Here is a 56,557-nt window from a genome sequence, read left to right on the forward strand (position 1 = left end):
CCACGCGATCCGACTCCACGAGATGCTCGGCCACATCCAGGGCGATGTCGTCCGGCACGCCACGCAGCGTGAGTACGGTGCGTGCAAAGTGCACGGCTTGCGTAAGGGGTATCGCATCAGTCATCACATCCATCCCAGCCAGCGCCAGTACGTCGCCCCCATCGCCAGCATCAGGCCGTAGCCCACGATGGTGACGATGATGCCGACCTTGGCAAATTGTCGTGCGGTAAAGGTTTCGGTACCCAGACACACCATGTTCTGCGGCGCATTGATGGGCAGGATGAAGCCGAAGCTCACGGCGAAGCCCAACAGCATCGTCATCCCGAGCCGGTTGAAGTCGCCGGGCAGGGTTTGCAGCACCGCGATCAAGATCGGCAGCATGGCCGACGTCAGCGCAGTGGCACTGGCAAAGCCCAGGTGGATGAGGATCAGGAACGCGCTGAGGATCGCGAGGATGCCCAGGGGGCCGACCGCATCCAGTCCGGTATGGGCGACGACTTGCGCGCCCAGCCACTGGCCGGCCTGCGTCGTGAGCAGTGCGGTGCCCAGACTGATGCCCACGCCGAACACGATGACGGTGCCCCACGGGATGCGCGCCTGCACGTCTTTCCAGGTCATCACGCCTACCCGCGGCAACATCAACAGCACCAGTCCTGCATACGTGGTCGACGTCGTGTCGAAGCTATGCAGCTTGCCTTCGGTGGACCAGGCTGCCAGCAGCATGATCGACACGCCCAGCAGCCGCTTTTGCGCGCTGCTCATGGGACCCAGATCGCGCAACGATTGCTCGACCGCTTCCTTGCCGCCGGGAATATCGTCGTTTTCGGGCGGGAGCAATTTGAGCACCAGCACGAAGAGCACGACCGACATGATGAGCGCCCAGGGCGCCCCGGCGATCAACCACTCGAGCCAGGTCACGCGCTGCCCGAACGACTTTTCCATGAAGCCCGCCGTGAGCAGGTTTTGTGCGGCCGCCGTCTGAATGCCGACGTTCCAGATGCTCGTGCCTTGGGCCACGATGATCATGATCGCTGCAGCAACATTGGAGCGTTTGTTGACGCCGAAGGCGGCAATGACGCCCATCATGATCGGCACCACGCAGGCGCTGCGTGCGGTGGCGCTCGGCACCACCAGGCTGAGCAGAATCGTGACGGCGATCGCGCCGATGTAGATGCGTTTGGTGCTGGTGCCGATACGCGACAACGTGACCAGCGCGATGCGCCGGTCCAGGCCCGTAAGCGTCATCGCGGCGGCGATGAAGAGCGCGCCCGCCACAAGCGCCAGCGCGGGGTTGGCAAAGCCGGTGAGCGCCATCGAGATGGCGCGCGAGGTGCCGTAATCGAGGCTGGGGTCGCCCACCACGGGTGCCGTGCCGATCAGGAACGCCATCAGCGAGGTGATCATGATCGCACTGGCTTCGTACGACACTGCCTCGGTGATCCACACGACGACGGCAAAAGCGAGAATCGCCAGCATGCGATGGCCGGCCACGGGCAGGCTGTCGGGTGTGGGGAGGAACAGCACCCCGATCAGGGCGACCACACCTGCGATCAAACCGATGGGGATGCCGCCAAGTGGCGGCCGCGGCGGCGAGGGCGCGGTGGTGGCCGAGACGGGAGAAGAGGGGGCGGTAGACATCTTGCGATCCTCTTTGAGGAAGGTTCAGTCGTTCGAGCGCTCCGGGTGGAGGTCGAGGAAAACTGAAGGGAGCGCCTCACTCGGAAAAGTATCGCAATACGTATTGCAGGTCTATCACATCCCGCACGGTGTTTGATCAATCGCAAACGTCCTGCGATTAAAGCCCGTCAGAATGTGAGACGCACACCCGCCAGAATATTGCGCGACGACCGGCTTTCGCCCGCTGCGCTGGCATACGACGCCGTCCGCCCGAGCTTGCGATCGACTTCAACACCGATATAAGGCGCCAAGCGCGGTGTGACCTCGTAGCGCAACGTCAGCGTGGCTTGCACATCCGACAGCCCCGCGCCCACGCCGAACGCCTTGTCGTTCTTGCCGAATAGGTTGGCCTCGAGTTCGGGCGTGAGGATGAGCTTCTGTGTCAACGCAACGTCGTGCTCGCCGTGCAGATACAACTGACTTCTGCCCGACGCGCCCGCGAAAGCGGTGATCTCCGTCTCGATGCCGTAAGGGGCGGTGCCTTGCACACCCAGTGCAGCCCAGTTGCGCTTCACGCCGGCGCCGAAGTCGCGGCGTGCGCCTACCTGTGCATCCCAGAAGGGCGAGATGGCGTGGCTCCAGTACGCCTCGACCTTGGCGCCTTCCGTCTGCCCGCCGGTGCGCTCGGCTTCGCTTTTGATCCAGAGCTTGTCGGTCGCGTTGCCTGCCCAGAAGTCGCCGTCATACTCGACGCCCGTCTTGCCGGCGCGGTCGTGCGTGAGCCCGAACTTGTCCAGCGTGAGACTGCTGGTGATCCCGGTGTTCATCGTGTGGGCATGAATGCCGTAATCCGCGTAGCTGCCGCCGGTCGATCCGTCAGAGCGCGGCAAGCTCCCCACCGGAACGGCGGACGCGGCGGGCGCGCGGCCGCTGTCGGTCGAGTGGTCCATCGCCGAACGATCCATCGTCGAATGATCCATCGTCGAGTGATCCATTGCCGGCATCGTTTCCTGCGCTGCCGCGGCTGCGCCGCTGCCGGCTGCCAATAGCGCCAGTACCGCTGGACGCAGGACGACACGTACGGCCGTGCGCAGGGTGAGTATCCTCTTCTCGTTCGATGTCATGATCATGCCACCACCACCGCGCGAAACATGCCGGCTTCCATGTGATAAAGCAGATGGCAGTGGTAGGCCCAGTGGCCCCGTGCGTCGGCCGACACGCGATAGGTGATGCGCTGCGCCGGGTTGACGCTGAGGGTGTGCTTGCGCACCTGAAACGCACCGTCCGGCGATTCGAGGTCGCTCCACAAGCCGTGCAGATGGATAGGATGCATCATCATGGTGTCGTTGATCAGCACGAAACGCACGCGTTCGCCATGCTTGAGCACGATCGGTTGCGCGTCGGTGTATCGCTTCCCGTTGAACGACCACATATAGCGATCCATGTTGCCGGTCAGATGCAGCTCGATCTCGCGGGTCGGCGGGCGTTCGTCAGGGGGCGTGTGCAAGGCGCGCAGCATGGCATAGGTCAGGACGTGGCGCGTGCTGCCGCGCAAGCCCGGGCCGGGATCGTCCAGCGAGGTCGAGACGTTGTCCGCAAGCATGCTGTTGCCGGGCCCCGATTGTTCGGCCTGGCGGTGCGTCACCTGAACGATCCCGCCAATTGTGGCAGGGCCGGACGGCGCGGTACCACCTTCTCCATGCGACATGCCCCGCATCGCATGGCCAGCCGCACCGGCTGCTGCCGTGCTGCGTTCAGTTGCCGTGTCGCTTTGCATGCCGTTCATCCCCGAATGCATACCGGCCATGCCGTGCGACATGCCCATGTCTTTCATGGTCAGTGATTGAAATTTATCCATGGCCGGTACGGCGGCGGTCATCCCGGCGCGCGGTGCCAGCGTGGCACGCGCATAGCCCGAGCGATCGATCGACTGCGCAAAGATCGTGTACGCCTGGTCGTCTTGCGGCGTGACGATCACGTCGTAAGTCTCGGCCACGCCGATGCGCAATTCGTCCACCGTAACCGGTTGCACCGGAAGGCCGTCTGCGGCGACCACGGTGAGGGTGAGCCCCGGTATCCGCACATCGAAGTACGTCATGGCCGAACCGTTGATGAGCCGCAGGCGCACGCGTTCGCCGCGGCTGAATGTCGCCGTCCAGTTGCCGTCCGGCGTGTGGCCATTGCTGAGATAGGTATAGGTCGCGCCGGTCACGTCCGCGAGATCGGTAGGGCTCATGCGCATGCGCATCCACATGGCGCGATCGTCGAGGGCTTGCGACCATGATGTCTCGCGCGCCTGCTGTACCAGCCCGGCAAACGTGGGCTGCGTCGTGCTGTAGTAGTCGGGCGTGGCCATCAGCGTGCGGAAGATGCGATCCGGCGATTCGTCGCTCCAGTCCGACAGCAGCAACGTGTGGTCGCGATCGGCCGCGATCGGATCGGCCTCGCGGGGCGTGACCACGATGGCACCATACACCCCCGTTTGCTCCTGAAATCCGCCGTGGCTGTGATACCAGTAGGTGCCGCTTTGCACGACATCGAACTGGTAGGTGAACGTCTCGCCGGGCTTGATCCCGTCGAAGCTCAAACCCGGCACGCCGTCCATGTTGCTGGGCAGCAGGATCCCGTGCCAGTGGATGGCGGTGTCCTCCTTCAGGCGGTTGGTGACGCGTATCGTCACGCGCTCGCCTTCTTTCCAGTGCAAGGTGGGGCCGGGCAGTTGGCCATTGACCGTCGTGGCCACGCGCTTTGCGCCCGTGAAGTCGACGATCGTTTCGACGATCTCGAGATCGAAGACCTGGCCGCTCAATATGGCGGGTGCAGCGACATCATGCGCGCCGGCGGCCATGCCGCGCGCCGGCGTGAAGAGGCCCAGTCCGGCAAGCGCGGTGGCGCCGGTCAGGCCATGAACGAAGCGTCGTCGCGGGGGCGATAGGGGCGTGGTCATCACAACTCTCAAGCAGGCGATGGCCTCACTTTAGCGTGCGTGAAGCTTGCCCCATGGGAAGGTTCGATTGCGATTCCGATTGACGCGTTATCGGCGTGGCGTCCGAGCTGCTCGATACGCCCGAATATCTTCACATTTGGCTTACTTTCATTCAGTAGAATCCGCGGCGCAGAATATAAGCAGATATTTACTGCTCATTTCCGATTGCAGGAATATGCTGGGTCGTTGTTATAAGCCTCCTCGCCATTTCTTAACCTGAATGTTGTATATAGCAGCAATTGAGAAGGGAGAATCACGTGTCCGATGTCGCCGTATTCATTCGCAGCATGCGTTTTTTTGGCGGACACGTCGTGACCTACCCTCTGTTGTATGCATTGCATAGGCATATGGGTGGCAAGCGCGTGCGCATCATCGCGCGCGATCCGGTCGATCAAAATTACCTGTGTCTGCCTTGGCCCGTCGATTTTGTGCAGGCCAAGGGCTTTTGGAGCCACGTGGTGTCGTTGCCGCGTGGGGCGCGCCTGATGATGGCGTTGCATTACACCAGCGATCGCTACGGTCTCGTGGCGGCCATACGTCGCCCGGCGGCACGCCTGGGATTCACCAATAAACGCCTTACCGATCGCGTCTGGACTCACGCCTGCAAGAAAGACTTCGAGGAATATCTGGCCGTCGCCAATGTTCGCTTGTTGTCGCAATACCTGCCCATCGATATCGAAGCCAACGCACGTGAATGCTTCGAGACGATTGCGGCTTCAGCCGCGCGCTCCCCGCATGCGACCGACATCGTCCTGATGCCGGGTGGCGGTGACGGCGAGTACAAGCGCTGGGGGCTGAAAAATTTTCTCCCGCTCCTGGCGGGCTTGCGCGCCGAATTGGGCGAACACCTAACCGCGACCTTTGTGCTGGGCCCCGACGAGCACGAGGAGCATGCGGCGCTGGTCGCAGCCAATTTGCCCGGCGTGCATCTGATGATGACGCGTCCCCTGGCCGAAATCGCGCATGTGTGCATTCACGCGCGGCTGATCGTCGCCAACGATTGCGGCCCCTCGCATATTGGGCAAAGTGCCTGCGTGCCGTATGTGGGTGTGTTTCATCGGCACAATCCGCAGTGGTACTGGGATCGGCCGTATTCGCGGTGCGTGACGCCATTGGGCGATTGCGTCGATATTCAAACGATCGAGCCGGGGGATGTGCTCGACGCGTGCCTGGAGGTGTGGCCGGCAAGCGATCGCGCGACGGTGTCGGCGCCTGCGGTTCGCCGTGTGCATGCGCCGCCTGCACGGGCAATGGTCTGAGGCATCATCTCGATGCGAAATCGTGATGCGATCGTCACGCGCACTCGGTGCATCGCGCGTCCCGGCAATCAGTGCGCGTTGTCCTTGCCACGAATCTTGCGTTTCCACAGCTTGTACGCGTTGTAGGCGGGACCCACGACTGCGCCGCGCGCCAGCCGTACCCGGTTGAGCAAACGCAGTCCGTTCATATTGCTGATGGCGAACCGGTAAATATGCTCGGGATCGGTGCCGACCTTGTTCTGGCCGTATGCCGCAGTGGTATAGAGATGCGTGAAGTTATTTTTTCGGGCGACATCGAGATAATCGGAATCGAAATAACCCTGGGGCCAGCAAAGATGTCCGCTATTAATGCCGAGTTTGCTGCGCAATAAATCACGGGACAGTTCAAGATCGCTTGAAAGTCTTTCGATCTTTTCAGCTGTGCTGTGCCTACAGACATAATCCCAGCGCGTATGCGTGTGGGTATGGCTGTGAATCTCGAACGTGCCCGCCGCTTGCATGGCCTCGAGTTCGCTCCAGCGTGCCATCACGCGATCGGTATCGCCCGATTCGATAATGCCGCGCCCCACCTTGTGGGCATAGGTTTCGGCCAGTGCAGTGGTTTGCCCGGCATGCGCGCGCGGGGCGCCATCGCCCACCCAGCCGGTGACCGTAAACAGCACGGCACGCATGTTGTAGCGCGCCAGCACAGGATGGGCATAGAGCCAGTTGTCCAGATAGCCATCGTCGAACGTGATCAGCACCGACTTCTTCGGGGCGGGCGCGCCGCGCAGGAACGCGGCAAACTCTGCCGCTGACAGGGACGTGTAACCGGCGCGTGCCAGTGCCGCGATCTGACGCTCGAAGTTTTCAGGCGAGCTGTTGATCATGCCGCGGTGCGGATTCACATGGTGGTACATCAGCACCGGCACATCGTGTGCTGTGGCGACGGCAACCTTACTGGAAGTTGAAACGATGTGATTATCTTGCAGCGACGGCGCGATCGAAACTGAAGTATCGGCAGGTCGAAGGGTTTGGGGGTCGTGTATTTCGCTCATGTGTCTCATCCGGCGAGGGTCAGACTTGCCTGCACGTTCGAATAATGATTGGCGTGCGGTTCCGGCTCGGCATGACGCGTGCTGGAACAGGTGCTGATAAATCGATTAGAGCCTACTTCATGCCATTTATGAAGGGCGTTCGATGCGCAGTTACTAAAAGGCTAGCGCGTATTAATCACTTTGCTGTCAATTGGCTTTAAGAGATAACAGATGACTGAAAGCACGGATAAGCGCGACGTCGGCACGCCCTCGGGCGGATGGGGGTCACTGAAAGCGGTAACCGGCATCCTGATCAAAGAGTCGGCAGTGCTGCCCGGCATGCAAGCGTTGAAACACCAGAATCAGCCGGACGGCTTTGCCTGTATCAGTTGTTCCTGGGCGAAGCCGGCCGATCCGTCGACTTTCGAGTTCTGTGAGAACGGGGCGAAGGCAACTGCGTGGGAGCTCACCTCGCGTCGCGTTCGGCCTGAGTTCTTCGATCAGCATACGGTGGCCGAATTGCTGACGTGGGAGGATTACGACCTCGAGAATGCGGGTCGTCTGACCACGCCGATGCGTTGGGATTCTGCAACAGATCGGTATGTGCGTGTGTCGTGGGAGGCGGCCTTCGACGACATCGGCAAACGCCTGCGGCGCCTTGACCCCGACAGCGTGATTTTCTATGCCTCGGGTCGCGCCTCGCTTGAAACGTCCTACATGTACCAGCTGTTTGCCCGGCTCTACGGCACCAACAATCTGCCCGACAGCTCCAACATGTGCCATGAAAGCACCGCAGTGGGCCTGATGGCGTCGATCGGTGTGGGCGTGGGCACGGTTCAACTGGAAGACTTCAAGCAGACGGACTGCTTTTTCTTTTTCGGCCAGAACGTGGGGACGAACAGCCCGCGCATGCTGCATCCCTTGCAAGAGGCGCGGCGGCGGGGCGCCGAAATCATCACGTTCAATCCGATCCGGGAGCCGGGATTGGTGAGCTTCACCAATCCCCAATCGCCGGTGGAGATGCTCACGCATAGCGAAACGGCGATCAGCACGCAGTATCACCAGGTAAAGATCGGTGGCGACATCGCAGCGATTACCGGTATGTGCAAGGCGATTGTGGCCGCCGACGATGCCGCGCGCGCATCAGGCCAGTCGGCGGTGATCGATCACGCCTTCATTGCCGAGCACACGCATGGGTTCGACGATTTCATTGCTTTCGTGCGCGCCACGCAATGGCCGGAGATCGAGTCCGAATCAGGCTTGTCGCGCGCGGCGATCGAAGCCGCGGCGGGCGTGTATTGCCGGGCCAAGGCGGTGATGGGCGTTTATGGCATGGGACTCACCCAGCATCGCCGCGGGGTGGAGAACGTGCAGATGGTGGTCAATCTGCTGCTTCTGCGCGGCAACATCGGTCGTCCCGGCGCAGGTGTCTGTCCGGTGCGTGGGCATTCGAACGTGCAGGGACAACGCACCGTTGGGATTACCGAAAAGCCCGAATTGGCGCCGCTCGACAAGCTGGCCGAGCAATACCGTTTCGAGCCGCCGCGTCATGCGGGCCGCAACACCGTGGAGGCCTGTGAAGGCATTCTCGATGGCAGCGTGAAGGCATTCGTGTCGCTGGGCGGCAACTTCGTGCGCGCAGCGCCGGAAACGGCACTGCTGGAAGAAGCCTGGCGCGAACTGGAATTGACCGTGCAGATCGCCACGAAGCTGAATCGCAGTCATGTCGTGCACGGCAAGGCCTCGTACGTGTTGCCTTGCCTTGGGCGCATCGAAGTCGATCGGCAGGCCAGCGGCGAGCAGTCCGTGGCGATGGAAGACAGCACCGGATGCATGCACGGCTCGCGCGGTCGTGCCACGCCGGCCGCCGATACGCTGCTGTCCGAGCCGGCAATCGTGGCCGCACTGGCACGCGCCACGTTGCCCGATGACGACGATCGGGTGCCATGGGGAGCATGGGTCGACGACTACAGCCGGGTGCGCGACGCCATCGCGGAAACGCTGCCGGAGATCTTTCATGACTTCAATGCGCGCATGTGGATACCGGGCGGCTTTCATCGGCCGTTGGGGGCTTGTCATCGCGAATGGGCCACGCCCACCAAGCGGGCCAATTTCATTTTCCCACCGAGCTTGAACGAGAACCCCGATTTGACCTTCGAAGGCGCTCAGGTCATGCGCCTCATGACGATGCGCAGCGACGATCAGTTCAACACCACCGTGTATGGCTATGACGATCGGTTTCGCGGCATCAAGGGCACGCGGCGCGTATTGCTCATCAATGCCGACGACATGGCACGTCTGGGATTCGAGGAGGGCGCGCGGGTGGACGTGCGAACCGTGTGCGACGACGATGTGGAACGTTCGGTCAGTAACTTCACCTTGCAGCCGTTCAACCTGCCCGCGGGTTGCCTGGCCGGGTATTACCCCGAATGCAATCCGCTGGTGCCGCTGTTTCACCATGCTGTCGGAAGCAAGGTGCCCGGGTACAAGTCGATTCCCGTCAGGCTCACCCGCGCAACGGCCACCGCCGTCTCGTGACAGGCGTATCGGCAGTGTGGGAAGTGCGCGCTCGACGGAGTCGGGTGCGCACGTAGGCGGCGCTATGCGCCCCCCCAGCCTGATCGCCGGCGCAGCCCGGCAACGTGCCTACTTTTTGCTCAGCGCGTCCCCTTTGTGGGCCGCCAAGTGGCCGGTCTTGTCGCTTTCGACTTCGTATTGCGGCGCGTCTTTCGAAGCGCGCCGCGTCTTGCCCATGAATTCGAAATCGCTGTGATGCACTTTTTTGACCTTGCCGGTGATGTGGCCCGCTTCCGAGTTCCACGTCACGTGGTCGCCGACCTTGAACGTTGTTGTGCTCATTCCGATGCTCCCGATGCCGCTTGGCGTTGATGACGACCACCGGAAGGCAAGTTTCAAGCCGGACGATCGCCCTCCAGCGTAATGCGTTGCATCACGCGCCGAAACCCGTGGTAATCGTTGACCGGGTTGTGTTGCGCACAGCGGTTGTCCCAGAATGCAATGGCATCGGGTTCCCAGACGAAGCGGCAGGTGAATTCGGGCTTGATCTGATGCGCGAACAGGAAATTCAAGATGGGCGCGCTTTCGTCGTCCGTCATGCCCTTGATGCCGGCAGTGTGTGCCACATTGACGTACAGACACTTACGGCCCGTTTCGGGGTGGGTGCGCACGATGGGGTGCTCGGCACGAAACTCAGTCGGCGTAGCATCCATCTTGCCATCGGTCTTCACGCGGTCTTCGCGCGTTTTGGAGACGTCGGCCTTGGCAGAACTGCTGATGCCGATGAGCCCGTCAAGCAACCCTTTCATGGTGTCCGACAAGCTTTCATAAGCCAGGTATTGATTGGCGAACATCGTGTCGCCGCCATATGGCGGTACTTCCTTGGACAACAGCATCGAGCCCATTGGCGGGGCTTCGAGATAGGTCGTGTCCGAGTGCCAGATGCCGCCGAAGTTGACGCGTTCGTGTTCGAGTTTCTTGACTTCGATGATCTGCGGAAAGCCCTCTAGACCTTTCACGAAGGGATACTCGATGGGCTCGCCCATGGCCTTTGCGAAAGCGAGAAATTGGGATGGCGTAAGCGGTTGCCGTTTCAGGAAAATGACCTGATGGTCGAGCAGCACCTGCCGCACGCCGGCTGCCTGCTCAGCCGACAACCCTTGCGTCAGATCCAGTCCCGTAATCTCGGCGCCGAGCGCGCCCGCGATTTTTTTCACTTGCATGATGACTCGTCTCCTCGTGCATGGCTCGCGTGCCGAGTCATGCGTTTTTATGCCGTCCTTTTGTCAGACCGCTTGTATCATCATAGCGTTGCTGTGACTTGCCGCGTATGGGCCTTTTTGGCCGGTATTCGACGGGCGCGAGCAGCCGGCAGGCGCCGGTCCACCGGCCCGCCGACAATAACGAGGAGACAAGCATGCAGATCAAACACCTGCTTTACGCAGTCGGCTGTGCAGTGGCTGCGCTGGCCGCGGCAAGCGCCGGCGCGCAAGGTTATCCCGACAAGACGGTGCGGATCGTCGTGCCGCAGGCGCCAGGGGGCGCCTCCGATACGCTGGCCCGCATCATGGGGCAGGCGCTGGGTGAGCAGTGGAAGCAAACCGTGGTAATCGAAAACCGCGCGGGCGCAGGCGGCAACATCGGCATGGAAGCCGTGGCACGTGCGCCTGCCGATGGGTACACGCTGCTGATGAGCTATGTGGGTAATCAGGCGATCAACGGTGCGCTCTACCGCAATCTGCCGTTCGATCCCAAACGCGATTTTGCCCCGGTTGCAACGCTCGCCACATTACCGTTCGTCGCAGTGACACGGCCCGACGCGGGCATCGCGACCCTGGTCGATCTGGTTGCGGCCGCCAAGCGCCAGAAGATCAACTACGGCTCGGCGGGCAACGGTTCGGTCAATCATCTCTTGGGTGAAATGTTCAACGCGGCTGCGCACGTGTCGATGACGCATGTGCCTTATCGGGGCGCGGCGCCCGCGATCCAGGATTTGATGGGCGGACAGATCCAGGTCGTGTTTACAAGCATGCCGTCGGTGAAAGGATTCATCGACAATCGCAGCCTCGTGCCGCTTGCCGTCACCAGCGCAAAACGTGCGCCGGGATACGACACGATCCCCACGATCGCCGAATCGGGCTATCCCGGGTTTGACGTCAGCCCCTGGTTTGGACTGTTCGCACCGGCAGGCACACCGCCCGCCGTGGTGAACAAGATCAATGCCGACGTGAACGCACTGCTTGCAACCCGCGCCATGATCGACAAATTCGCCGCGCAGGGCGCCGTGCCCTACGCCACCTCGCCGCAGGCGTTTGGCAAGGTGCTCGACGAAGACATCGAAAAGTGGGGCAAGGTGGTTCGCGATTCCGGCGCGGTGGTGGAGTAACGCGTTTAGTGCGCCAGATCGCGCATGACGGCGGCCAGATCCGATTTGCCTTCGAAGCCGATGCCGGGCAGTTCGGGCATCACGATATGGCCGTCCTCCACGCGCACGCCATCCGGGAACCCGCCGTACGGCTGGAACAGATCCGGGTAGCTTTCATTGCCGCCCAGGCCCAATCCGGCCGCGATGTTCAACGACATTTGATGGCCGCCATGCGGAATGCAGCGCGAGGGTGACCAGCCGGCCACGGCCAGCGCTTCCAGCGTGCGCTGGTATTCGCACAGGCCGTATGAAAGCGCGCAGTCGAATTGCAGCCAGTCGCGATCGGGGCGCATGCCGCCATAACGCAGCAGATTGCGGGCATCCTGATGGCTGAACAGGTTTTCGCCGGTGGCCATGGGGCCGGGATAGAACTCGGCCAGCGCGGCTTGCAGCGCATAGTCCAGCGGGTCGCCCACTTCTTCGTACCAGAAGAGGGGGTATTCGCGCAGCATCTTGGCGTAGGCGATCCCCGTTTCCAGATCGAATCGGCCATTGGCGTCGACCGCCAATTGCGCCTGCGACCCAATTTCGCCCAGCACGGCTTCGATGCGGGCGGCATCCTCCTGAAGCGTGGCGCCGCCGATCTTCATCTTGACGACGTTGTAGCCGCGATCCAGGTAGCTGCGCATTTCGCCGCGCAAGGCCGAGAGGTCTTTGCCCGGATAGTAGTAGCCGCCGGCGGCGTAAACGAAGACGCGGGGATCGGCGGTGCGGCCGTGCCGCTCGGCCAGCAGGCGAAACAACGGCTTGCCAGCGATCTTGGCGACCGCATCCCATACGGCCATGTCCAGCGTGCCGACGGCGACGGAGCGCTCGCCATGGCCGCCGGGCTTTTCGTTGGTCATCATCGTTTGCCAGATGCGATCGGGATCGAGGTTGTCGCCGCTGTCGTTCAAGAGCGAGGCGGGATCGGCCTCGAGCACCCGGCCGGCAAACCGTTCGCGAATCAATCCGCCCTGGCCGTAGCGGCCGTTCGAATTGAAGCCGTAGCCTACGACCGGCTTGCCGTCGCGGATGACGTCGGTGACCACCGCGACCAGGCTGGTCGTCATCTTGGTGAAATCGATGTAGGCGTTGCGGATCGGCGAAGAGATGGGTTTGGTGGCTTCGCGGATATCGATGATTTTCATGGCATGGCGCTCCTGTGGGGTCGTGTGGCATGATCGGCGGGCGGCAGCGGCGCGTCCAATGCCGTTTGGGTTGCCCTCCATGCTTTCGACGCATCGCGCATGAACTTTTCCTGGTTAGACGATTTTCTGGCGTTGGCCGCTACGCGTAATTTTTCGCGCGCTGCGCAACAACGCAATATGACGCAGCCCGCGTTCAGCCGGCGCGTGCGCGCGCTTGAAGAATGGCTCGACGTCGAACTTTTCGATCGCAGCGCGCAGCCCGTGGCGCTCACCCCTGCAGGCGAGTGGTTCGTGGAGGTGGCGCGCGGGCTGGTCGAGCGCGTCGGGCGATTGCCGGCTGAAGCCGTCGCGGTGGCGGGCGCGCAGGATGAGACCCTGAAGTTCGTCGCCACGCATGCATTGTCATTGACGTTTCTGCCGGGGTGGTTGCGCGGACTCGAAGCGCGCACCCCGCTTGGCCGCATCGAGTTGGTGTCCGACGTGGTGCAGCGATGCGAGCGCGCCATGCTGGCGGGCGACACGCAATTCATGCTCTGCCACACCCATGCTGCGGTGGCCGGGTTGTTGCCCGAAGAGGACTTCATTCATGTGGCGGTAGGCGCCGACGAGCTGGTGCCGGCGACGAGCACCGCACATGCCGCCGATCTGCGCTTTGCGCTGGATGCGCGCGGGCAGGCCGCGTTGCCGCTGCTCGACTACGGGGCGGGGTCGGGGTTGGGGCGCATCGTGCGTACGCTGCACGAGGCGGCGTTGGCCGAGCGCGGCGTGGTGCGGGTGATGACGGCGCACCTGGCGACCGTGCTGAAGTCGATGGCACTTGAAGGCCGGGGCGTAGCCTTCCTGCCGCTGAGCTTGATCGACGATGCCCTGGCCACGCAACGGCTAGCGGTCGTCGGTGACGCGCGCTGGCGCATTCCGTTGGGGATCTCGGTCTATCGGCCGAGGGCGGCGCTGCCTGCGGCAGCCGAAACGTTCTGGCGCGCGTTATTGCAGGCGGCGTGACGCAGCGGCCGTCGGCTAGGTCAGTGCAGGCGTGGCGCTGCGACTCGACTGCAGCATCCCGATCGCGTTGTTGACCTCAGCGATGCCGGTTGCCTGGGCTTCGGCGGTGCCACGAATCGTGCTCATGATCTGCTTGAGCTCGTCGACGGCAGTCATCATCGTTTCCATCGTCACGCCGGCCTCGCGAGCCAGTCGCTCGCCTTCCTGAACCTGCGTCGTCGAGTCGTCGACCGTGCGCTTGATCTCACGCGCTGCCTCGGCGCACCGCAGCGACAGCGCACGCACTTCGGCGGCCACCACGGCAAATCCCTTGCCATGCACACCCGCGCGGGCGGCTTCGACAGCGGCATTGAGCGCCAGGATATTGGTTTGAAAGGCGATGCTGTCGATCGTGCCGGTGAACCCTGCAATCCGTGCCGATTCGGCGGTGATGGCATCCATGCACGCCACGACGCGTTTGACGGTGGCACCGCCTTCGCGTGCCACCTGGGCGGCCCGGATCGCCACGCTGTCGGCGGCTTCGGCCTGATGCGCGTTGTCGCGCACCACGGAGACCATGTTTTGCACGATGCCTTCGAGCGTTTGCGTGGCCGCGATCTCGCGAGTGATGTCGGTGGCGTACTTGACGACCTTGAAGGGCCGGCCCTCCGCGTCGAAGATCGGGTTGTAGCTGGCCTGGATCCATACGTCGCTGCCATCCTTGGCGCGCCGGCAATAGATGCCGCGTTCGTAGGCGCCGCTGCCCAGTTTGTCCCAAAACGTACGGTATTGCGGCGACGCGCGCGTGGCATCGTCCACGAAAATGCGGTGATGCTGCCCTTGCAGTTCTTCGAGCGTGTATCGCATGGCTGCGAGAAAGTGGCTGTTGGCCGTGAGAATGGTGCCGTCTAGCGCAAACTCGATCACGGCTTGCGCCTTGCCGATGGCGGTGACCTGTCCCGCCAGATCCGTTTGTGTGACGTGATCGGCACTGATGTCGGCCGCCATCTGGATCACATGGCGCAGTCGTCCACGCCGGTCGTATTGCGGGACATATGTCGATGCCAACCAGCACGGATAGCCATCGTCGTGCTGAAAGGCTTCGCGCCGATTTTTCGATTGCCCGGCTTGCAAGGTTGCCCACAATGTGTGGAAGTTGTCACGTCCTGCACGATTTATGCTGATTGCGCTCGCGTGTTCACCGATCAGATCGTCCGGTGCCCGGCCCAGCAAAGCGGCGAAGGCATCGTTTACCCGGGTGATGTATCCCTCAGCATCGTATTGCGCAACCGCTGATGCAGTGGCCAGGCCACGTGTATCGGGCAAAGCGCGCGTGCTGCGCCCGAGGAAACGACCGAAACCGAAGGGCAGCATGGTGGACTCTTTTAGGATGAGAAAATCGCGAATATGCCGATTATTCCATGATTGCCGAATTTGCCAAACGTCATTTGATTTCTAATCGTTGCGTTTTTTCACGGATGCTCTGGTAGAGTTCGGATTGATTGCTGCCTGCTTAAAAAAATACTTTCATTTATGGACCAAAGCGATCCCATCATAACGACGCGAGAGGCTGCTGAACTTTTAGGCGTGTCGGTGCGCACCGCACAGACATGGGTAGAAGCCGGTACGCTCGACTCCTGGAAAACACCCGGCGGGCATCGGCGAGTGCGCCGTAGCTCTGTATTGAAGCTGCTTGCTCAACGCAAGGGCAATGTTGCCGATCTGTCGCGCAAAGTCGTGCTGATCGAAGACGATCCTACGCTTTTGGCTGTTTACGAACAGGCGTTGCAAACGCTCACTGGTGTGAAGGTTTTTGCGCAAGCGGACTGTTTTACCGGGCTGATGAAGATCGGTGAGGTTCATCCCGATCTGATTTTGACCGACTTGCGCATGGTGGGAATGGACGGATTCGAGATGATCCGTCACATCCGAGCCGATGCGCGGTTGTCGCATACAGCGCTTGCTGTATTGACGGGGATGACGCAGGACGAGATCGTGGCGGCAGGCGGATTGCCCGACAATCTCGATGTGCTCTATAAACCGTTATCCGGCAACGATATCCGGGAGTACGTGGCAACACGCCTGAATCACCCGTCCGCTTACGCTTGATGACCGCTTTTCCTGTCCGTCCTGACGAGTCGGAGCGACTCGAGGACTTGCTTCGCACTGGCATTCTGGATACGCCGGGCGATCCCGCTTTTGACAGGATTACGCGCATTGCCGCCCAGATCACCGGCGCGCCGATTGCATTGGTATCGCTTCTGACGGCTACCCGCCAATGGTTCAAGTCGCATCACGGGCTGGACGTCGAATCCACGCCGCGCGAGTGGGCGTTCTGTAATTATGCAGTGCTCCAGGACGACGTATTCACCGTTGAAGACGCCGCGCAGGATCCGCGGTTCATGGACAATCCGCTGGTGCTGGGCGACCCGCACATCCGGTTTTATTCCGGCGTGCCGCTCGTTGGAGCGCAGGGCCGCCCGCTGGGCACATTGTGCGTGATCGATCGCGAGAGCCGGGTATTGACCTCGGCGCAGCGCGAGGCATTGCGCGACCTGGCGTTGATCGTGGCCGACACGATCGAGTTGCGGGTGACCGGCACGCGGTTGAGCAACGAATTGGCCGAGCGGCAACGGGCACAGGCCGAGTTGCGCCGCGCGCGCGATGCGGCCGTGACGCAAATCCAGACGCATGCGAATTTCATTGCCACCCTCACGCACGAGGTGCGCGTGGTACTGCAAGGCATCAATGGACTGATCGCCATGTTCGAGAGCGCCGATGGCGCCGAACGCGCGAAAAGCCTGGCGTCGGCCATGCGCTTCAGTACCGATCACTTGCTGCGGATTCTGAACGATACGCTCGATGTGTCGTCACTCGAAGCCGGCGCGATAACGTTGAAGGTATTGCCATTCGACCTGGCGGCCCTGGTCAACTCGGCTGCCGCGCTGTTCACCAGCCAGGCACAGGCAAAAAAGCTCTACCTCAATGTGGAAGGGGCCGACGCGCCGTTGATGCTCAACGGCGACGCGGTGCGCATTCAGCAGATCCTGTTCAACCTGATCAATAACGCCGTCAAATTCACCCGCACGGGCGGCATCGTTGTGAGCATCGGCGCCTCGCGGCGCACCGGCGCGATCACAACGCTCGATATCGTCGTTCGCGATACGGGGCCCGGCTTATCCGAAACGGCCGAGCAGAATTTGTTCAAGCCCTTCTCCTCCGCTGCATTGGGCGCTTCCGAAACCATTCGCGGCACGGGGTTGGGATTGGCCATTTGCCTGCGGCTGGCGCGCTTGATGGGCGGTGCGATCCGGGCCGAAACGCAGCGCGGCGTGGGAACGGCCTTCATCTTCAGTATCGTGTGCCGGCAGGCACCGGCGATGGAAGGCCTGCCGCAGCAGGTGGCCGCCGCCGATGCGGTGGCGCGGGTGACGCCGCTGCGCGTGCTGGTGGCCGATGACGATCCCACCTGTCGCCTGTCGGTTTCCTGGATGCTCGAGCGCGCCGGTCACAGTGTGGACACGGTCGATGATGGCGAAGCGGCGGTACGGCGCGCAACGCTCGGCAATTACGATCTTATTTTCATGGATCGCCGCATGGGTCATATCGATGGCGAATCCGCAGCGCGCACCATTCGGGGCAAGCTCGGCGCCCGCGCGCCCTATATCGTGGCGCTGACCGGCGAGTTCGCGCCGCTGGCGGATGGCGAGGACAGCCCGTTCAGTGGCTTTGTCGAAAAGCCCGCGACGGCCACGCGATTGGCGCAGGTGACGGCGGCCGTCGCGCAGCGCCGCAAACGCGGTGAATCCGGCAGTCAAGAATGATCAATGCCTTTGCACATCCGCTGGATGAGTTTTTCGATATGGGCGGGCGCCAATTCGTCGTTCGCATCGTCGACACCTTCAGCGAGAACGTCGAGCGGCAATATGCCGCAGCCGGCAATGCGGTGCTGCAGTCGAACTGGTCAGTGGTGGCGCAGATCGGTCACACGCTGCGATCGAGTGCCGCCACGGTGGGTGCACCAGTGATCGCCATGAAGTTTCATCATCTGGAGCAGGCGGCATTGAACGAGGATGCCGCCGCCGTCGCGGCGTTGCTGCGGGTCATCCACAGCCTTACCGTGCAATGGCGCCAGGACGCATACGCCTATCTGGCACGCAGCGACCGGGCGTAATGGCGTGGCGGTTCCAATAGGGAGGCTTCGACGCGCGTCAGGCCGTTACCATTTTGAGCACCGCTTTGGCGAGCGCCGAATCGGGGCGGTTGAGTTGATTGGGCACTTCGAAATGATTGAGTCCGTCGAGCACCATGGCGTCGACGAGCTTGTCGCGGCCTTTGATCGCATCGGCCAATTGCCGACCCTGACGCTTGAATTCCGGACTTTCTTCGCTGCCCCACGCCACCAGCACGGGCGCCTGTAAACGGTCGAGGCCGTTTGCGGCGCTCAAGGCGTCGCGTTCGCTATCGGTGATCTTCACATACTTGGCGCGCGACGACAGCATGACGGGTTTCAGGTCGTACGGGCCGCTCAGCAGAATACCGCCCCGGATGATCGATGACGATTCGCCCCGGCTGCTCCAATCGGTGGTCAGCAGCACTGCGGCCAGTTGCGCGCCGGATGAGTGGCCGGCCACGTAGATTTTTTGCGGATCGCCGCCGAATGTGGACGCGACGCGGGCAATGCGCATCAACGCGCGCCGGCATTGTTCGGCCATGCCGGGCAGGGTGTTGTTGGGCAGATTATTGAAGTCGATCGCGATGTAGATCACGTTGTTGTCGACGAAGAGCGGCGCATGGGCCGACACCGACGCCTTGCTCAGCGAGCGCCATGCGCCGCCGTGTATGAACATCACGATGGGCCGGCCATTGGCATCCTTCGGCCCGAAAACGTCCATCGTTTCGGCATCCCCGGCACCATAAGCGAGTGTCTGGGGCGGATACTTTTCGCGCACGCGCGCGCTGTCGGTGTCGTACGCATCGATCAGCGCTTTCGCATTGGGTGCCCAATCCCCTTGCGTATAAGCCGCGTCGAGTTGCGCCTGCGTGTAGTCCAGGAACACCTTGGACTCGGGCGCTTCGTCGGCCGCATGGGCGAGGAACGGGATGGCGGAAAAAGCGGCGGTGCGAGCGATAAAGCGGCGGCGATCCATGGCAGTATCCGATACGAATGTGCCTCAAGGATAAGCCTCGCCTGCCGATCTGACCAGTACTGCAGTGCGCAACGGTGAGCGGCGCTGTGGGTGGTGCAGACCGAGGGCCACCGGCCTGCCGTCGGGCAGACCGGCAGGCCTCATCGGCGTTGCTTCAAGCGGTGGCGGCCTCGCCCTTCAAGCGCAGACGGTACGCGTGCAGCAACGGCTCGGTGTAGCCGTTGGGCTGGGCGCGCCCCTCGAATACCAGGGCTTGCGCGGCCTGGAACGCCAGCGAGCTGTCCGCAGGTCCAGCCATCGGGCGGTACAGCGGATCGCCGGCGTTCTGCTGGTCGACCACTTGCGCCATGCGCTCGAACGTTTCGCGGACCTGGTCTTCCGTGGCGATGCCGTGGCGCAGCCAGTTGGCGATGTGCTGGCTCGAGATGCGCAAGGTGGCGCGGTCTTCCATCAAACCCACGTCGTGAATGTCCGGCACCTTGGAGCAGCCGATACCCTGGTCGATCCAGCGCACCACATAGCCGAGGATGCCCTGCACGTTGTTGTCGAGTTCGCTGCGGATATCGTCGGCCGACCATTGCGAAGGGTCGCCCACCGGTACGTCGAGCAAACCATCGAGCAGCGCATCGCGCTCGTCGCCGCCGGCCTCCTTCTGCAGGCGGGTTTGCACCGCACCCACATCCACCTCGTGGTAGTGCAGGGCATGCAGGGTGGCGGCCGTGGGTGACGGAACCCATGCGGTCGTGGCGCCGGCCTTGGGGTGCGCGATCTTCTGCTCGAGCATCGCGGCCATCAGGTCGGGCATGGCCCACATGCCTTTGCCGATCTGAGCCCGGCCGCGCAGGCCGCAGGCCAGACCGACCAGCACGTTGCTGCGCTCGTAGGCGGCGATCCAGCGGGTGCTCTTCATATCGCCCTTGCGGCGCATCGGACCGGCTTCCATGGCCGTATGCATCTCGTCGCCGGTGCGGTCCAGGAACCCCGTATTGATGAAGGCGACCCGGTTGGCGGCCGCAGCAATGCAGGCCTTGAGGTTGACGCTGGTACGGCGCTCCTCGTCCATGATGCCCATCTTGATCGTGTAGCGCGGCAAGCCGAGCAAGTCTTCCACACGGTCGAACAACGTGTTGGCGAAGGCCACTTCGTCCGGACCGTGCATCTTCGGCTTGACGATGTAGATCGAGCCTTCGCGCGAGTTGCCGCGGCGCTTGCGATCGTGCAGGGCTGCCAGGCTGGTGACGATGGCATCGAGAATGCCCTCGGGCAGATCTTGACCCTGCGCGTCCTGAATCGACGGATTGGTCATCAAGTGGCCGACGTTGCGCACGAAGAGCAGCGAGCGGCCATGCAGCACCAGCTCCCCGCCATCGGGAGCGGTATAGCGGCGGTCGTCATTGAGTTTGCGCGTGAACGTCTTGCCGTCCTTGGTCACCGACTCGGTCAGATCGCCCTGCATCAAACCCAGCCAGTTGCGATAGATCAGCGTCTTGTCGGCGGCGTCCACCGCGGCGACCGAATCCTCGCAATCCATGATGGTCGAGATGGCCGCTTCCACGAGCACGTCCTTGATGTGCGCCGCGTCGGTTTTGCCGATGGAATGGGTGGCGTCGAACTGAATCTCCAGATGCAGGCCGTTGACGCGCAGCAACACGGCGGCGGGCTTGGCCGCATCGCCTTGAATACCCACGAAGCGCTCGGGTTGTGCCAGTTGCACCTCGCCCTCGGGCAACGTGACCAGCAACTTGCCGTCGGCCACGCGATAGCCGATGGCGTCGGCGTGCGAGCCGCGCACGAGCGGGGCGGCGCGATCGAGCACCTTGCGGGCGTAGGCGACCACGGCGGCGCCGCGTGCCGGGTTGTAGGCCTTGGTGCGCTCGGCGCCGCCCGTTTCCGGCAACGCATCGGTGCCGTATAGCGCGTCGTAGAGGCTGCCCCAGCGCGCATTGGCTGCATTCAACGCGTAACGCGCGTTGGACATCGGCACCACCAATTGCGGCCCGGCCTGCGTGGCGATCTCGATATCGACGTTTTGCGTGGTGGCTTGCACCGTTGCAGGGGGCGTGACCAGATAACCGATCTCCTCCAGAAACGCGCGATAGGCCGCAGGTTCGGCGATCGCGCCGGGATGCGCGCGATGCCAGGTGTCCAGTTCCGCTTGAAGGCGGTCGCGCTCGGCAAGCAATGCCTGATTGCGCGGCGTCAGTTCGGCGTAGAGCTTGGCGGCGCCTTGCCAGAAGGCATCGGCTTCCAGCCCCGTGCCGGGCAGGGCTTCGTTTTCGATAAAGGCGTGCAGGGTGGCCGCGACCTGCAGGCCGTGGCGGTCGATACGATCTGTCATGGCGAAATCCTGGTTAGGCGGTGACGGCTTGTGCGCCGGCGCGGGCGCATTGCGCGTCCTGATCCGACTTCACGCCCGAGACGCCTACGGCACCGACCACATGACCGTCGACCACAATGGGCACGCCGCCTTCCAGCGTGCCTTGCAGAATGGGCGCCGACAGGAACGCCGTACGGCCGCCGTTGATCATGTCTTCGTAGCCTTTCGACTCGCGGCGGCCCAAGGCCGACGTGCGCGCTTTCTCGGTCGCGATGTAGGCACCGATCGGGGCGCAGCCATCCAGGCGCTCGAGCGCCAGCGGATGGCCGCCATCGTCGACCACGGCGATCGTCACGGCCCACTTGTTGTCCAGCGCGACGCGTCTGGCGGCGGTGAGGATGCGGGCGACGTCGGAATGAGCGAGGATGGCTTTGGTCTGCATGAGCTGTTTTTCCAGTGATCGGATGGGGGAGCCGCAAGATGCGGTGTCGCCACCATCATCGCCAACTGCACGCGGCCTGTCCACCGTGCCGAGCGCTGGTCATACCAGTTTATGGTCGTGTTCGCTTGCTCGTCGCCGTACGATCCTCTTTAATATCAGTGGATTGCATGGCGGATTCGTTCGCCGTGCCCGCACCAGATAAACTGGTATGACCAGTAGAAGAGAGATTGCATGTACGGTTCGTCCCCCCTTCCAGGCGCCGATGTGCCGGCCACGGCGTCGGCCTCCGCACCGACGCGGCAGGTCGCCGATGCGGTGGCCGAGCGGATCGAACAGTTGATCGTCGATGGTGTGCTGAAGGCGGGGCAGTTGCTGCCGTCGGAGCGGCGCCTGACCGAAAAGCTCGGCGTATCGCGCAGTGCGTTGCGGGAAGGGCTGCAATTGCTGCGGGCGCGCGGCATCATCACCACGGCGCAGGGTAAAGGCTCGATCGTATCGGGAATGACGCGCCTGGATGCTTCGCCGCTGATGCATCTGTTCAGCTCGCAACCGCGCACCCTGTACGACCTGTTCGAAGTGCGGGCGCTATTGGAGGGCGAGTCGGCCCGCCTGGCGGCCACACGCGGCACCGATGCCGATTTCATCATGATCCGCCGGCGGTACCAGGACATGCTGGAGGCACAATCGCAAGATGCCGACACCTCCGTGCATGCGCGGCTCGATCATGCCTTTCATCTGGCGGTATGCCAGGCCTCGCACAATTCGGTGCTGGTGCATACGCAGCAATCGCTCAACGATCTGATGCTGACGTCGGTGTTCGCCTGTGTGAACAATCTCTATCATCGCCAGCCGCAGAAACGCATGATCGATATGCAGCATGCCGATCTCTTCAATGCGGTGACGGGGCGCTTGCCCGAGCAGGCGCGCCGGGCCGCGATCGACCATGTGGAAAGCGTGCGGGATAGTTTGAACGACATCGAGCAGGACGAGCAACGGCTGGTGCGATCGACGTTGCGGCTCGAGGGGTGGGCGTAAAAGGCTGGGCGTAAGGGGGCGGGTGTAAGGGGTCGGGCGTAAGTGGCCGAGCGTAAATCAGCGCGTAAAAAATATCTTCGCAGCGAACGGAATAAACGGCGTAGGCTGTCCGTCTATCCGGTTGTGGTCCCCCCTTTTTCACACTGCGAGGTTCATCATGACGATTCGTACAACTGCAGCATTTGCCCTGGCTGCCGCCAGCCTCTTTGCCGCGTCGGCTCACGCCGAAATGGCGCCCAAGGCGAAGGATGGCATGTTGGTCAACAGTGCCGGCATGACCGTATACACGTTCGATAACGACAAGGCCGGCAGCGGCAAAAGCATGTGCAACGACGGTTGCGCCAAGGCCTGGCCGCCCGTGATGGCCGATGCCAATGCAAAGGCCTCGGGCGACTGGAGCATCGTCACGCGCGATGACGGCGGCAAGCAATGGGCCTACAAAGGGCAGCCGTTGTATCTGTTCGCCAAGGACACGAAAGCCGGCGACAAGACGGGTGACAAGTTCAAGGACGTCTGGCACGTCGTCAAACCCTAAGCCGTTCGGCTGACGCCCTCGTATGGGTGCGCGGCAGGAAGCCGAGATCGTCGCTTGCATCCCAAGTTTGCGGCGGTATGCGCGCGGGTTGACCGCCGATGCCGCGCGCGCCGACGATCTGGTTCAAGACACGCTGGAGCACGCCTGGCGCCGCCTTTCGATGTGGCGGCGCCAGGGCGAGCTGCGCGCGTGGTTGTTCGGCATCATGCACAACGTGTTCATCGACGGTGTGCGTGCGCGCCGCCTGCGCGACACCGTTCACGATGACGACGCGATTGCGGCCATGCCGGTGCGGGCGCAGCAATCGGACGGACTGGAAGTGCGCGATCTGGATCGATTGCTGCAACGCTTGAATCCGGATGTTCGCGCGGTGCTGCTGCTGATCACAGTGGAAGAACTCAGCTACAAGGAAGCGGCCCGCGCGCTCGACGTGCCCGTGGGAACGATCATGTCGCGCTTATCGCGCGGCCGTGAGCGCCTGGCCGCCATGATGGCGGGGCGCGAACCGGTAACGCCGCTACGGCGGGTGAAATGATGAAAGACAAGGACATGCTGACGCTGAAGGCCACCCCCGGCTCACCGATTACGGAAGCCGATCTGCACGCGTACGTCGATGACGTATTGAGCGCAGGCCGGCGTGCCGAGGTCGACGTGTTCTTGACCACGCACGCTGATGCCCGTGCAAACATCGAGGCGTGGACGCGTCAGAAAAAGATGTTGAAGCAGGCATACGATCCGGTGGCGGATGAGGCGATTCCGCTGCGCTTTGCCGTCCGCCCGCCGGCGCGGCCCCCGCGCTGGCTCGCAGCTGCGGCCGCCGTGCTGATGGCCGTGGCGAGCGGCGTTGGCGCCTGGGTGGTGCGGGGCGAATGGGATCAACGCGCCATGGCCGTACGGGCGCCTGCGAGCGCGGCCGCTGCGAAGGCAGGCGATTTGGGTGGCTTCGTGCATCGCGCCGCTGTCGCGCATGCCGTGTACACACCGGAGGTGCGCCGGCCGGTGGAGGTGGGCGCCGATCAGGAACAGGCCTTGGCCACCTGGTTGACCAAGCGGCTGGGCGCGACGGTGCGGCCGCCGCACTTGGGCGACGTGGGCTATGCGTTGGTGGGCGGACGCTTGCTGCCCGGCGGCGTCGGGCCGGTGGCGCAATTCATGTACTCGGCCAACGACGGCCGCCGCCTGACCCTCTACGTAACGCGCGAAGCCGCTGGCGATAAATCGGCGTTCCGCTTTTCACGTGAAGGCGAGGTCAACGTGTTCTATTGGGTAGACGAACAGTTCGGCTACGCGCTATCAGGCGATATCGAGCGCGCGGAGCTGCTGCGGGTTTCTGAAGAGGTCTATCGCCAGTTGGGTTGAGTCTTCCGCATTGGCGCGTGCAGCCTATGGCTTTCTTCTCATGACGGTCGGCAGCGCATACCGCACGCCGCCTCAATCAACGCGATATCACGGACTGCAGCACGATGCCGGTGGCGATACCGATCAGGAAATAATCCGCGCCCACGCCGATCCATTGATAGCCGCGCGGTGGCGCATCGAGATGATGCGGACGCCAATCGGCAATCACGTACTCGCGGCCACGGTAATCGCGCGGCACGCGATCGCCGCGCGCCCAACGTTCCGGTCCAGGACCATGCGCTTGCGGACCGCGGTCATATCGATCGGGACCGCGGTTCGCTCCCGGACCGCGATCGGGGCCGCGGTCTGCGCCGGGCCCAGGGCCACGATCCGAGCCAGGGCCGGCGCCGGGACCGCGATCCTGATCCCGCGCCGGGCCGCCGCGATCCGGGCCGCCCTGTTGTGCACCGGGGCCGCCCGGGCCGCGTGCGCCGGGGCCGTCGTCGGGGCGCCCTTGCGCCATCGCACCAGCGCTCGCCACCGTGCAGGCAGCCGCCACGAGCAGCGATATCAGACGTGTCTTCATCATCTTTCCCAGCGTTGAAATGGCTTCATTCTAGGAAGCAAATGTGCAGGCACGATGGAGCGCCGGTTAGCAAGTTCCGGCGATGGAAAGCACGTTAAACGCTTGATGACTTTACGGGTACCGCTCCCTACGATGACGTCATCGTCATTTCGACTGGAGGTACAGCATGAAGCCCGCATCTACGCTCACACGCCACGCACGACGGCTGACGTTGGCGCCCTTGGCGCTTCTATTGGCGGTGTCGATGTCCGGCTGCTGCTGGTGGGGTCCGCATCATGGCGGTGGTGGAGGCGGCCGCGGCGGTTATGACGGTGGCGGCCGTGGGGGCTACGACGGCGGCGGACCTGGGGGCCCGCGCGGACGCTAAGCGGCCCTTCGTTAGCCCTGATGGCGTCTGAGGGGCGCGTCATGGCCCGCGCTCATCGCCAGATCAGGCCGGGATCGCGCCCACCGGTTCGCAGGCCGCGCGTAGCGCATCCAGTACCGGCGCGAAAGCCTCATCGGCAGGCGCGTGCGCAAAGATCGCTTGCGGCGGCGTCCACGGATAGCCGAGCGATGTCAGCCAGGCAAACATCGACTCGGCGCACGTCGCGGGCAACACCGACATATGCGTGATCGTGATGGTCAATGCGGTCACGCAAGCGCGCTGCGCGTCGATGGTCCATTCATAGCGGCCACATCCGACGCGCACGCTTCCCGTCGCTTTCTCCGTCATCCCGACGAGCCACGGACAGGCGAACGTTTCGGTATGGGCCAGCGGGCGCCTGCCGGTGACGTAAAACGTGTACACGTTGTCGTATTGCCGGCCGAAGTCGCGCACGAGGGTGTCCGCAATCGCGTCCACCCCGATCGATTCGGCGGGGAATGCAATGGTCTCCGTCTGCAGATGCATCTGCAGGCGCGCGTCGGGCGCAAACGTTCGCGCCATCAGGTGGGGACGATTCTCGTCCTTGGCGCGAATGTAGCGACGCAACAGTGCTTCAGGCGTGGGAATGATATGGGTCATGGTTGGGTGCCTTGGAGCAGAGCGTCGCAGCACGCGACAAGTCGATCGATGTCGGTTTCGGTGTTGTAGTAATGCGGCGATGCGCGCACGACGGCGGGCAATGACCGGGCACGTGCATCCAGCAGCGTACTCGACGGATCGCTCGATCCGATAGCGATTTTTTGCTGGTGCGCAAATCCGACCACGGTCGAGGCCGCCAAGCCGGGGAGAGTGAAACTGACGATGGCGGAGGGCCGCTCGCCCAGATCGTGCACTGTAACGCCGGGCAGGCTGTTCAAGCCATTGCGCAGTCGCTGCGCCAGGGCATGGCAACGGGCTTCGATCGCGGGCAACCCGAGCGCCTGCGCGTAGTCGATGGCCGCGCCAAGCCCCAATTGCGCGGTGATATTGCTCTCCCAGGTTTCGAATCGGCGGGCATCGTTGCGCAACGTATAGGTGTCCACGGCCGTCCAGGGCGCGGCAAAATGGTCGATCATGGGCGGCTCGAGTTGTTCGAGCATGCCGCGCCGCACATACAGAAAACCCGTGCCGCGCGGGCCGCGCAGAAACTTCCGGCCGGTGGCCGAGAGCATGTCGCAGCCGAGTGCGTCGACGTCGACCGGCATTTGGCCCACGGCCTGGCATGCGTCCAGCAGATAGGGGATGCGGGCCGCGCGCGCAATGCGGCCGATGGCCGCCGCCGGGTTGGTCAGACCGCCGTTGGTAGGCACCCAGGTAACCGAGATCAGTTTGACGCGGCCATCGATCATGCGCGCCAGGGCCGCCACATCGGTTTGGCCGCAGGTGTCGTTAGGGATGACCTCGATGCTGACGCCGGTACGGCGCGCCATCTGCAGGTACGCCACATAGTTGGCGGCGTATTCCGCCTGCACCGTCAGGATGCGATCGCCTGGCGCAAAGCGCAGCGCATAAAACGCCATCTGCCACGCGACGGTCGCGTTCTCGGTGAGTGCGATCTCGTCCTGGGATGCGCCGAGCAGCGTCGCCACACTCGCATAGACCTGTTGGTGGCGATCGGCGGCCAAGGCCGCCGCTTCGTAGCCGCCCACGGTCGTTTCAAGATCGATATGCGCCTTGACGGTGTCCACCACCACACGCGGCATCAGCGCAGCGCCCGCGTTGTTCAGATAGGCGCGATGCGATGCGGCCGGCGTGTCGGTCAGGATGCGCCGGAGATCCAGCGCAGGCGTGGACCCAGGCACGGAAGACGAGACGGAAGGGGAGTGGGACGATGAGGTGGCGGTCAGCGCTGCGGCGCGATCGCCGCGCACGGTCACGTGTTTTCCTTTCGGAGTTCGGGCCGGTCGAAGCGGCGATTTTCAAGCGCCGGCAACACTTTTCGGGCATGCGCCAGGCGCGCGGGGTCGATGTCGGCGAAGAACAAGGTGGGCGCCTCACCTGCGCGTGCGGTTACCACGCCCAAGGGATCCACCACCATGCTGGCGCCGATATTGCGCTCGCCGCACTCGCCCACCGCCACCATGTAGCACGTGTTCTCAAGCGCCCGGGCGGTAACGAGCACTTCCCAGTGCATTTCCTTCAGCGGGCCCTTGACCCACGCCGAGGGCAGCACGAGCACATCGGCGCCATCGTGCGCCAAACGCCGTGCGAGTTCGGGAAACCGTACGTCGTAGCAGGTCATGAGGCCGATCTTCAAGCCACCCACGTCGAGCAGGGGCGGCACCTCGGTGCCGGGCGTGACGTTGGTGGACTCTTTCATCGAGAACGCGTCGTACAGGTGCAGCTTGATATAGCGCGCAACGATCTTGCCCGCGCGCAGCGCGATCAGATTGTTGTGGATCCTGCCGTCGCCCGTCGGGCTGTGCACGCACATCATCGTCGTCATGTCGTTGGTGGCGCTGGCCGCCAGCAACTGTGAGAGGAACGGGCCGTCGAGCGGTTGCGCCGACTTGCGCACGATATCCGGATCGGTGATGTCGCGCGCCAGGATGCCCTCGGGCAACACGAGCAATTGGGCGTTGGCCGCATGGGCGGATGCCATCAAGGTTACGCAGGTGTCCGCGTTTTCCTGCCATTCGCGGCCGACGGCGAACTGGCCCAAAGCAACTTTCAACATGGTCGTGCCATCCTATGAACCGAGCGGTGAATGCACTAGAGTAACCGCCCAGGGAGGGCGCGCCGGAAGGCGGCGTGTGGGGCGGACGACGATGCTGCCGCAGCCCGGTTGACCGGGATGGCGAATGCCGGTCACGTCAACGATAAATAAAGCGACTCTTTCACTTCTTCCATCACGATATAACTGCGGGACGTGGCCGACGCCGGCAGGCGTTTCAGAAGCTCGCCCAATAGTTTCCGGTAGGCGCGCATCTCCGGCAGCCGTGCCTTTACCAGATAGTCGAACTCACCCGACACGAGATGACATTCGAGCACTTCGGGAATCTGCAGCAGCTCGCGGCGCACTTTGTCGAACACATCGCCGGACTTTGCCGACAGGTTGATTTCGAGAAAAACCAGTAACTCTTTTTTGACCGCTTTGGGGTTGAGCCGCGCGTAATATCCTTCGATGACGCCTTCGCGTTCCATCCGCTTGACGCGCTCGGAACACGGTGTGGTCGACAGGTTCACTTTCGCCGCCAGTTCGGTGATCGCAATGCGGCCGTCTTTCTGCAGAATGTCGAGGATGTTCAGGTCGGTACGGTCGAGTTCACGCATTTTTATCTGCAAACATGCCTTTTCAGGCGAATTTTCCGGGTAGAGCCCGGATTTTAGGCCACATTTCAGGCAAAAAAACTGATCGGATGTCGATAGACTGGTGAAATTGTCTGTCCATAATCGAGGGGTTCATCATGCACGTGATTGTGCTCGGAAGCGGCGTGATCGGTACGACCACCGCCTACTACTTGGCGCGTCAGGGCGTGAGAGTCACGGTTGTGGATCGGCAGGCGGCGCCCGCCAAGGAAACCAGTTATCGCAATGCCGGGCAGGTGTCCCCGGGATATTCCACCCCCTGGGCGGCCCCCGGCATTCCGCTCAAGGCATTGAAGTGGATGTTCAAGAAGCATTCGCCGTTGGCCATTCGTCCGGATGGCACGCTGTATCAGTTACGCTGGATGGCGGCGATGCTGTCGAACTGTTCGCCGGCGCGCTATGCCATCAACAAGGAACGCATGCTGCGTCTGGCCGAGTACAGCCGCGACTGCCTGGGTGCGGTCCGCAGCGAAACCGGCATTCACTATGAAGAGCGCACGCGCGGCACGCTGCAGCTCTTTCGCACCGATGCGCAGATGGAAGCGGCACGCCGCGATATCGCCGTGCTCGAAGAGGTCGGCGTGCCGTACGAGTTGCTCGACGCCGCGCAATTGGGTGCCGTCGAGCCTGCGCTCGGCCGTCCCGGCAGCACGCTCACCGGCGGCTTGCGCCTGCCCAACGACGAAACCGGCGACTGCCATATGTTTACGACCAAGCTGGCAGCGCTTGCCGTGAACATGGGGGTTGAATTTCGCTTCAACGAGAACGTCGAGGCATTGATCACCGAGGGCGACACCGTGATGGGTGTGCGCGTGGGCAATGACGTGCTCAAGGCCGATCGTTATGTGACGGCATTCGGCAGCTATTCGCGCAATTTCCTCACCCCGCTCGGACTGGATCTTCCGGTGTATCCGGTCAAGGGCTATTCGCTCACGATCCCGATCACCAATGCGGCGGCCGCCCCGATGTCGACGGTGCTGGACGAAACCTACAAGGTCGCGGTCACCCGTTTCGACGATCGCATCCGTGTGGGCGGCATGGCCGAATTGTCCGGCTTCGACCTGCGTCTGAAAGCCGCGCGCCGCGCTACGCTCGAGCTCGTCGTCAACGACCTGTATCCCGGCAGCGGCGATGTGGCGCGGGCCGAATTCTGGACGGGCTTGCGCCCCATGACGCCCGACAGCACGCCGATCGTGGGCCGCACGCGTTATCGCAACCTGTTCCTGAACACGGGGCACGGCACGCTGGGCTGGACCATGGCGTGCGGCTCCAGCAAGCTGGTGGCCGACATGATGACCGGTCATCGTCCCGAGATCAGCATCGAGGGTCTCGAGTTGTCGCGCTACGGCGCGGCCACGAATGAAGGCCGTACGTTCAACACGGTGCCGCGCGGCGCATCCTGAGATTCGCCGCCCGAGCGGCTCGAATTCGAGGCGGTACACTGCCGCCTGTGAGCGCGATCCGTCGCGCACGAACGCAGACTCGAGCCCCGCATGACCGCTTCATCTTCCTCCGATGCCACGGCATCGCCTACTGCTTCGGCAACGTCGCCTGCTGCTTGCGCCGCGGGCAGCGTGGTTCGGGACGAGCCGGATGCCCGGCTTTTCGTTGCATCGGTCGAAAAGGGGATGCGGATTCTGGCCTTGTTCGAACAGCACACGGGTCCCTTGTCGTTGGCCGAGATTGCGGCCCGCTCCGGGATGGGGCGCAGCGCCGCCCAGCGTTTCGTCTATACCCTGCATTGGTTGGGATATCTGAAGCGCGATGCGGCCACGCGTCAGTACCTGCCGGCCAATAAGCTGTTCGGTCTGGTGCGCGGTATGACGAGCCCTGACTCGCAGCGCGACCGCAGTTATCCCATCCTCGCCGAGCTGGCGCGCGAAACGCGCGAAACGGTGTCGTGGGTCGAGCTCGATGGCGATGACGTGGTCGTCGTGGTCAACATTCCCAGCACGCACATCACGTCCATCAATCTTTCGATGGGGAGCCGGTTTCCGGCGCTCACGTCGTCATCCGGGCAGGTCTTGCTCTCGCAAGCGCCGTTGTCGCAAATCCTCGAGCGGCTCACCCATTTGCCTCCCGATATTCGTGCCCGGTTCGGCGATCGCGATACCGAGGAAATCCTCGCCCTGTTTGAAAAAGCGCGCCGCAACGGCTACTCGTTGACCGAAAAGAATCTCGATCAGAACGGGGTGTCGATCTCCGCGCCGGTCACCGATGCATCGGGCCATATTGTGGGCGCCGTCAATCTGTCGACGCTCGCGCAGCGTTTCGATGTGGATGCCGTGCGGCACGATCTGCTGCCGCGCGTTTTGCAAGCGGCCCGCGCCATCTCGGCCTGATAGTTTAATTGTTATTCAATTATTTTCCTGGCGATTTGGCCAGGAGAAGATTGAATTCGCGTTATCCCTAGCTTTTAAGCGCGTATGAAGAGGCATAAGCTACATAAAAATTGCTAGTCAATATAAGTAATTGAATAGCAATTTAATTAGTCTTCTGTCTTTCGCACTGCCGTCGTGCCCTTCGGGTTGGATGGGCATGCGCTTACTTGCTTCCCTCATGACCGATTCTCAGCACGTCGACCTCCCGCCCCTCTCCAACGAAACCATTGCGGCCTTGCTGGTGCGGCGTGCGCGTGAGCAACCCGATCAGGTGTATTGCACATTCGGCGAGCACGCGACCACCTTTGCCGCGCTCGACGCGCGGGTCAACCAAATCGCCAACCTGCTGACCGCAAAGGGTCTGCGTCAAGGCGATCGTGTGGCGGTGATGCTGCCCGGTCATCCCGATCACCTGTTCGTCATCTTCGCGCTGGCCAAGCTCGGCCTGGTACGCGTGCCCGTCAACGTGCATCTGATCGGGGCGCCGCTGGCGCATGTGTTCGAGCAACTGCAGCCGCAGGCGTTGATCGCCGATGTGGCGTACGCCGGCGTCGTGCAGGTCCACGCGGACGCGTTGAAGACCGTGTTGTGGCGCGGCGTGGCAGGCCAGGGCCTGGACGCCTGCGTCGATCAACCGTTCACGGCGCCCGACGTCGTGGTGATGCCGGACGACATCATCGGCCTCACCCCAAGTTCCGGCACCACCGGCCTGCCCAAGGGCGTGCTGAAGTCGGACCGGCATCTGCGCGCCGGGCCGCAAGCCATTCTCCGCCTGACCGGCGCGGGGCCCGGCGATGTTTTTCTGTTCTGGGAAGCGTTGCATCACGGCGCGGGCGTGGCCGTGGCGATTGCGGCGCTGGTGGGCGGCTTCAGATTGGCCATGGTCGAGCGCTTCAGCGCATCGCGGTTCTGGGATGATGTGCGGCGCCTGGACGTCACGCATATTCATTACCTAGGCAGCGTATTGCCAATGCTGCTCAAGCAGCCCCCCAAGGACACCGATCGCGAGCACCGCGTGCGGATCGCCTGGGGCGGCGGTTGCCCCGCCGATATCTGGCACGCCTTCTCCGAGCGCTTTGGCGTCGCGATGCGCGAAGGCTACGGTCTGTCCGAGTTGATCACCTTCGTCACGCTCAATCCCGATGGCCCTGCAGGATCGATCGGCAAGCCCATTTCGTATTTCGATGTTCGTTTGACGAACGATGCAGGCGACGCCGTTCCGGTAGGCGATGCGGGCGAGATCACGATCCGCGCCACCGCACCCGGTCTGGGCTTTCTGGGGTACTACAAGCAGGCAGATGCCGAGGCGTCTTCCCGACGCGGCGAGTGGTTTTGCACCGGCGATCTGGCGACCCAGGATGGCGATGGCTTTCTGTTCTATGCCGGACGCAAGAAAGACATGCTGCGCCGTCGCGGCATCAATATTTCGGCATGGGAAGTCGAACGCATCATGAGCGAGCACGATGCGGTCGAAGAAACGGCGCTGATCGGCGTGCCCAGCGATCTGGGCGAGGATGAATTGAAGTTGTTCGTGCGCTTGCGCGAAGGCCGCCAGCTCGAACCTTTGGATCTGATCAAGTGGAGTGCCGAGCGGCTGCCTTATTTTCAGGTGCCGCGGTACGTATCGTTCATCGCCGAGTTTCCCAAAACGCCCACGCAACGCATTCAGAAAAAAGAACTGTCGCGCGAGGTGCGTGGCGTGTGGGACGTAGAGACCACGGGCTACCGCATCGGCAAGTCATAACGTCCAATCAACGCAACCGGATTTCGGTGCCGATGCGCATATCCACGCAGGGCCGCCGGAGCCATCGCAAGGGGAAGTATGTCATGAAGAAGTCTCCGCTGTTTCATCGCCTGCACTGCTTGACCCTGGCCGCGCTCGCCGGCGCGGCGTCTGTCGCGGCACCGGCCAGTGCGGCCTATCCCGAAAAGCCCATCAGCCTGGTCGTGGGCTTTACGCCTGGTGGCGGTGTGGATGTGGTTGGCCGCATCATTGCGCAGGGGATGGGCGAAAAGCTCAAGACCTCGGTCGTGGTCGAGAACAAACCCGGGTTTTCCGGAAACATCAGCGCCCAGTACGTCAAACGCGCCGCGCTGGATGGTTACACGCTCCTGATGGCGCCCACGACCTCGTACGCCATGACCGAGAAAATCCTCGGCAAGGAAACGGTGGGGTATGACCTGCTCGCCGATTTCATTCCGGTGTCGACGTTGGGCGAACTGCCGTTGATCTTGTTGGCCAACAAGCAACTGGGCATGAACAACTTTGCCGACATGAGCGCCAAGGCGCGGGCCAACCCCGGAAAATATGCCTACGGCTCGACGGGTAACGGTTCGACTGAACACATCGTGACCGAACTCTTTCGTCAGCAAGCCAAGGTTGACCTTCTGCATGTGCCCTATCGGGGCTCGAGCCCGGCCATGTCCGATCTGTTGGGGGGCGAGATCCAGTTGATGTTCACGACCTCGCCCACCGCCTTGGCCAATCTGCCCAGCGGACGTGTGACTGCCTTGGGCGTGGCGAGCCAGAAGCGGCTGACCGTGTTGCCGGACGTGCCGACCTTCGCCGAGCAGGGCTTGCCCGCCTTCAACGCGGTTGCGGTCTACAGCATCCTGGCGCCGAAGGGCACGCCCGACGAGGTGATCGTCCAACTCAATGCGGCGATCTCGGACGTACTGAAAACGCCGGCAATGAAAGAAAAACTGTCGCAGTTGGGAGTGGAAGTGGTGCAGACCACGCCGCAGCAATCGCGTCAGCGCCTGGAGGCCGAGGTCACCAAGTGGAGCACGGCGATCGACCAGACCAAGATCACCGTGCAATGACGGTGGCCACCGCCACGCCCCAGTGCGGGATGCCGTCACCCCGGGTGAGCGCATTTGTCGACGCACGTTAATCCCATTCGACCGGCCGCCGCGCCGGTCGCTGTTTTGCCTGAAGGAGGAATGATGTCTCACCCTGATCCCTTGACGGTGACGATTGCCGACGGCATCGCCCGCGTAACGTTCGACCGGCCTGAAGTGATGAACGCGTTCGACGCGGCGCAACGCCAGCGGTTCAAGGCCGCGCTGCTCGCGCTTGAAAGCGATGCGGCGGTGCGTGTGATCGTATTGACAGGTCGTGGACGCGCGTTCTGCGCCGGCCAGGATCAGAACGAAAGCGCCGCGATGGATGCGGCCGGCTCGGCGGCGCGGATCGACGATTACATGGATCTGTATGACGTGTTCCGGGGTTTGACCAAGCCGGTGATCGCATCGCTGAACGGCGTCGCAGCAGGAGCGGGACTGCAGATCGCCTTGATGTCGGATCTGCGTATCGGCTGCGAACACGCGCGCCTCGGCATGACCGAACTCAACGTGGGTTCGGCCGCGATCGTCGGCAGTGCGTTATTGCTGCCCATCATCGGTGAGGCGGCGATGAAGCGCCTGGTGTTGCTGGCCGAAATCCTGTCGGCCGATCAAGCGCTATCGATGGGGCTCTTGCATGAAGTGGTGCCGCACGCCGAGCTCGAAACGCGCGTGACGGTGGTGGCGCAGAAGCTGGCGCAGTGGTCGCCCATCTCGGTGGCCATCACGAAATCGTGGTGGAAGACGATGTCGGACGAGGCATTCGACAAATCGGCGCAGGCTGCACGGCACGGTCACGCACTGAATTTTGCGAGTGGCGCATACACAGAAGGCGCGCAACGATTCAAAGCAAGAAAGTTGGGCAGTTGAATCGGTCGCCGAAGCCGCTTCGTGGTGGCTTCGGCTAGGGCCGAGTGGACGCCTGGACGTTTAGACGCGTGGAAGCGTGGACGCGGCTTTCGCGGCTGAGGGCGCGCCGGTGCCGACGCACCCGTCGATCACGCTGAAGTCCGTCACCCCTGATCAAATCGCTCGTCCAGGCGTTCACACGACCCCGTCTTGAACCGCTCAGGCGGCGGCTTCGGCAGCGATGTTCTCGGACGCGATCGTCACGCCCAATGCTGCGGCGCAAGCGTCGACCGAACGGCGCTGCGTTTCGGCATACAACGCCAGTTCGTCCAGCACGGTATGGCCCAACGCGGCCTGGAAGCCGGCTTGATTGGCGCTGGTGGCGTAATCGCTCTGACCGTTCTCGCCCAGATTCGATTGAAAGATCCCGGCCGCGCTGACCGGCAGGAAATCTTCGTACACGAGGGGTTCGAACGCGACGCAGCCGGCGTCGATCAGGACGTCCAGCGTGACGGTGTCGCCCTTGAGCGCGGTGGGCACAGCCACATCGGTGGTGAAGTAACGGTAATAGCCGATGCCCTGCGCGCGCAGCGTGGCGTGATCGTCGGGGAACGCGGCGAAGTGCGCGCTCAGGTTGGCCATGTAGGCCTGTGCATTGGCGTCGGTAGTGGGGCCTTTCTGCGTGGCGCGGGCCGCGTTGAGCAAACGGTCATACAGCGCGCGGCCCTTGGGCGTGAGCGCCACACCACGTTGCTCGATCTCGCCGAAGCGGGCCGTGTGGCTGCCGGCATACACGGTGCCGTCGGCGGCCGTGAAGTTCACGGCTTCTTCCAGCGCCTTGAAGCTCGTCTGGCGCAACAGGATGGGACAGCTGCGCGGCGGCGGGCCTTCGATCACGGCCTTGGCGGCGATGCCGGCCAATGGCATGGCGACCTGGGCGGCGTCGATATCGAGCGTGCGCGGCGTGAGGTGATTGATGTGCGGACCCTTGAACGCCACCACATCGGCGAGCAGGCGATTTTCATCGTGCAGCTGTTTGTACAGCTCGGGCGACACCGTGGCGGTGTGGTGCCAACGGAAGGTTTCCAGCGCGTTCTGCACGAATTCATCCGCTTCGGCCTGGGTGAGACCGCCGGCGCTTTCGTGCAATGCGATCAGTTCGCGCACGCGCGGCGTGAAGATGTCACGCTTGGCCAGCGTCTCGGCCGCGACGGCGCGCAAGCTCACATCGCCGATCAGTTCGAGTCGCAGCAGCGACGTGAATACGCGAAAGGGGCTAACGCGCAGGCTATCTTCGTGGGTGGCGCGAAACGCGGTGGAATGCACCGGCACGCCGGCCGACGACAGGTCGTAATAACCCACGGCCACCATCCCCATCACACCGAAGAGGCGGCGGATGGTGGCGAGCTCATCGGCCGTGCCCACCCGAATGGCGCCGTGGCGCTCGGCATCCAGGCGGTCGATCTCGCCCGTACGCGTGAGCTGTTGTGCCAAGGCGTCGTCGGCGCTCAGCGTGTCGGCATTGACCTGACCGACCAGGTCGATCAAGTTGCCGTACAGCGGCACTTCGGCGCGATACATGTCAGACATGGCACGGGAAAATTGAGCGCGGATCAGATCGGGCGAAACGAAGGTGGACATGGCGTATGGCGAGTAAGGAACGGGTCCGCGGGCGGACTGGCGTTCTGGAGTGAATGAGTCGGCGGGAATGAAGTCGTGCTTATAAGTCGAGCGGCGTGATGCGAAGCGGATGAAGCGAATGCAATGACGTGCGGTCCGGCGATCGACATAAAGGCGCCGGGCACGGTATCAAAACGCGGATCGGGTTTGCACGCAAATGAAAAAATTCGCGTCAATCATTCCTTTTTTTCGTGTTCTCGCCTGCCGCCGCCTGCCGCACCCAATCGACGAAGCGTCGGATCTTCGGTACTTCGGCCGCGCGCTCGGCGTACGCCATGAAATAACGGCCTTCGCTGGCGGGCACGCGGGGCCACGGCGCCACCAGTTTTTTCTCGGCAATTTCTTCGCGCACCAGCACGTCCGGCACCAAGGCCACGCCGCAACCGGCCACCGCTGCATGAATGCACATGTAGAACGTATCGAAACGCGGGCCGTGATAACTGCGATGCGTATGCAGGTCCTGCTGCGAAAACCAGTCGTGCCAGGCTTCGGGGCGCGAGGCACACTGCAGCAGTGTGGGACCGTCCTGTGCATCGAGCCCGGGCGGCTTGCGCCGTCCCAGCAGCGCGGGCGCACAGACGGCCAGCAGGCTCTCGCCGAAGAGTTCGACGCACTCCGCACCGGGCCACGTGCCTTGTCCATAGAAAAAAGCGATGTCGGCGCGTCCATTGAGCAAGTCGAACGGTTCGAGTTCGTTGCGGATATCGAGGTGAATCTCGGGATGGTGCTGGCCGAACCCGCGCAGATGCGGGATCAGCCAACGCGAGCCGAACGTCGGCTGCGTGGCAATGGTCAATACCTCTGTTTGCCCGCCATACGACAGGATGTAGCGCGACGAGATATCGATCTGGGTGAGGATCTTGCGCACTTCGGCCTGATAAAGCTCGCCCGCCGGGGTGAGCTGCAGACGGCGGCGCACGCGCCGAAACAGCAGGTGCTGCAGTTGTTCTTCGAGATGCGCGACCTGCTTGCTGACGGCGCTTTGCGTCAGATGCAGCTCGTCGGCCGCACGTGTGAAGCTCAAATGACGGGCCACTGCCTCAAAGCACTGCAGGGCGGCCATGGAAGGCACGAGGCGTTTTGACATGGGGGTGCAAAGTTCATGAATTTAAGGAATGATAAACAGAATAATCGTTGCTTGTTGGGTGGCACCGATGGCGGGATACTGGGCGCCTCTCCCCAATCCAGGAAGCCCACCATGATTCAGAAGTTGTTGAGCACGCTCGGCGTGGATGCGGCGGCCGTGTCGGCCCCGGCCGGCTATGCCGTCCACTCGCCCATCGATGGCAGCCAACTGGCCACGGTCGCGCTCGAGCAGCCCGAAGCCGTTGCCGCGCGCATCGGCCGTGCGCAAACGGCTTTCGAAGCCTGGCGCAGCGTGCCCGCGCCGCGCCGCGGCGAACTGGTGCGTCTGCTGGGCGAAATCCTGCGCGCCAACAAGGCCGAACTGGGTGAACTGGTGTCGTGGGAAGCCGGCAAGATTCGTCAGGAAGGCCTGGGCGAAGTGCAGGAGATGATCGACATCTGCGACTTCGCCGTGGGCCTGTCGCGTCAGTTGTACGGCTTGACGATCGCCTCCGAGCGCCCCGGTCACCACATGCGCGAAACCTGGCACCCGCTGGGTGTGGTCGGTGTGATCAGCGCCTTCAACTTCCCCGTGGCCGTATGGTCCTGGAATACCGCGCTGGCGCTCGTGTGCGGCAATGCGGTCGTGTGGAAGCCGTCCGAGAAAACGCCGCTGACGGCGTTGGCCTGCCAGGCCTTGTTCGAGCAGGCAGTCGCCAAATTCGGCGCCGATGCGCCGGCGGATCTGTCGCAAGTCGTGATCGGCGATCGCGCCGCAGGCGAAGCCCTGGTCGACGACAAACGCGTGGCGTTGGTCAGCGCCACCGGCAGCACGCGCATGGGCCGCGAAGTGGGGCCCCGCGTGGCGGCGCGTTTCGGTCGCAGCATTCTCGAACTCGGCGGCAACAACGCCATGATTCTCGCGCCCAGCGCCGATCTCGATCTGGCCGTGCGGGGCATTCTCTTTTCGGCGGTGGGCACGGCAGGTCAGCGTTGCACCACGCTGCGCCGCGTGATTGTCCACACGTCGATCAAGGATGACGTGGTGTCGCGGTTGAAAGCGGCGTACGGCCGGGTGCGCATCGGCGATCCGCTCAAGGACAATCTGGTGGGACCGTTGATCGATCGCGCCAGCTTCGATGCCATGCAGGACGCGCTGCAGCGCGCACGTGCCGAAGGCGGCACAGTATTCGGCGGCGAACGTCAGTTGGCCGAGCAGTATCCGAATGCCTACTATGTGGCGCCTGCGATCGTCGAGATGCCATCGCAGACGGCCGTGGTCGAGCACGAAACGTTCGCGCCCATTCTGTATGTGATGACGTACGACGATTTCGCCGATGCGCTGCGTATGAACAATGACGTGCCGCAAGGCTTGTCGTCGTGCGTATTTACGCTGGACGTACGCGAGGCCGAGCTGTTCCAAAGTGCGGTCGGCAGCGACTGCGGCATCGCCAACGTCAATATCGGCACCAGCGGCGCGGAAATCGGCGGCGCGTTTGGTGGTGAGAAGGAGACGGGCGGCGGGCGTGAGTCGGGTTCGGATGCCTGGAAAGCGTACATGCGCCGCCAGACCAACACCATCAACTACTCGCGCGCCTTGCCCCTGGCGCAAGGCATCACGTTCGATTGACATATCGGCAGCAGAAGCCGGCGGGTGGGCGCGCGCTCGCGTCCGCCCACCGGCGTTTATGCTTGCGCGCTCAGCAACATGAACCCCGGTAACGCCATCAAGGCGGCCAGCCGGGCATGCGTGATGTGGACCGGCTTGAGCGTGGGATGGGTCATCAGCACGTTGAACGTGCCCACTACGGCGCCCGCCACGAGCACGGGCACGTTGATCACCGATTGCAGGCCCAGCGACGTAATGGCGGCATGATCGTCGAATGCCGCGCGAATGGCCGTCGTGCCTTCACCCACATACACGCGTTTGTCGATCAGGACATGCCGGCCCCAATCGGTGCCGAGCTTGTCCTTGGTGCCCCCGGCGGGGTACGCCTGAGGGTTCGAGCTGTACAACCGCGTGACGCCCATGCGTGCGGCGTCGAAGCGATTGACCGTGCACAAGGCATGTCCCAATCCTTCGGCTGCAAAATCATCCACGGCGGCGAAGAGGGCGAGGGCGTCGCCCGCCGCCACCGCGGCGCTTGCACGCGCCACGGGCGTATCGCGTTCGATCAAGCTGTCGTTACTGTTCAGCATCGCGGGCCTATTCGATTTTGATGCCAAGGTCGCGAATCAGCTTGTCGTACTTGGTCGCGTCGGCGTCCAGCGTGGCCGCAAATTCCTTGGGGCTGCTCTTGACCAGTTCGACGGCCATGTCGCCCATCTTCTTGATCACCTCAGGTTTGGCCAGCACCTTGTTGATCTCGGTGTTCAGGCGTTCGACCAGTGCGGGATCCATGCCTGCGGGGCCGAAGGCGCCGTACCACACGGCGAGTTCGTAGTCGGGCACCGTTTCGGCGACGGTCGGGATCTGGGGGAGCAGCGGCGACCGTTTGGTTTCCGTGACGCCCAGCAGCTTGAGCTTGCCTGCATTCACATGCGGCAGCGTTTGCGTACCGGCGCTGAACAGCAGTTGCGTGCGATCGGCAACGGTATCCAGCACCGCAGGCGCGCCGCCACGATAAGGAATGTGCAGCATCTCGATGCCCGTCGCTTTTTCGAACAGCACCGCGCTCAGATGGTTGGTCGAGCCGGCGCCGGCCGATGCATAGGCGACTTTGCCCGGATTCGCTTTGGCGTAGGCGATGAACTCGGCCACCGTGTTGGCGGGCACGGAAGGATTGATCACCATGGTGTTGGTGACCAGCGCAAGTTCGGCGATCGGCGTGAAGTCTTTCACGCCGTCGAACGGCATCGTCGAATAGAGCGCCTTGTTCATGGTGTGCGTGCTCATCGAGCCTACGAGCAGCGTGTAGCCATCGGGCTGCGCGCGGGCGACGTAGGCGGAGCCGATGTTGCCCGATGCGCCCGAACGATTTTCGACCACGAAGGTTTGCCCCATCGCCTGGGTGAGATGCTCCGAGAGCGTGCGGGCGAGAATGTCGGTCGACCCGCCCGCTGCCCACGGCACGATCAGCGTGACGGGCTTGTCGGGATAAGCGGCCTGCGCCGCGTGCGGGAGTGCAAGTGAAGCGGCGAGCGCCGCGCTATACGCCAGGCGTTTGATGGATGACAACATGATGATGATTCCCCGAGGAGTGATGCGGCTTGATGGCCGCTATTGGTAAAACGAAAGAAGGTTCGCGACAGACACAACAGCGCCTTACACCACAGCGCCTGAAACACAATCGATCGAGGCACAGTCGATCGAGACATAATGGCTGAGACCTAACGACTGCGACCTAACGACTGCGACCTAACGACTGCGACATAACGACTGCGACATAACGACTGCGACACAAGCAGCTGGAGGCAGGCGACTGCGCCATCAGCGACCGTTGCGTCGGCGCCTGATAGGTCAACGGCCTACGGCATAGCCTTGCATCCCGCGCGGGTTGGCGCCTGCCCGGAGCAGGCGACCGCCGCCCGCTACCGGCTCGCGCGTGCAGACACTGATGCGGCCTTCGGACCACGGCCCGCCGACCTTCACATCATGGCCCGCCGCCCGCAACGCATCCTGCGTCGCCAGCGGCATGCGCGATTCGACCGACAGCCGATTCAACACGGTCGTGCGCGGCCAGAACGATCCCGGTGCATGATCCACGTGCCACGACGGCGCATCGATCGCTTCCTGCAGATTCATGCCGCCGAGGGCATGCCGCAAGAAGAACGACACCGTCCATTGATCCTGCTGGTCGCCGCCCGGCGTGCCGAACGCCATGTAGGGCAGGCCGTCGCGCAGGGCCATGCCCGGCGACAGGGTCGTGCTGGGTCGTTTTCCCGGCTGCAACTGCCCCGGCACACCATCATCCAGCCACGTCATCTGCAAGCGCGTGGTGATCGAAAAGCCCAGCCCGGGCACGGCGGGGCTGGACGACAGCCAGCCGCCCGATGGCGTGGCCGCCACCATGTTGCCGTGCGCGTCGATCACATCGATATGGCACGTATCGCCCACGAACACCTCGCGCTTGACCCACTCGGCCGGAGGCAGCGGCGCGAACGTCGGTTCGCCCACGCCGAAACGCGTATCCGATGCAGCCAGCGTACGCACGGCCGCCTCCAGATCGGGCAAGCGCGGCGCGCGCCCGCCCGGCGATCCGGGGCGCATCACGGTGCTCGCCGCCTGTCCGATCAGCGCCGCCCGTTCGCGTGAGTACGCGTCCGAGAGCAGGTCGGTCAGGGGCACTTCTACGAAGTCGGGATCGCCGTACCAGGCCAGCCGATCTGAGAACGCCAGTTTGGTCGCTTCCACGATGCGGTGCACGAACGCCGGTGAGTCGGGCGCCAGGCGATCCAGTCCGGCGTGCTTGAGCAGATTGAGCTGCTGCAGGAATACCGGCCCTTGCGACCACGCGCCGCATTTGGCTACGGTGTAGCGCCCGAATTCGGTCGTGACGGGCGTGTCGTAGGTGGCGCGCCAATCGGCCATGTCTTCGCGGCGCAGAAGCCCGGTATGCCGCTCGCCGGTCGTATCGCGGATGGCCGCATGGCGATAGAAGTCATCGATCGCCTGCGAAACGAAACCGCTGTACCAAAGCGACAGCGCATGGTCGATACGACTTTCGCGCGTGCCACCGGCATTGTTGGTCTCTTCAGCGATGCGGGTGTAGGTGGCCGCGATCGCCGGGGTTCTGAACAGGCCGTCCAGCGTGGGCACGGTGCCATCGGGCATCCACACGTCAGCCGACGTTGTCCACTCGCTGCGAAACAGATCCTGCACTGCCGTGATGGCTTGCACCACGCGCGGGACCAGGGGAAAGCCGTCGCGCGCATAGGCGATCGCCGGGGCGAGCACGTCGGCCAGTTCCCATGTGCCATAGTCGCGCAGCATGGCGAGCCAGGCGCCGAATGCGCCAGGCACGGTGGCCGGCAGAAGACCGATCCCGGGAATTTGTTCGACGCCGAGGGCGCGAAATGCGGCGGGCGTGGCCAGCGCCGGCGCGCCGCCCTGACCGCAAATGGCGCGCATGCGCTGTTCGCGCTCGTCCCAGATGAGGATCGGCACTTCGCCGCCCGGACCGTTCAGGTGCGGCTCGACCACCTGCAGCGTGAATCCACCCGCCACGGCGGCGTCATAAGCATTGCCCCCGCGCTCCAGCACGCTCATCGCCACCTGCGAAGCGAGCCAATGGGTCGATGAGACGACACCGAAGGTGCCGCGCAGTTCAGGACGGGTAGTAAAGGAATCGGACACGGCAGAACTCAGCAAAGGGGCGGAACGCGCGATGGTGGCGCAACTGCGCAACACGTCCTAAGTGTAAGCAAGTGCGATAACGTCTGTGGTCTAATTTATGATTGTTCGATAACCATATGGTTATGCGTCTGAGCCCCGCCCATTCCGGTACGCCGATTGCATCACGAAGCGGAACATTTCATTTCCATCTGACTCCAACCTGAATGCCTTTAACTGCTTTCCAATCGCCCAATCGTTTGCTTGCGCGGCTCAAGCCGCGGCATCTCACCCTCATTACCCAACTCGCCGATCTGGGCTCTGTCACGCGCGTGGCGCGTGCGCTGGGCATCAGCCAACCGGCTGCGACCAAGGCGCTGGCTGAGGTCGAGGATATCTTCGAAGGCCCCCTGTTCTTGCGCAGTACCACCGGCATGTTGCCCACGCCGCTGGGCGAGCTGGCCATCACACGCGCGCATCACATGCTTCAGGACCTCGATCATTGGTCCAGCGATATGGCGTCATTGCGCAGTGGCCGCTCGGCGCACCTGCGCATCGGGGCAGTGCCGTATGTGTCGGGCGAGCTGCTCACGCAGGCGCTCGTGCGCATGCACGCGGACGACAACGTCACCATCACTCTGCATCGCGCCACGACCGATGTATTGATGAAAATGCTCGCCGGCCGGGAAATCGACTGTGTGATCGGCCGCGCGTCCGCCGTCGTTATGGCGGCCGACGTCGAACACGAGATACTGTTTACCCAGCGCGCCGCCATGATTGCTCATCCGCGTCTGGCGGCACGTCTTGGACGACGCGCGCTGGATTGGCACGCGCTCGCGCAGATGAACTGGATCCTGCCCTCGCCCACCACGCCGGTCGGCATCATGGTCACCGAGCTCTTCACGCGCGCATCGGCGCGACCGCCACTGCCGATGTTCGAAACGTATTCGGTGGACGTGATCGCCGGGGCGATACGCAACGACGAGTCGGTGTTGTCGATCGTGCCGGAAGATATCGCGCGCGACTTGCAGCGCACGGCCGGTGTGGGCATCGTGCCTTGGACCATGGACTGGGCCTTGCCGCCGATCAGCCTGATCAGGCGGGTACGCGACGCGCCGTTGCCGGCTGAAGATAAATTCGCGGTGTTGCTGCGGGAGCTCTGTGCGGCGATGCGAGCGCGCTCGGGGTAGCGCCCAAGCGGGCCAAGCGGAGGCCGTCGACCGGCGGCCACCTCCGCCTAGGCGCGGCTCAATCCGCTCAGTGGCGGCGGCTCAATTGCGAAAGCTGATGCTCAGTCGCGAAAGTTCTCGTATTGCAGCGGCAATTCCACATCGGTTTTGCGCAGCAGTGCGATCGCGTCTTGCAGGTCGTCGCGCTTCTTGCCGGTCACGCGGAGTTTGTCGCCGTTGATCTGCGTTTCGACCTTGAGCTTAGCTGCCTTGATGGCTGCAATCAGCTTCTTGGACTGCGCCTGTTCGATCCCTTGCTTGATCGTCACTTTCTGACGCGCACCACCCAGGTTGACGATGGGATCGGCGGCGTCGAGACAGCGCACATCGATTTTGCGAGCCGACAGGCGGCCACGCAAGATGTCCATCATCTGACCGAGCTGGAAGGCGCTCGGCGCAATCAGCGTCACCACGTACTCTTCCAGTTCGAACTTCGCATCCGTACCCTTGAAGTCGAAGCGCGTGGAAAGCTCGCGGTTGGCCTGATCGACCGCATTCGTGATTTCGTGTTTGTCCACTTCGGAGACGACGTCGAACGATGGCATGAGCACTCCAGTACAAGCAAATAAGAGGTAGGGCATCATTGTAGCGGGCCCTGTAGCCGCTGCATCGCGCTTGCGGCTACACGGTTTCGACGTCCCACCAGCTTGGCAACAGCGCGCGCACGTCGCGCCGCGCGAACCGGTCGTCGAGCAGATACACGACGCCGCGGTCGGCTTCATCGCGGATGACGCGGCCTGCTGCCTGCACGACCTTGCCCAGACCCGGAAACAGATAGGTGTAGTCGTAGCCCGCACCGAACTCGGTTTGCATGCGCGCTTCGATCTGGGCATTGACGTCGTTGACCTGCGGCATGCCCAGCGTGGCGATGAACGCGCCGATCAATCGATCGCCAGGTAGATCCACGCCTTCGCCGAAGGCACCGCCCAGAACGGCGAAGCCGATCCCGCGCTGGCCTGCCTCGAAGCGGGCCAGAAATTTCACGCGCGCTGCATCGTCCATACGCCGCGTCTGCAGCCAGACGGGCACGTGCGGATGACGCGTGGCGAAGGTGTCGGCCAGCTTGTCGAGGTAGTCATAGCTGCTGGTGAAGCTCAGGTAGTTGCCTGGACGCGCCTGAAACTGCGCCGCCATCAGATCCGCGATCGGCGCGAGCGATGCGCCGCGGTCACGATAGCGCGTGGACACCCGCCGGGTGAGCTTGACTTGCAACTGCTCGGCGGTGAACGGTGCTGCCACATCGATCGTGCGCGTGGCCTCCGGCAGACCGAGCGTATCGCGATAGTAGTGGCTGGGCGCAAGCGTGGCCGAGAACAGTGTGACGGTTTCGGCTGCCGCAAATCGGGGGGCGAGCTGCCTGGCTGGAATCAGATTGCGCAACGTCAACGTGGGGCGCACGGTATCGCCCGACTTCGATACTGCCGGCGCATTGTCGGCCGCCACGTCGAAGATGGTGTTGGGATCCTGCAGCTCGCTCATGCGAAAAAAATGCAGCAGATCGAAGTACAGGCGCAGCGTGTCGGGCGGGAAGCTGTCGGCCTGCTGATCCAGCGCTTCGCTGAAGGTGACGATCGCGCCCTTGATCGCATTGTGCAGATGCGCAGGCGAGTCGTCGCGCGCGAGATAGTTGCCGTTGGCCGGCGCGGCGGCGGCGGTCCATGCACGCGCCACATCGCCAATGGCGCGGCGGGCCACTTTCGGCGCCGCTGCGCGGGCATCGCGCAGCACCGCACCCTCGAGCGGCGCGCTGTACATGGCGCGCGCCCGGTCGACCAGGTTGTGGGCTTCGTCCACGAGCAATCCGACGCGCCACTCGTTCTGCAGCGTGAGCATATACAACGCCGCGCTGAAGTCGAAGTAATAGTTGTAGTCGCCGACGACGACATCGCTCCAGCGCGACAGCTCCTGCGCCAGGTAATACGGGCAGACGGCGTGCGCCAGGCCGATGCGGCGCAAGGCGTGACGATCCATCGTGCCGGCCTCGACGGCGGCCGTGCGCGCTGCGGGCAGGCGATCGTAAAACCCGCGGGCCAGCGGACACGCTTCGCCATGGCAGGCCTTATCCGGATGCTCGCACGCCTTCTCGCGCGCCGTGAGTTCAAGAATGCGCAGGCTGGGGCGTGGCGTGAGGTGGGTGAGCGCATCCAGCGCCAGCTGGCGGCCGGGCGATTTCGCCGTCAGAAAGAAAATGCGATCCAGGCCGTCTTCACCCATGCGCTTGAGCAGGGGAAACAACGTGCCGAGCGTTTTGCCGATCCCGGTCGGCGCCTGCGCAAGCAGGGCCGTGCCATCGCGTGCGGCACGATATACCGCGACCGAGAGTTCGCGTTGCCCGCGACGAAACGCGCCAAACGGAAACGCCATCGTTTTCAGATCGCGGCGGCGCGCCTCGGCATGCGCCAGTTCCTGCGCGGCCCACGTTTCGAACCGCGCACATTGCGCCTCGAAAAAAGCCTGCAGCGCGTCCGCGCTGTAGGTTTCCGCCAGCACGGTTTCGGTCTCTGCGCCGATATCCCAATACACCAGGGCGACGTTCAACTCGGTGAGTTCGCGGTCGCGACACAGCATCCACCCGTACAGTTTGGCTTGGGCCCAGTGCAGGTAGCGATGATTCTCGGGCTGACGGTTGAGGTCGCCCCGATGGGTTTTGATTTCTTCGAGCTGGTTGCGGACCGGATCGTACCCGTCGGCGCGGCCGCGCACGTCGACCGCACCATGGCTGGCCGACAGGAAGATCTCGGTTTCGTAGGTGTGCGCCCGGCGTTGCGCGACCTTGAGATGGCCAGCCAGGCCCTGTTGTGCGGTGGGCGAGGGCGTGAATCGCATGTCCAGATCGCCTTGCTTGGCGGTGAACTCGCACAATGCGCGAACGGCGACGGAATAACGCGGCGACACGGCGGGGCAGCCAGGCAACTAAACCGCCATGATACTGGTTATTTAACCAGTGGTGATTGCCTCGCGTGTGATGGCCTTGCGGGCCAGTCCGTCGTGCTGATCGAGCATGCGTTCGCGCCACGTCCAGAGCGGATCGTCGGGCGCGAGCAACTCGAAGGCGCTCACACACCGTGCCCACTGAAAGACGCCGAACGGAATGTAGTCGGCGTATAGCGGGTGGGCGCCGCCCATGAACGGCTGATGGCGCAGCACGGCGCGCATCGGGTCGAGCGACGCCCGAAACGCTTTCACGCCATCGTCACGACCGGCGATGACCTCATCGAGCGGCTTGCCGAACATTTTCTCGCGCGATGCGATGAAGTAGTCGCGATCGCGCTCGGCCAGATTGGGTACCACGTCGGCCACGATCAGGGCTGCAATGCCGCCCATGACGATGCGATCGCCCCAACTGTTCATGAACCGTGTGACGGCCTGGCCGCCGGGCCCCCCGAACAGCGACGGGCGGTCGGGGTAGGTGTCTTCCAGATAGGTCGCGATCGCCCATGAATCGGTGACCGTGTGCTCGCCGTCCATGAAGACGGGCACTTTGGACTGACCGGAAAACGCGATGGCGTCGCGATCGGTGAAGCGCCATGGAACGGTTTCGAAGGCCAGGCGCTTGTGCGCCAATGCCATCTTCACGCGCCAGCAATAAGGGCTGAAGCGCAGGCGTTCGTCGGCGCCGGCCAAGTCGTAAAGCAATCTGCCCATTCTGTATCTCCCGGTGCGCGTGCCGTTCGGGGTGCGGTACGCAATGGCTGCGTGCGGTGGCTGTTGTTATGGGTGTCACTGTACGACATCTGGCGTGCCATAGAAATATCGCCACCGCATGATCTGTCACACTCGGACACGCCATTTTATTTTTAAAACCTGCCCGGCGATTTTCGGGTGTTACCGTAACGCCCGATCAGGGTCGATCCTTTGCGATGTGTCTTGGCCCGGCCCTGCGTGGGGCGCGACCTGTGCCTCGTCGGCACCTGTTTTCAAAAGCAATTTCGATGGCAGATTATCCTCTTCTCACAGCGGGTTTCGACCTGGCCCAGTGCGTACGTTTGAACGCCGAGGGCGACCGATCCGGCTATTACCGATACCTCGAAGCCCACGGCTCGATCTACGCGCCGTTGGCGCGCGGCGTGGTCGAGCGCAACGACGAATCCGGCACGATCGCCATCGCGTACTGCACCGAGTACGCGCGCCGGCGCGGGAAGACGGTCACCGACGATACATTGCTTGAGATCAACAAGGGACTGATGCAGCTCGACTGCGAAGCACGCGGCGTCAGTTATCGCGCAACCGGCGTGCATCGCGAGTTGCCGATGGCGGTGATTCGCACGTATCACGCGCAGGTGTTTCGCAGCGTGCTCGGACTGGAACCGGAAACCTGGACGGCGGAAGTGCCGCTGCTGTGCGCCGGGGCGCGCGCCGATGAGGTGTGGCTGGGCATGTTGAAGGACAACTTCATTTCGTTGGCGATCAGCACATGCATGGATGTCATCGAGGTGCTGCCCAAGCGCTTGAAGCTCGACGCCTATATGTGCGCCATCGGCCCGGGACAGTTGATCCTGCCCAACATGTTCACTGCAGGGCACGGCATGTTCGGCAACGAAACGCGATTGGGCCGGCGGGCAGATTCGTTGGGGCAGTTGACGGCGATGCAGCGTCGCGCCGTCGATTATCTGGATATTCTCACGTGCTCGGGACCGATTCCGGTCTTGGCCATCGGCAAGGCCATCACTCGCCGCCTCGAAGAGATGGCGCGTTCATCGGTCGATGCGTTCGGTCGATCGGAGCTCATGCAATCTTCACGGCAGAATCTGGAATCGCAAGGGCGGAACCCCTACTCGTTCCTGCCGCCCTGAAGAAGGCGATTGAAGGGGCGATTGAGGGGGCGATCGCCGGCTATCGGGTAAAGGCGATCTTGAGAGCCCCGATGCCATAACGCGCCTCGATTTCCGCCTCTTCAGCCGCGACATCGTACGGTTTCGCGACGGCACCGCAGGTGATGATTTCGCCGCTGCGCAGGGTGATCCCATAATGGGCAGCATGCTCGAACAGATGTTCGAGCGCCTGACCGGTGCCGGGCAAATCGTCCCCGGTCACGCCCCGGGTCGACAACACGCCGTCGGTGTACACCTCGATGCGCTCGATGATCCCGGGCACGTCGCTCAAGCTCACTGCTTCGCCCAATACGAAGGCCTCGAAACCGACGTTGTCGCCGATAAAGCTGGGCCAGCCCACTGCCATGCGATCGACATAGCGCGACAGCACCAGTTCGAATGCGGGGTGTGCACTGCCGACGGCATCGAAAGGGTCCGCCGGCGCATCGCCCGGCGCGATGTCGCGGTTCAAGACGAAGGCGATTTCGAATTCGACCGTGACAGGCGCGCCGCGCGACAAGACGATGGGCTCGGCTGCGTCATGCATGCGCTGCGAGGTCAGGCGGCCGAACAGCGGGCGGGAAAGATTGAATTTACGCAGGGCGTTGGGATTGCCGACGCCGAGCTTCCAGCCGCACGGGGTCTCGCCCGTCTGCGCCAGCACGGTCGACTGCAACGCGTAGCCGGCGTCCAGATCGTTGGGACGAACCTCCTCAGGAAGTGCGACCCATTGATCGCCCGCACGCCAGCGTTGCGCCAGAACGGTTCCGGCGGGGCGGGGATCGTAGGAGGGTTCGCTGGGCGGGTGGTGGTCGGTCATGGCACGGATCTCGGGTCAAGGGCCCGGTTGCGGGCCGTCTGTGGGGTGTAGAAGAGCGGTCAGACGTCGATTCTAGATCACGCCCATCACATCACGCCCATCACATCACGCCCACCCGATCACGCACACCAGGCCACGCATACCCGATCTCGCCACCCGCGGCGCGCGATCAGGCGCGCCGTGGCGTCGAGCGAGTGGCAGGCGGTATGCCTCAAGCGACTCGGCAAGGCGTTCAAGACGTTCATATAATCCCGACAGCCGAGTCGCCCGCTGTGCTGGCGGCCCGTGGCAGTGGCGCACATTGCGCCGGGGATTTTCATGACTTCCTTGTTCCGGAACACGATTTTCACGTTTGTCATCGGCAGCCTGCCAATGGCCGTCATGGCGCATCACCTGCCGGAAGACGGGGCTGCGGCGAGTGCAACGTCCGCCACATCTACGGCGGCCACAGCGGCTTCGGGTCACGGTGCGCCGGCATCGATGCCCGCCGCTTCGTCAGCGGCGCACGCCGGACACGGTGCGATGCTTCAGTCGCCGGGCGATGCGACCGAGCGCGCGTTGGCGCAGGGGCGGGCCGAGCAGTTGAGCGTGCAGGGGTGCTGGATTCGCGCAATGCCCGCACAAGTGCCGTCGGCCGGCTATTTCACCGTCACCAACGCGGGACGTGCGGCGGCCAAGCTGACAGGCATCGTGGTGCCGGGCTATGGCATGGCCATGCTGCATCAAACGCAGAAAACCGGCGGCATGGCAAAGATGACGATGGCGCACGAGATCGACGTCCCGGCCAAGGGCAATCTCACGTTTGCGCCTGGCGGCTATCACGCCATGCTGGAGAAGCCCAGTGATCAGGCCAGGATCGGTGCGCTGCTGCCCGTTGCGTTTCAGTTCGCTTCGGGCGCGCAGGTCAATGCCTCGTGCAAAGTGCAGCCGGCCAGTGCACTCGGTCCCGACTGAGTCGTCGGGCCGCGAGCGCCAGGGCGATCAACGACCGCGAAAGGCCGTTTCGATCTTGCGGTCGGTTTTGTATTGATTGAGCGCGTACACCGCCCAGATGGCGGCTGGAATCCAGCCGATCAGCGTGATCTGCAGGATCAGGCAAATAATGCCGGATAAGGGTTTTCCGATCGTGAAGAAAACCGAGAAGGGAAGAAGCAACGCGAGCAGCAGGCGCATGAAAGCACTCTCTTGATAAAGGATGCGAATACTTTATCAATGCGCGACTGCTGCATCAGGCACAAAACATGTCGCTGCGTTACGAAACCGGCGTGCGCATCGTCACGAATTCTTCGGCCGAAGTGGGATGAATGCCGATCGTGGTGTCGAAGATATGCTTCGTGGCGCCGGCTTTCATGGCCACTGCAAAGCCTTGTACGACCTCGCCCGCATCCGGGCCCACCATGTGCAGACCCACCACGCGATCGGTCGCGCGATCGACCAGGAGTTTCATGAAGGTACGCTCGGTACTGCCGCTGAGCGTGTGTTTGAGCGGCTTGAAGTCGGTTTGGAACACCGCGATATCGCCGAATTCGGCACGCGCGTCAGCTTCCGAAAATCCCACGGTGCCGATGTTGGGATGAGTAAACACGGCAGTGGGAATGTAGGCATAGCTCATCTCCCGGCGGCCGTCGCCGAACAAGTGATCGACCAGCGTCATCGCTTCGCCCAGCGCCACCGGCGTGAGTTGGATACGAGCGGTGACATCCCCCAGCGCATGGACGGACGGCACTGACGTGTTGTAGCGGTCGTCGATCTCGATCGCCCCGTCGCGGCCTTGCTTGACGCCCAGTTTTTCCAGACCGAGCCCGCTCACATTCGGCACGCGGCCCGTGGCGTAGAGGATGCGATCGACGGTGAGCGTGGTGCCATCGTTCAACGTCACCTCAAGTTCGTCGCCCACTTTCTTGATGCACTTAACGCCGGCATTCAGTCGCAGATCCACACCCGTCTTGATCATCTCGGCCGCCACGAAATGGCGCACGTCGTCGTCAAAACCGCGCAAGATCTGCTCGCCGCGATACAGTTGCACGACATCCGCGCCCAGGCCGTTGAAGATCGAGGCGAACTCGCAGGCGATATAGCCGCCACCCACCACCAGCAGGCGCTTGGGGAAGGGCGAGAGGTCGAAGATTTCGTCGGACACGAGCACATGCTCGCGGCCGTCGATATCCGGCAAGCTGGGCTGGCCGCCGGTAGCGATCAAAATGTGGCGCGCCGTGTGACGCTGGCCGTCCACCTCCACGGTATGGTCGTCGATGAAGGTGGCCCAACCGCGCAGCAGGGTGACTTTCGCTTGCGTCAGCAGGTTTTCATAGATGCCGTTCAGCCGGGTGATCTCCCGGGCGCGGTTCGCCTTCAGGCGCTCCCAGTCGAAGCGGGGGGCGTCGATGTCCCAGCCGAAGCCACGAGCTTCCTCGAACGCCTCGGCGTAATGCGCTGCATAGCTGTAAAGCTTTTTGGGGATGCACCCAACGTTGACGCAGGTGCCGCCCAGCGCCTGGCCTTCGGCCAGCGCCACGCGCACACCACGCTGCGCGGCCATCCGGGCGGCGCGTACCCCGCCACTGCCGCCGCCGATCACAAAAAAGTCGAAATCGAATTGGTCTTGCATGATTCTTCAGTCTGATTGCTTAACCGCGTCATCCTACACCGGGAAGCCGTCATCACGCCGCCCAAAGAAAAACGCCCCTTCAGCAGGGGCGTCTGGTCGTACCGATCGAAGCTGCGCGATCAGTTGCGGCCGACGATCACGCCCAACAGGAACGCGGCGCCAGCCACCATGCCGAGGGCTTGCCAGGGGCGAACCTGAACGTACTCTTCAGCGGTGTCGATCGTCTCGCGAACGAAGTTGTTGGCCGATTCGGCAGCATCGCCCAGCGTATCGCGGGCGTCATCCAACTGCGTACGCAGTCGGGCGCGCAAGGCTTCGACGTCGCTGTCGTTGCCATCGCGCAATGAGGTTTCGAGGCTGTCGAGCAGATCGCGCAGGTTGTCGCCGGCGTCCTGCTTGAACTGACGGCCCGTGGCCTTCAAGTTGCGTCCGGTGCGACGTCCGGTGCGTTTCACTGCTTCGAAGTCCTGTTCGAAATCGCCTTCACCACTAGCCGTAATGACCATGTCTTGCTCCTTGCTTTGCTGCGCCTCGGATTGCCGTTCGGGACGGGCCATTAAAGCGGCCACTCGGTTGCGCAGAGAAACCGATGCGATGGTCCGAACGGGACCTTTCAATGCCTTCGGCCAGCCTACTGCAGATGCAAGCAGCAGCAAACCGGTCGTGGCCCAAAGTTCTATATTCTTGAATACGACGCCGGTGGGACGCCGGGCGGGTCCCTCCAACTGAGGAACGAATAACGCAACGCGCTCCAGCTCCATCTTTGCCAAAAGCTCATTCCTTCTCGTGAGCGCGGTCAGCGTGCCCATAGTTCCCCCTGATCGTTTCCATATCCATCTTGAGCTGTTCGCTGAGCGCCGACTGTGGTGCCGAATCGGGCGCTGCACGCTTGGCGATCACGAACGCAATGATGCTCAAAAGGCACCACACGCCGAAGATCACCCAGGCTGCCGTCACGCGATGATCGGTGCCCCAATACGACACGAGGATCGCCACCGACAAAAATGCCGCGGCGAAAATCGCGCAGAACACCATGGCAATATAAGCCGCAAGCGTCGTAATCAGCGCGGTCCGGTACAACGCGAACTCTAATGTAAAAAGCTCGATGTACTCCGCCACGCGATTTCCGGCAAACAGTGCAACCTGTTTCGCCCGGTTCAATCGTCTGAACACCATCTTGTATTGCCCTCCCGAATGAACCGCACCGGTCCTGCCTGTCGAATTCGTCAGCTCGCCGTCGATACGACTGCGCTGTGAGCGGATTTGTAAGCACATAGCATGCCCGCAATTTCGTGGTGATGTGGATGTGTTGACGGGCATTTGATGAATATTCGACGCCGCCGTCATTAGCCTGTCACATCGGCCGCTTCGCCGTTGGCGATAGATCTCGTCGGTTCGATTGCGGCTTGCCAGGCAGCCTGAGGGTTTTTCATCGATGAGCGCAGAACGTTATTTAAAGACACATGTTGTCGGCGTGACGGCATTGCTGGGCCTGCTGGCCTGGGCGATCGGTCGTTCCGGACTGGACCTGTTCATTGCCCGTCTGACGTACGACGATGCGGCCGGCGCCTTCGTCGGGCGACATTCGCATATTCTTGCTCTGCTTGCCGATCGCATCATGATCGCGCTGCCCCTTCTGATTGGCGTCTGTGCGGTGGCCATCATCGGAGCAGGCCTGCGCCGGCCCGATCTGAAACCCTTTCGTGGCGTATGTATTGCCGTGCTGGCGGTACTTGTGGCTGGACCGGTCGCCGCCATCCTGCTCAAGCATCTGACGGCCTTGCCCAGGCCGTATATGCTGCAATTGTTTGGTGGCGCTTTGCCATTGCCGACGCATTTTTTTGCGCTGACGGGTCAAGCGTCCGGCGGTGCACTGCCCAGTTCTCATGCAGCGGCCGGCTACGCATTGTTTGCGCTGTATTTCGCGGCGCGCGTGCTGGATCGGCCGGCGCTGATGCGGCTGGGCCTTGCCTTGGCAATTGCCTGGGGCGCGGGACTGAGCGTGTTGCGGATTGTCCAGGGCGCGCATTTTTTGAGTCAGACGGTGTGGTCGGCTGCGGTGGTCTGGCTCTTGGCAAGCTTGATCTTCCTGCCGCTGCTGAACGCCCGCAATCGCGGCGCGCTTGCCGAACTTGCTGTCATTCCCCCGTCAGCGCCCGCGTCGGGAATGCGTTGAGCCGTAATCAACTGTGTACGAATTGTAAAAAACAAAAGGATAGGTTGCTAACCGAACTCGGGTCAGAGGGGGTCAATAGAATTCGGCGCTCATTCACACTGGAATAGTGCGCCATCAATCGGTCAATCGATCAATGGGCGCCACTACGGAGCCCAGCATGGAACGCGTCGTTACGGCCCACACGCCGTTACCCCCGGATCAATTGATGTTTCGTGCCATGCATGGCAACGAAGCCCTCTCGCAGCTTTTCGAGTTTGAAGTGGAGTTGGTGTCGCGCTCGCACTCGCTCGATATGAAAGCATTGCTGGGCCAGCCGCTCACGTTGGAAGTCAAACGCGAATCTGCAGGGGCTGAAAACCGCTACCTCAGCGGGCAGATTACCCGTTGCGTGTTGGTGGGCAGTGAAGGCACGACCGATCTGTATTACCTCTACCGCGCCACGGTGCGCCCCTGGCTGTGGTATCTCACCCAAACGTCGGACAGCAAGATTTTCCAGAACAAGAGCGTGCCGGAAGTCATCAAGGACGTCTTGAGCGACTATGATTTTCCGCTCGATATCAAGTTGGCGGGGAACTATCGCAACTGGGAATATTGCGTGCAGTACCAGGAGACTGACTTCGGATTCATCAGCCGTCTGATGGAACACGAAGGGATTTATTACTGGTTCAAGCACGAGAACGGCAAACATACGCTGGTGCTGACCGATGACATGGCGCAGCATGAGGCGGCGCCCGCAACCGACTTGCTGACTTATTACGCGCCCGATCGTGCCGGGACGTTGCCGCAGGAAGAGTTCGTCTCGTCCTGGGAAATCGCCGAGCAGATTACGCCGGGCGGGTTTGCCACCGTCGATTACGATTTTCGCAAGCCCGGCGCCAGCCTCGATGCACGCCGCACCAACAAATCCGGGTTTGATAACAGCAAGCTCGAGGTGTACGAATGGCTGGGCGGCTACACCGATCCCGACCATGCCGATCATTACACCCGCGTGCGGCTGGAGGATCTGCAGAGCCGGCAGGAGCAGATCCGGGCCTCGACCAACGTGCGCGGCATTGCTCCCGGCTATCTTTTTACGCTGCGCAATCATCCCCGTAACGCAGAAAACCGCGAGTACCTGATCGTCAGTGCGAACTATCGCATTCGCGAGGGCGGTTACGCTAGCGGCAACGATAGCGGTTTCATGTTCGATGCCGATGTCGTGGTACTCCCGTCGAGCAATCCCTATCGTGCGCCTCGTTTGACGCCGCAGCCGCGCACCCACGGACCGCAAACGGCCCGTGTGGTGGGCAAAGCCGGACAGCAAATCTGGACCGACAGCTACGGCCGGATCAAAGTGCAATTTCACTGGGACCGTTACGGCGAGAAAAACGAAAACAGCTCATGCTGGGTGCGGGTATCCAGCCCGTGGGCAGGTGGCGGTTTTGGCGGCATCCAGTTGCCGCGCGTCAATGACGAGGTCATCGTCGATTTCATCGGCGGTCAACCCGATCGTCCTATCGTCATCGGCCGCGTCTACAACGCGTCCAATATGCCGCCGTGGGATCTGCCCGGCAACGCCACGCAGAGCGGCTTCCTCAGCCGCTCGCAGGATGGCACGCCGGGCACGGCCAACGCGTTCATGTTCGAAGATAAGCCGGGCAGCGAAGAAATCTGGATGCACGCCGAGCGCAATATGCGCACCGAAGTGGAAGCCGACGAGCTGCACAAGGTCGATCGCAACCGCAGCCATATCGTGGGTGGTTTCGAGACCAATGCGGTCACCGGCACGCGTAC

The 56,557-nt window shown here is 62.8% G+C and carries 53 protein-coding genes (2 of these 53 cut by a window edge); 23 read left to right on the forward strand and 30 right to left on the reverse strand.

Going from position 1 to position 56,557, the window contains the following annotated elements; genetic code table 11:
• From EYW45_RS13535 to EYW45_RS13550, 4 genes are all read right to left on the reverse strand, one after another.
• Window positions 1–124: the 5' end (the start) of an Ldh family oxidoreductase gene (locus tag EYW45_RS13535; protein ID WP_161135917.1), read on the reverse strand. The gene continues 932 nt to the left of window position 1, outside the view; only the first 124 of its 1,056 coding nucleotides appear in the window; its start codon is at window positions 122–124; its stop codon lies off the left edge, out of view.
• Window positions 124–1,638, reverse strand: coding sequence for a DASS family sodium-coupled anion symporter (locus EYW45_RS13540; protein ID WP_161135918.1), 1,515 nt, complete (start codon window positions 1,636–1,638; stop codon window positions 124–126). Before EYW45_RS13540 ends, EYW45_RS13535 begins: the two co-directional genes overlap by 1 nt.
• 167 nt (window positions 1,639–1,805) lie before the next feature.
• Window positions 1,806–2,663 carry a copper resistance protein B gene (locus EYW45_RS13545; protein WP_407924926.1) on the reverse strand — a complete coding sequence of 286 codons (858 nt, stop codon included), beginning with the start codon at window positions 2,661–2,663 and terminating at the stop codon, window positions 1,806–1,808.
• A gap of 80 nt (window positions 2,664–2,743) precedes the next feature.
• Window positions 2,744–4,564 carry a copper resistance system multicopper oxidase gene (locus tag EYW45_RS13550; RefSeq protein ID WP_161135920.1) on the reverse strand — a complete coding sequence of 607 codons (1,821 nt, stop codon included), beginning with the start codon at window positions 4,562–4,564 and terminating at the stop codon, window positions 2,744–2,746.
• 350 nt (window positions 4,565–4,914) lie between these two features.
• On the opposite strand from EYW45_RS13550, the gene EYW45_RS13555 reads away from it, so the two are divergent.
• A complete protein-coding gene (locus tag EYW45_RS13555) occupies window positions 4,915–5,862 on the forward strand; it encodes a glycosyltransferase family 9 protein (protein ID WP_161135921.1) in 948 nt (315 codons plus the stop codon).
• A gap of 68 nt (window positions 5,863–5,930) precedes the next feature.
• Here EYW45_RS13555 and EYW45_RS13560 read toward each other — a convergent pair whose 3' ends face one another.
• A complete protein-coding gene (locus tag EYW45_RS13560) occupies window positions 5,931–6,761 on the reverse strand; it encodes a polysaccharide deacetylase family protein (RefSeq protein ID WP_235939066.1) in 831 nt (276 codons plus the stop codon).
• A 348-nt stretch (window positions 6,762–7,109) separates the two neighbouring features.
• Here EYW45_RS13560 and EYW45_RS13565 point away from each other — a divergent pair, with 348 nt between their 5' ends.
• Window positions 7,110–9,416, forward strand: coding sequence for an FdhF/YdeP family oxidoreductase (locus tag EYW45_RS13565; protein WP_161135923.1), 2,307 nt, complete (start codon window positions 7,110–7,112; stop codon window positions 9,414–9,416).
• A 108-nt stretch (window positions 9,417–9,524) separates the two neighbouring features.
• Here the strand turns inward: EYW45_RS13565 and EYW45_RS13570 are convergent, their stop codons facing one another.
• Together EYW45_RS13570 and EYW45_RS13575 are read right to left on the reverse strand one after the other, a co-directional pair.
• Window positions 9,525–9,737 carry a hypervirulence associated TUDOR domain-containing protein gene (locus EYW45_RS13570; RefSeq protein ID WP_161135924.1) on the reverse strand — a complete coding sequence of 71 codons (213 nt, stop codon included), beginning with the start codon at window positions 9,735–9,737 and terminating at the stop codon, window positions 9,525–9,527.
• Between the two features lie 53 nt (window positions 9,738–9,790).
• A complete protein-coding gene (locus tag EYW45_RS13575; protein ID WP_161135925.1) occupies window positions 9,791–10,618 on the reverse strand; it encodes a TauD/TfdA dioxygenase family protein in 828 nt (275 codons plus the stop codon).
• A 194-nt stretch (window positions 10,619–10,812) separates the two neighbouring features.
• Between EYW45_RS13575 and EYW45_RS13580 the strand changes: the two genes are divergently transcribed.
• Window positions 10,813–11,781: a tripartite tricarboxylate transporter substrate binding protein gene (locus tag EYW45_RS13580; RefSeq protein ID WP_161135926.1), complete on the forward strand. Its 969-nt coding sequence runs from the start codon at window positions 10,813–10,815 to the stop codon at window positions 11,779–11,781.
• Between the two features lie 5 nt (window positions 11,782–11,786).
• On the opposite strand, the gene EYW45_RS13585 is transcribed toward EYW45_RS13580, so the two are convergent.
• Entirely contained in the window at window positions 11,787–12,950 is a 1,164-nt protein-coding gene (locus EYW45_RS13585) for a mandelate racemase/muconate lactonizing enzyme family protein (protein ID WP_161135927.1), read from the reverse strand.
• Between the two features lie 99 nt (window positions 12,951–13,049).
• Here EYW45_RS13585 and EYW45_RS13590 point away from each other — a divergent pair, with 99 nt between their 5' ends.
• Window positions 13,050–13,952, forward strand: a complete 903-nt coding sequence (locus tag EYW45_RS13590) for a LysR substrate-binding domain-containing protein (protein ID WP_161135928.1) — start codon at window positions 13,050–13,052, stop codon at window positions 13,950–13,952.
• A 15-nt stretch (window positions 13,953–13,967) separates the two neighbouring features.
• Here the strand turns inward: EYW45_RS13590 and EYW45_RS13595 are convergent, their stop codons facing one another.
• Window positions 13,968–15,305: a methyl-accepting chemotaxis protein gene (locus EYW45_RS13595; protein WP_161135929.1), complete on the reverse strand. Its 1,338-nt coding sequence runs from the start codon at window positions 15,303–15,305 to the stop codon at window positions 13,968–13,970.
• A gap of 219 nt (window positions 15,306–15,524) precedes the next feature.
• On the opposite strand from EYW45_RS13595, the gene EYW45_RS13600 reads away from it, so the two are divergent.
• Genes EYW45_RS13600 through EYW45_RS13610 form a run of 3 tightly spaced genes read left to right on the forward strand, consistent with a single transcriptional unit; the run spans window position 15,525 to window position 18,105 of the window.
• The gene (locus EYW45_RS13600; protein ID WP_161135930.1) at window positions 15,525–16,040 is read left to right on the forward strand and encodes a response regulator; all 516 of its coding nucleotides are present in this window, start codon (window positions 15,525–15,527) and stop codon (window positions 16,038–16,040) included.
• Complete coding sequence (locus EYW45_RS13605; protein ID WP_161135931.1) at window positions 16,040–17,755, forward strand: hybrid sensor histidine kinase/response regulator; 1,716 nt, start codon at window positions 16,040–16,042, stop codon at window positions 17,753–17,755. The genes EYW45_RS13600 and EYW45_RS13605 overlap by 1 nt, the downstream gene beginning before the upstream one ends.
• Window positions 17,752–18,105, forward strand: coding sequence for an Hpt domain-containing protein (locus EYW45_RS13610; RefSeq protein WP_161135932.1), 354 nt, complete (start codon window positions 17,752–17,754; stop codon window positions 18,103–18,105). Before EYW45_RS13605 ends, EYW45_RS13610 begins: the two co-directional genes overlap by 4 nt.
• A 37-nt stretch (window positions 18,106–18,142) precedes the next feature.
• Here the strand turns inward: EYW45_RS13610 and EYW45_RS13615 are convergent, their stop codons facing one another.
• From EYW45_RS13615 to EYW45_RS13625, 3 genes are all read right to left on the reverse strand, one after another.
• Window positions 18,143–19,081: an alpha/beta hydrolase gene (locus EYW45_RS13615; protein WP_161135933.1), complete on the reverse strand. Its 939-nt coding sequence runs from the start codon at window positions 19,079–19,081 to the stop codon at window positions 18,143–18,145.
• 154 nt (window positions 19,082–19,235) lie between these two features.
• Window positions 19,236–21,419, reverse strand: coding sequence for a malate synthase G (locus EYW45_RS13620; RefSeq protein WP_161135934.1), 2,184 nt, complete (start codon window positions 21,417–21,419; stop codon window positions 19,236–19,238).
• 13 nt (window positions 21,420–21,432) lie between these two features.
• On the reverse strand, window positions 21,433–21,840 hold the full coding sequence (locus EYW45_RS13625; RefSeq protein ID WP_161135935.1) for a heme-binding protein: 408 nt from the start codon (window positions 21,838–21,840) through the stop codon (window positions 21,433–21,435).
• 231 nt (window positions 21,841–22,071) lie between these two features.
• Here EYW45_RS13625 and glcC point away from each other — a divergent pair, with 231 nt between their 5' ends.
• From glcC to EYW45_RS13645, 4 genes are all read left to right on the forward strand, one after another.
• Window positions 22,072–22,875, forward strand: coding sequence for a transcriptional regulator GlcC (gene glcC, locus EYW45_RS13630; RefSeq protein WP_161135936.1), 804 nt, complete (start codon window positions 22,072–22,074; stop codon window positions 22,873–22,875).
• Between the two features lie 157 nt (window positions 22,876–23,032).
• A complete protein-coding gene (locus EYW45_RS13635) occupies window positions 23,033–23,410 on the forward strand; it encodes a COG4315 family predicted lipoprotein (RefSeq protein WP_161135937.1) in 378 nt (125 codons plus the stop codon).
• A 22-nt stretch (window positions 23,411–23,432) separates the two neighbouring features.
• Entirely contained in the window at window positions 23,433–23,945 is a 513-nt protein-coding gene (locus EYW45_RS13640) for an RNA polymerase sigma factor (protein ID WP_161135938.1), read from the forward strand.
• A complete protein-coding gene (locus tag EYW45_RS13645; RefSeq protein WP_407924918.1) occupies window positions 23,942–24,769 on the forward strand; it encodes an anti-sigma factor family protein in 828 nt (275 codons plus the stop codon). Before EYW45_RS13640 ends, EYW45_RS13645 begins: the two co-directional genes overlap by 4 nt.
• A gap of 76 nt (window positions 24,770–24,845) precedes the next feature.
• Here the strand turns inward: EYW45_RS13645 and EYW45_RS13650 are convergent, their stop codons facing one another.
• Entirely contained in the window at window positions 24,846–25,337 is a 492-nt protein-coding gene (locus EYW45_RS13650; protein ID WP_235939032.1) for an RcnB family protein, read from the reverse strand.
• Window positions 25,338–25,500: 163 nt separating this feature from the next.
• Between EYW45_RS13650 and EYW45_RS24330 the strand changes: the two genes are divergently transcribed.
• The gene (locus EYW45_RS24330) at window positions 25,501–25,701 is read left to right on the forward strand and encodes a hypothetical protein (RefSeq protein ID WP_202444700.1); all 201 of its coding nucleotides are present in this window, start codon (window positions 25,501–25,503) and stop codon (window positions 25,699–25,701) included.
• 63 nt (window positions 25,702–25,764) lie between these two features.
• Here the strand turns inward: EYW45_RS24330 and EYW45_RS13655 are convergent, their stop codons facing one another.
• The 4 genes from EYW45_RS13655 to EYW45_RS13670 all read right to left on the reverse strand — a co-directional run bounded on the left by EYW45_RS13655 (window position 25,765) and on the right by EYW45_RS13670 (window position 29,013).
• Window positions 25,765–26,340 carry a hypothetical protein gene (locus EYW45_RS13655; protein WP_161135939.1) on the reverse strand — a complete coding sequence of 192 codons (576 nt, stop codon included), beginning with the start codon at window positions 26,338–26,340 and terminating at the stop codon, window positions 25,765–25,767.
• Entirely contained in the window at window positions 26,337–27,617 is a 1,281-nt protein-coding gene (locus EYW45_RS13660; RefSeq protein ID WP_202444701.1) for an aminotransferase class V-fold PLP-dependent enzyme, read from the reverse strand. The genes EYW45_RS13655 and EYW45_RS13660 overlap by 4 nt, the downstream gene beginning before the upstream one ends.
• Window positions 27,614–28,417: a deaminated glutathione amidase gene (locus EYW45_RS13665; RefSeq protein WP_202444702.1), complete on the reverse strand. Its 804-nt coding sequence runs from the start codon at window positions 28,415–28,417 to the stop codon at window positions 27,614–27,616. The genes EYW45_RS13660 and EYW45_RS13665 overlap by 4 nt, the downstream gene beginning before the upstream one ends.
• Window positions 28,418–28,548: 131 nt before the next feature.
• Entirely contained in the window at window positions 28,549–29,013 is a 465-nt protein-coding gene (locus EYW45_RS13670; protein ID WP_161135940.1) for a winged helix-turn-helix transcriptional regulator, read from the reverse strand.
• Between the two features lie 134 nt (window positions 29,014–29,147).
• Between EYW45_RS13670 and EYW45_RS13675 the strand changes: the two genes are divergently transcribed.
• The 5 genes from EYW45_RS13675 (at window position 29,148) to EYW45_RS13695 (ending at window position 35,144) form a co-directional block, all read left to right on the forward strand.
• Window positions 29,148–30,452, forward strand: a complete 1,305-nt coding sequence (locus tag EYW45_RS13675) for a D-amino acid dehydrogenase (protein WP_161135941.1) — start codon at window positions 29,148–29,150, stop codon at window positions 30,450–30,452.
• A gap of 90 nt (window positions 30,453–30,542) precedes the next feature.
• The gene (locus EYW45_RS13680) at window positions 30,543–31,391 is read left to right on the forward strand and encodes an IclR family transcriptional regulator (protein ID WP_161135942.1); all 849 of its coding nucleotides are present in this window, start codon (window positions 30,543–30,545) and stop codon (window positions 31,389–31,391) included.
• Window positions 31,392–31,608: 217 nt separating this feature from the next.
• A complete protein-coding gene (locus tag EYW45_RS13685) occupies window positions 31,609–33,174 on the forward strand; it encodes an AMP-binding protein (RefSeq protein ID WP_161135943.1) in 1,566 nt (521 codons plus the stop codon).
• 83 nt (window positions 33,175–33,257) lie between these two features.
• Window positions 33,258–34,253, forward strand: a complete 996-nt coding sequence (locus tag EYW45_RS13690; RefSeq protein ID WP_161135944.1) for a Bug family tripartite tricarboxylate transporter substrate binding protein — start codon at window positions 33,258–33,260, stop codon at window positions 34,251–34,253.
• Window positions 34,254–34,376: 123 nt separating this feature from the next.
• The gene (locus EYW45_RS13695; RefSeq protein ID WP_161135945.1) at window positions 34,377–35,144 is read left to right on the forward strand and encodes an enoyl-CoA hydratase/isomerase family protein; all 768 of its coding nucleotides are present in this window, start codon (window positions 34,377–34,379) and stop codon (window positions 35,142–35,144) included.
• Window positions 35,145–35,342: 198 nt separating this feature from the next.
• Here EYW45_RS13695 and hglS read toward each other — a convergent pair whose 3' ends face one another.
• Together hglS and EYW45_RS13705 are read right to left on the reverse strand one after the other, a co-directional pair.
• On the reverse strand, window positions 35,343–36,764 hold the full coding sequence (gene hglS, locus EYW45_RS13700; protein WP_161135946.1) for a 2-oxoadipate dioxygenase/decarboxylase HglS: 1,422 nt from the start codon (window positions 36,762–36,764) through the stop codon (window positions 35,343–35,345).
• Between the two features lie 211 nt (window positions 36,765–36,975).
• Window positions 36,976–37,890: a LysR family transcriptional regulator gene (locus tag EYW45_RS13705; protein ID WP_161135947.1), complete on the reverse strand. Its 915-nt coding sequence runs from the start codon at window positions 37,888–37,890 to the stop codon at window positions 36,976–36,978.
• Between the two features lie 111 nt (window positions 37,891–38,001).
• Here EYW45_RS13705 and amaB point away from each other — a divergent pair, with 111 nt between their 5' ends.
• Complete coding sequence (amaB, locus tag EYW45_RS13710) at window positions 38,002–39,498, forward strand: L-piperidine-6-carboxylate dehydrogenase (RefSeq protein WP_161135948.1); 1,497 nt, start codon at window positions 38,002–38,004, stop codon at window positions 39,496–39,498.
• A 56-nt stretch (window positions 39,499–39,554) separates the two neighbouring features.
• On the opposite strand, the gene EYW45_RS13715 is transcribed toward amaB, so the two are convergent.
• From EYW45_RS13715 to EYW45_RS13725, 3 genes are all read right to left on the reverse strand, one after another.
• On the reverse strand, window positions 39,555–40,067 hold the full coding sequence (locus EYW45_RS13715) for a GAF domain-containing protein (protein ID WP_235939033.1): 513 nt from the start codon (window positions 40,065–40,067) through the stop codon (window positions 39,555–39,557).
• A 7-nt stretch (window positions 40,068–40,074) separates the two neighbouring features.
• Window positions 40,075–41,049, reverse strand: a complete 975-nt coding sequence (locus tag EYW45_RS13720) for a Bug family tripartite tricarboxylate transporter substrate binding protein (RefSeq protein WP_161135949.1) — start codon at window positions 41,047–41,049, stop codon at window positions 40,075–40,077.
• 279 nt (window positions 41,050–41,328) lie between these two features.
• On the reverse strand, window positions 41,329–43,164 hold the full coding sequence (locus EYW45_RS13725) for a gamma-glutamyltransferase family protein (protein WP_161135950.1): 1,836 nt from the start codon (window positions 43,162–43,164) through the stop codon (window positions 41,329–41,331).
• Between the two features lie 203 nt (window positions 43,165–43,367).
• Between EYW45_RS13725 and EYW45_RS13730 the strand changes: the two genes are divergently transcribed.
• Window positions 43,368–44,330, forward strand: coding sequence for a LysR family transcriptional regulator (locus EYW45_RS13730; RefSeq protein ID WP_161135951.1), 963 nt, complete (start codon window positions 43,368–43,370; stop codon window positions 44,328–44,330).
• Between the two features lie 101 nt (window positions 44,331–44,431).
• On the opposite strand, the gene EYW45_RS13735 is transcribed toward EYW45_RS13730, so the two are convergent.
• From EYW45_RS13735 to EYW45_RS13745, 3 genes are all read right to left on the reverse strand, one after another.
• Window positions 44,432–44,914: a YajQ family cyclic di-GMP-binding protein gene (locus EYW45_RS13735; protein ID WP_161135952.1), complete on the reverse strand. Its 483-nt coding sequence runs from the start codon at window positions 44,912–44,914 to the stop codon at window positions 44,432–44,434.
• Window positions 44,915–44,990: 76 nt separating this feature from the next.
• Window positions 44,991–47,195: an ATP-dependent DNA helicase gene (locus EYW45_RS13740; RefSeq protein WP_161136257.1), complete on the reverse strand. Its 2,205-nt coding sequence runs from the start codon at window positions 47,193–47,195 to the stop codon at window positions 44,991–44,993.
• A gap of 111 nt (window positions 47,196–47,306) precedes the next feature.
• Window positions 47,307–48,014 carry a glutathione S-transferase family protein gene (locus EYW45_RS13745; RefSeq protein WP_161135953.1) on the reverse strand — a complete coding sequence of 236 codons (708 nt, stop codon included), beginning with the start codon at window positions 48,012–48,014 and terminating at the stop codon, window positions 47,307–47,309.
• Between the two features lie 287 nt (window positions 48,015–48,301).
• Between EYW45_RS13745 and EYW45_RS13750 the strand changes: the two genes are divergently transcribed.
• Window positions 48,302–49,162, forward strand: a complete 861-nt coding sequence (locus EYW45_RS13750; protein ID WP_161135954.1) for a hypothetical protein — start codon at window positions 48,302–48,304, stop codon at window positions 49,160–49,162.
• A 40-nt stretch (window positions 49,163–49,202) separates the two neighbouring features.
• Here EYW45_RS13750 and EYW45_RS13755 read toward each other — a convergent pair whose 3' ends face one another.
• Window positions 49,203–50,000 (reverse strand): 2-keto-4-pentenoate hydratase, encoded by a 798-nt coding sequence (locus EYW45_RS13755; RefSeq protein ID WP_161135955.1) that lies wholly within the window; start codon window positions 49,998–50,000, stop codon window positions 49,203–49,205.
• A gap of 318 nt (window positions 50,001–50,318) precedes the next feature.
• Between EYW45_RS13755 and EYW45_RS13760 the strand changes: the two genes are divergently transcribed.
• Entirely contained in the window at window positions 50,319–50,954 is a 636-nt protein-coding gene (locus EYW45_RS13760; protein WP_161135956.1) for a copper chaperone PCu(A)C, read from the forward strand.
• A gap of 27 nt (window positions 50,955–50,981) precedes the next feature.
• Here the strand turns inward: EYW45_RS13760 and EYW45_RS13765 are convergent, their stop codons facing one another.
• The 4 genes from EYW45_RS13765 to EYW45_RS13780 form a co-directional block, all read right to left on the reverse strand.
• Entirely contained in the window at window positions 50,982–51,173 is a 192-nt protein-coding gene (locus EYW45_RS13765) for a YqaE/Pmp3 family membrane protein (protein ID WP_161135957.1), read from the reverse strand.
• Between the two features lie 79 nt (window positions 51,174–51,252).
• On the reverse strand, window positions 51,253–52,608 hold the full coding sequence (gorA, locus tag EYW45_RS13770) for a glutathione-disulfide reductase (RefSeq protein WP_161135958.1): 1,356 nt from the start codon (window positions 52,606–52,608) through the stop codon (window positions 51,253–51,255).
• Window positions 52,609–52,727: 119 nt separating this feature from the next.
• On the reverse strand, window positions 52,728–53,165 hold the full coding sequence (locus tag EYW45_RS13775; protein ID WP_161135959.1) for a DUF883 family protein: 438 nt from the start codon (window positions 53,163–53,165) through the stop codon (window positions 52,728–52,730).
• 217 nt (window positions 53,166–53,382) lie between these two features.
• Window positions 53,383–53,955, reverse strand: coding sequence for a phage holin family protein (locus tag EYW45_RS13780; protein WP_161135960.1), 573 nt, complete (start codon window positions 53,953–53,955; stop codon window positions 53,383–53,385).
• A gap of 88 nt (window positions 53,956–54,043) precedes the next feature.
• Between EYW45_RS13780 and EYW45_RS13785 the strand changes: the two genes are divergently transcribed.
• Together EYW45_RS13785 and EYW45_RS13790 are read left to right on the forward strand one after the other, a co-directional pair.
• Entirely contained in the window at window positions 54,044–54,784 is a 741-nt protein-coding gene (locus EYW45_RS13785) for a phosphatase PAP2 family protein (protein WP_161135961.1), read from the forward strand.
• A 157-nt stretch (window positions 54,785–54,941) separates the two neighbouring features.
• Window positions 54,942–56,557 carry the 5' portion of a type VI secretion system Vgr family protein gene (locus EYW45_RS13790; RefSeq protein ID WP_235939034.1) on the forward strand. The gene runs 742 nt beyond the window's last position, so only the first 1,616 of its 2,358 coding nucleotides appear in the window; the start codon lies at window positions 54,942–54,944; its stop codon lies beyond the right edge, outside the window.

Source organism: Schauerella aestuarii (genome assembly GCF_009866805.1).
Classification (GTDB): Bacteria; Pseudomonadota; Gammaproteobacteria; order Burkholderiales; family Burkholderiaceae_B; genus Schauerella; species Schauerella aestuarii.

Coding starts and splice junctions, on each gene's coding strand:
- EYW45_RS13540 (WP_161135918.1), bottom strand. CDS start 1,638: ATGTCTACCGCCCCCTCTTCTCCCGTCTCGGCCACCACCGCGCCCTCG.
- EYW45_RS13550 (WP_161135920.1), bottom strand. CDS start 4,564: ATGACCACGCCCCTATCGCCCCCGCGACGACGCTTCGTTCATGGCCTG.
- EYW45_RS13560 (WP_235939066.1), bottom strand. CDS start 6,761: ATGTACCACCATGTGAATCCGCACCGCGGCATGATCAACAGCTCGCCT.
- EYW45_RS13565 (WP_161135923.1), top strand. CDS start 7,110: ATGACTGAAAGCACGGATAAGCGCGACGTCGGCACGCCCTCGGGCGGA.
- EYW45_RS13570 (WP_161135924.1), bottom strand. CDS start 9,737: ATGAGCACAACAACGTTCAAGGTCGGCGACCACGTGACGTGGAACTCG.
- EYW45_RS13575 (WP_161135925.1), bottom strand. CDS start 10,618: ATGCAAGTGAAAAAAATCGCGGGCGCGCTCGGCGCCGAGATTACGGGA.
- EYW45_RS13580 (WP_161135926.1), top strand. CDS start 10,813: ATGCAGATCAAACACCTGCTTTACGCAGTCGGCTGTGCAGTGGCTGCG.
- EYW45_RS13585 (WP_161135927.1), bottom strand. CDS start 12,950: ATGAAAATCATCGATATCCGCGAAGCCACCAAACCCATCTCTTCGCCG.
- EYW45_RS13590 (WP_161135928.1), top strand. CDS start 13,050: ATGAACTTTTCCTGGTTAGACGATTTTCTGGCGTTGGCCGCTACGCGT.
- EYW45_RS13595 (WP_161135929.1), bottom strand. CDS start 15,305: ATGCTGCCCTTCGGTTTCGGTCGTTTCCTCGGGCGCAGCACGCGCGCT.
- EYW45_RS13605 (WP_161135931.1), top strand. CDS start 16,040: ATGACCGCTTTTCCTGTCCGTCCTGACGAGTCGGAGCGACTCGAGGAC.
- EYW45_RS13610 (WP_161135932.1), top strand. CDS start 17,752: ATGATCAATGCCTTTGCACATCCGCTGGATGAGTTTTTCGATATGGGC.
- EYW45_RS13615 (WP_161135933.1), bottom strand. CDS start 19,081: ATGGATCGCCGCCGCTTTATCGCTCGCACCGCCGCTTTTTCCGCCATC.
- EYW45_RS13620 (WP_161135934.1), bottom strand. CDS start 21,419: ATGACAGATCGTATCGACCGCCACGGCCTGCAGGTCGCGGCCACCCTG.
- EYW45_RS13625 (WP_161135935.1), bottom strand. CDS start 21,840: ATGCAGACCAAAGCCATCCTCGCTCATTCCGACGTCGCCCGCATCCTC.
- glcC (WP_161135936.1), top strand. CDS start 22,072: ATGTACGGTTCGTCCCCCCTTCCAGGCGCCGATGTGCCGGCCACGGCG.
- EYW45_RS13635 (WP_161135937.1), top strand. CDS start 23,033: ATGACGATTCGTACAACTGCAGCATTTGCCCTGGCTGCCGCCAGCCTC.
- EYW45_RS13640 (WP_161135938.1), top strand. CDS start 23,433: ATGGGTGCGCGGCAGGAAGCCGAGATCGTCGCTTGCATCCCAAGTTTG.
- EYW45_RS13645 (WP_407924918.1), top strand. CDS start 23,942: ATGATGAAAGACAAGGACATGCTGACGCTGAAGGCCACCCCCGGCTCA.
- EYW45_RS13650 (WP_235939032.1), bottom strand. CDS start 25,337: ATGATGAAGACACGTCTGATATCGCTGCTCGTGGCGGCTGCCTGCACG.
- EYW45_RS24330 (WP_202444700.1), top strand. CDS start 25,501: ATGAAGCCCGCATCTACGCTCACACGCCACGCACGACGGCTGACGTTG.
- EYW45_RS13655 (WP_161135939.1), bottom strand. CDS start 26,340: ATGACCCATATCATTCCCACGCCTGAAGCACTGTTGCGTCGCTACATT.
- EYW45_RS13665 (WP_202444702.1), bottom strand. CDS start 28,417: ATGTTGAAAGTTGCTTTGGGCCAGTTCGCCGTCGGCCGCGAATGGCAG.
- EYW45_RS13670 (WP_161135940.1), bottom strand. CDS start 29,013: ATGCGTGAACTCGACCGTACCGACCTGAACATCCTCGACATTCTGCAG.
- EYW45_RS13675 (WP_161135941.1), top strand. CDS start 29,148: ATGCACGTGATTGTGCTCGGAAGCGGCGTGATCGGTACGACCACCGCC.
- EYW45_RS13680 (WP_161135942.1), top strand. CDS start 30,543: ATGACCGCTTCATCTTCCTCCGATGCCACGGCATCGCCTACTGCTTCG.
- EYW45_RS13685 (WP_161135943.1), top strand. CDS start 31,609: ATGACCGATTCTCAGCACGTCGACCTCCCGCCCCTCTCCAACGAAACC.
- EYW45_RS13690 (WP_161135944.1), top strand. CDS start 33,258: ATGAAGAAGTCTCCGCTGTTTCATCGCCTGCACTGCTTGACCCTGGCC.
- EYW45_RS13695 (WP_161135945.1), top strand. CDS start 34,377: ATGTCTCACCCTGATCCCTTGACGGTGACGATTGCCGACGGCATCGCC.
- hglS (WP_161135946.1), bottom strand. CDS start 36,764: ATGTCCACCTTCGTTTCGCCCGATCTGATCCGCGCTCAATTTTCCCGT.
- EYW45_RS13705 (WP_161135947.1), bottom strand. CDS start 37,890: ATGTCAAAACGCCTCGTGCCTTCCATGGCCGCCCTGCAGTGCTTTGAG.
- amaB (WP_161135948.1), top strand. CDS start 38,002: ATGATTCAGAAGTTGTTGAGCACGCTCGGCGTGGATGCGGCGGCCGTG.
- EYW45_RS13715 (WP_235939033.1), bottom strand. CDS start 40,067: ATGCTGAACAGTAACGACAGCTTGATCGAACGCGATACGCCCGTGGCG.
- EYW45_RS13720 (WP_161135949.1), bottom strand. CDS start 41,049: ATGTTGTCATCCATCAAACGCCTGGCGTATAGCGCGGCGCTCGCCGCT.
- EYW45_RS13730 (WP_161135951.1), top strand. CDS start 43,368: ATGCCTTTAACTGCTTTCCAATCGCCCAATCGTTTGCTTGCGCGGCTC.
- EYW45_RS13735 (WP_161135952.1), bottom strand. CDS start 44,914: ATGCCATCGTTCGACGTCGTCTCCGAAGTGGACAAACACGAAATCACG.
- EYW45_RS13740 (WP_161136257.1), bottom strand. CDS start 47,195: ATGCGATTCACGCCCTCGCCCACCGCACAACAGGGCCTGGCTGGCCAT.
- EYW45_RS13745 (WP_161135953.1), bottom strand. CDS start 48,014: ATGGGCAGATTGCTTTACGACTTGGCCGGCGCCGACGAACGCCTGCGC.
- EYW45_RS13750 (WP_161135954.1), top strand. CDS start 48,302: ATGGCAGATTATCCTCTTCTCACAGCGGGTTTCGACCTGGCCCAGTGC.
- EYW45_RS13755 (WP_161135955.1), bottom strand. CDS start 50,000: ATGACCGACCACCACCCGCCCAGCGAACCCTCCTACGATCCCCGCCCC.
- EYW45_RS13760 (WP_161135956.1), top strand. CDS start 50,319: ATGACTTCCTTGTTCCGGAACACGATTTTCACGTTTGTCATCGGCAGC.
- EYW45_RS13765 (WP_161135957.1), bottom strand. CDS start 51,173: ATGCGCCTGCTGCTCGCGTTGCTTCTTCCCTTCTCGGTTTTCTTCACG.
- gorA (WP_161135958.1), bottom strand. CDS start 52,608: ATGCAAGACCAATTCGATTTCGACTTTTTTGTGATCGGCGGCGGCAGT.
- EYW45_RS13775 (WP_161135959.1), bottom strand. CDS start 53,165: ATGGCCCGTCCCGAACGGCAATCCGAGGCGCAGCAAAGCAAGGAGCAA.
- EYW45_RS13780 (WP_161135960.1), bottom strand. CDS start 53,955: ATGACGGCGGCGTCGAATATTCATCAAATGCCCGTCAACACATCCACA.
- EYW45_RS13785 (WP_161135961.1), top strand. CDS start 54,044: ATGAGCGCAGAACGTTATTTAAAGACACATGTTGTCGGCGTGACGGCA.